The sequence below is a fragment of the Cyanobium sp. Cruz-8D1 genome (genome assembly GCF_024345975.1).
Taxonomy (GTDB): domain Bacteria; phylum Cyanobacteriota; class Cyanobacteriia; order PCC-6307; family Cyanobiaceae; genus Cyanobium.
In genome coordinates, this window is sequence record NZ_JAGQCD010000025.1 from 1 (window position 1) to 52,811 (window position 52,811).

Annotated in this window: 63 protein-coding genes, 4 tRNA genes and 1 rRNA gene; 37 read left to right on the top strand and 31 right to left on the bottom strand. The window is 67.6% G+C overall.

Annotated features, from left to right (window positions below; translation table 11 throughout):
- Positions 1–267 (top strand): hypothetical protein (locus KBZ33_RS14385; RefSeq protein WP_254954901.1); only part of this gene is annotated, 267 nt, incomplete at its 5' end.
- Between the two features lie 62 nt (positions 268–329).
- Here the strand turns inward: KBZ33_RS14385 and KBZ33_RS14390 are convergent.
- From KBZ33_RS14390 to KBZ33_RS14405, 4 genes are all read right to left on the bottom strand, one after another.
- Positions 330–506: a hypothetical protein gene (locus KBZ33_RS14390; RefSeq protein ID WP_254954900.1), complete on the bottom strand. Its 177-nt coding sequence runs from the start codon at positions 504–506 to the stop codon at positions 330–332.
- On the bottom strand, positions 506–799 hold the full coding sequence (locus tag KBZ33_RS14395) for a hypothetical protein (RefSeq protein ID WP_254954899.1): 294 nt from the start codon (positions 797–799) through the stop codon (positions 506–508). The genes KBZ33_RS14390 and KBZ33_RS14395 overlap by 1 nt, the downstream gene beginning before the upstream one ends.
- 378 nt (positions 800–1,177) lie before the next feature.
- The gene (locus KBZ33_RS14400) at positions 1,178–1,564 is read right to left on the bottom strand and encodes a hypothetical protein (protein WP_254954898.1); all 387 of its coding nucleotides are present in this window, start codon (positions 1,562–1,564) and stop codon (positions 1,178–1,180) included.
- Between the two features lie 9 nt (positions 1,565–1,573).
- Positions 1,574–2,437: a hypothetical protein gene (locus tag KBZ33_RS14405; protein WP_254954896.1), complete on the bottom strand. Its 864-nt coding sequence runs from the start codon at positions 2,435–2,437 to the stop codon at positions 1,574–1,576.
- Between the two features lie 146 nt (positions 2,438–2,583).
- Between KBZ33_RS14405 and KBZ33_RS14410 the strand changes: the two genes are divergently transcribed.
- Positions 2,584–2,715 (top strand): hypothetical protein, encoded by a 132-nt coding sequence (locus KBZ33_RS14410; RefSeq protein ID WP_254954895.1) that lies wholly within the window; start codon positions 2,584–2,586, stop codon positions 2,713–2,715.
- Positions 2,716–2,734: 19 nt separating this feature from the next.
- On the opposite strand, the gene KBZ33_RS21625 is transcribed toward KBZ33_RS14410, so the two are convergent.
- Genes KBZ33_RS21625 through KBZ33_RS14425 form a run of 3 tightly spaced genes read right to left on the bottom strand, consistent with a single transcriptional unit; the run spans position 2,735 to position 5,685 of the window.
- Positions 2,735–3,643 carry a helix-turn-helix domain-containing protein gene (locus tag KBZ33_RS21625; RefSeq protein WP_254954894.1) on the bottom strand — a complete coding sequence of 303 codons (909 nt, stop codon included), beginning with the start codon at positions 3,641–3,643 and terminating at the stop codon, positions 2,735–2,737.
- Between the two features lie 3 nt (positions 3,644–3,646).
- Positions 3,647–4,165 carry a hypothetical protein gene (locus KBZ33_RS14420; RefSeq protein ID WP_254954893.1) on the bottom strand — a complete coding sequence of 173 codons (519 nt, stop codon included), beginning with the start codon at positions 4,163–4,165 and terminating at the stop codon, positions 3,647–3,649.
- Positions 4,162–5,685 carry a DUF4055 domain-containing protein gene (locus tag KBZ33_RS14425; RefSeq protein WP_254954892.1) on the bottom strand — a complete coding sequence of 508 codons (1,524 nt, stop codon included), beginning with the start codon at positions 5,683–5,685 and terminating at the stop codon, positions 4,162–4,164. Before KBZ33_RS14425 ends, KBZ33_RS14420 begins: the two co-directional genes overlap by 4 nt.
- 161 nt (positions 5,686–5,846) lie before the next feature.
- On the opposite strand from KBZ33_RS14425, the gene KBZ33_RS14430 reads away from it, so the two are divergent.
- Positions 5,847–6,671 carry a hypothetical protein gene (locus KBZ33_RS14430; RefSeq protein ID WP_255011816.1) on the top strand — a complete coding sequence of 275 codons (825 nt, stop codon included), beginning with the start codon at positions 5,847–5,849 and terminating at the stop codon, positions 6,669–6,671.
- Between the two features lie 131 nt (positions 6,672–6,802).
- Here the strand turns inward: KBZ33_RS14430 and KBZ33_RS14435 are convergent, their stop codons facing one another.
- The 8 genes from KBZ33_RS14435 to KBZ33_RS14470 all read right to left on the bottom strand — a co-directional run bounded on the left by KBZ33_RS14435 (position 6,803) and on the right by KBZ33_RS14470 (position 16,320).
- Positions 6,803–7,429, bottom strand: coding sequence for a sigma-70 family RNA polymerase sigma factor (locus KBZ33_RS14435; RefSeq protein ID WP_254954890.1), 627 nt, complete (start codon positions 7,427–7,429; stop codon positions 6,803–6,805).
- A gap of 3 nt (positions 7,430–7,432) precedes the next feature.
- Positions 7,433–10,168: an LAGLIDADG family homing endonuclease gene (locus KBZ33_RS14440; protein WP_261362454.1), complete on the bottom strand. Its 2,736-nt coding sequence runs from the start codon at positions 10,166–10,168 to the stop codon at positions 7,433–7,435.
- Complete coding sequence (locus KBZ33_RS14445; RefSeq protein WP_254954889.1) at positions 10,168–10,689, bottom strand: hypothetical protein; 522 nt, start codon at positions 10,687–10,689, stop codon at positions 10,168–10,170. The genes KBZ33_RS14440 and KBZ33_RS14445 overlap by 1 nt, the downstream gene beginning before the upstream one ends.
- Positions 10,690–10,693: 4 nt before the next feature.
- Complete coding sequence (locus KBZ33_RS14450) at positions 10,694–11,056, bottom strand: hypothetical protein (RefSeq protein WP_254954888.1); 363 nt, start codon at positions 11,054–11,056, stop codon at positions 10,694–10,696.
- 122 nt (positions 11,057–11,178) lie between these two features.
- The gene (locus tag KBZ33_RS14455; protein WP_254954887.1) at positions 11,179–11,874 is read right to left on the bottom strand and encodes a hypothetical protein; all 696 of its coding nucleotides are present in this window, start codon (positions 11,872–11,874) and stop codon (positions 11,179–11,181) included.
- Positions 11,875–11,878: 4 nt separating this feature from the next.
- On the bottom strand, positions 11,879–12,052 hold the full coding sequence (locus KBZ33_RS14460; protein ID WP_254954886.1) for a hypothetical protein: 174 nt from the start codon (positions 12,050–12,052) through the stop codon (positions 11,879–11,881).
- A gap of 284 nt (positions 12,053–12,336) precedes the next feature.
- Positions 12,337–16,110, bottom strand: coding sequence for a primase-helicase zinc-binding domain-containing protein (locus KBZ33_RS14465; RefSeq protein WP_254954885.1), 3,774 nt, complete (start codon positions 16,108–16,110; stop codon positions 12,337–12,339).
- 15 nt (positions 16,111–16,125) lie between these two features.
- Positions 16,126–16,320, bottom strand: a complete 195-nt coding sequence (locus KBZ33_RS14470; RefSeq protein ID WP_254954884.1) for a hypothetical protein — start codon at positions 16,318–16,320, stop codon at positions 16,126–16,128.
- Between the two features lie 103 nt (positions 16,321–16,423).
- Here KBZ33_RS14470 and KBZ33_RS14475 point away from each other — a divergent pair, with 103 nt between their 5' ends.
- From KBZ33_RS14475 to KBZ33_RS14535, 13 genes are all read left to right on the top strand, one after another.
- Positions 16,424–17,857 (top strand): DEAD/DEAH box helicase, encoded by a 1,434-nt coding sequence (locus KBZ33_RS14475; RefSeq protein ID WP_254954883.1) that lies wholly within the window; start codon positions 16,424–16,426, stop codon positions 17,855–17,857.
- Between the two features lie 21 nt (positions 17,858–17,878).
- Positions 17,879–18,121, top strand: a complete 243-nt coding sequence (locus KBZ33_RS14480) for a type II toxin-antitoxin system Phd/YefM family antitoxin (RefSeq protein WP_254950613.1) — start codon at positions 17,879–17,881, stop codon at positions 18,119–18,121.
- Entirely contained in the window at positions 18,118–18,387 is a 270-nt protein-coding gene (locus KBZ33_RS14485) for a Txe/YoeB family addiction module toxin (protein ID WP_255011817.1), read from the top strand. The genes KBZ33_RS14480 and KBZ33_RS14485 overlap by 4 nt, the downstream gene beginning before the upstream one ends.
- A 21-nt stretch (positions 18,388–18,408) precedes the next feature.
- Positions 18,409–18,786, top strand: a complete 378-nt coding sequence (locus KBZ33_RS14490; protein WP_255011818.1) for a VRR-NUC domain-containing protein — start codon at positions 18,409–18,411, stop codon at positions 18,784–18,786.
- A gap of 244 nt (positions 18,787–19,030) precedes the next feature.
- Positions 19,031–19,750: an XRE family transcriptional regulator gene (locus KBZ33_RS14495; protein ID WP_254954270.1), complete on the top strand. Its 720-nt coding sequence runs from the start codon at positions 19,031–19,033 to the stop codon at positions 19,748–19,750.
- A gap of 90 nt (positions 19,751–19,840) precedes the next feature.
- Positions 19,841–20,611: a hypothetical protein gene (locus KBZ33_RS14500; protein ID WP_254954271.1), complete on the top strand. Its 771-nt coding sequence runs from the start codon at positions 19,841–19,843 to the stop codon at positions 20,609–20,611.
- Entirely contained in the window at positions 20,608–20,853 is a 246-nt protein-coding gene (locus KBZ33_RS14505) for a hypothetical protein (RefSeq protein WP_254954272.1), read from the top strand. Before KBZ33_RS14500 ends, KBZ33_RS14505 begins: the two co-directional genes overlap by 4 nt.
- Positions 20,846–21,427: a hypothetical protein gene (locus KBZ33_RS14510; protein ID WP_255011820.1), complete on the top strand. Its 582-nt coding sequence runs from the start codon at positions 20,846–20,848 to the stop codon at positions 21,425–21,427. Before KBZ33_RS14505 ends, KBZ33_RS14510 begins: the two co-directional genes overlap by 8 nt.
- Positions 21,427–21,735, top strand: coding sequence for a hypothetical protein (locus tag KBZ33_RS14515; protein WP_254954274.1), 309 nt, complete (start codon positions 21,427–21,429; stop codon positions 21,733–21,735). Before KBZ33_RS14510 ends, KBZ33_RS14515 begins: the two co-directional genes overlap by 1 nt.
- A gap of 44 nt (positions 21,736–21,779) precedes the next feature.
- Positions 21,780–22,532 carry a KilA-N domain-containing protein gene (locus KBZ33_RS14520; RefSeq protein ID WP_254954275.1) on the top strand — a complete coding sequence of 251 codons (753 nt, stop codon included), beginning with the start codon at positions 21,780–21,782 and terminating at the stop codon, positions 22,530–22,532.
- Between the two features lie 372 nt (positions 22,533–22,904).
- Positions 22,905–23,144: a helix-turn-helix domain-containing protein gene (locus KBZ33_RS14525; protein WP_254954276.1), complete on the top strand. Its 240-nt coding sequence runs from the start codon at positions 22,905–22,907 to the stop codon at positions 23,142–23,144.
- Positions 23,145–23,293: 149 nt separating this feature from the next.
- On the top strand, positions 23,294–23,767 hold the full coding sequence (locus KBZ33_RS14530; protein WP_254954277.1) for a helix-turn-helix domain-containing protein: 474 nt from the start codon (positions 23,294–23,296) through the stop codon (positions 23,765–23,767).
- A 1-nt stretch (position 23,768) separates the two neighbouring features.
- Positions 23,769–24,338 (top strand): PIN domain-containing protein, encoded by a 570-nt coding sequence (locus tag KBZ33_RS14535; RefSeq protein WP_254954278.1) that lies wholly within the window; start codon positions 23,769–23,771, stop codon positions 24,336–24,338.
- Here the strand turns inward: KBZ33_RS14535 and KBZ33_RS14540 are convergent.
- Together KBZ33_RS14540 and KBZ33_RS14545 are read right to left on the bottom strand one after the other, a co-directional pair.
- Positions 24,320–25,474 carry a hypothetical protein gene (locus KBZ33_RS14540; RefSeq protein ID WP_254954279.1) on the bottom strand — a complete coding sequence of 385 codons (1,155 nt, stop codon included), beginning with the start codon at positions 25,472–25,474 and terminating at the stop codon, positions 24,320–24,322. The two genes, KBZ33_RS14535 and KBZ33_RS14540, sit on opposite strands and share 19 nt — an antisense overlap.
- A gap of 283 nt (positions 25,475–25,757) precedes the next feature.
- Positions 25,758–25,828, bottom strand: a tRNA-Gly gene (locus tag KBZ33_RS14545).
- 155 nt (positions 25,829–25,983) lie between these two features.
- Between KBZ33_RS14545 and KBZ33_RS14550 the strand changes: the two genes are divergently transcribed.
- The 5 genes from KBZ33_RS14550 to plsY are packed head-to-tail and all read left to right on the top strand — an operon-like array spanning position 25,984 to position 30,206.
- Complete coding sequence (locus KBZ33_RS14550; RefSeq protein WP_255011821.1) at positions 25,984–27,372, top strand: MFS transporter; 1,389 nt, start codon at positions 25,984–25,986, stop codon at positions 27,370–27,372.
- Positions 27,369–28,118: an ABC transporter permease gene (locus KBZ33_RS14555; RefSeq protein WP_254954281.1), complete on the top strand. Its 750-nt coding sequence runs from the start codon at positions 27,369–27,371 to the stop codon at positions 28,116–28,118. The genes KBZ33_RS14550 and KBZ33_RS14555 overlap by 4 nt, the downstream gene beginning before the upstream one ends.
- Positions 28,115–28,552, top strand: a complete 438-nt coding sequence (locus KBZ33_RS14560) for a DUF3119 family protein (RefSeq protein WP_254954282.1) — start codon at positions 28,115–28,117, stop codon at positions 28,550–28,552. The genes KBZ33_RS14555 and KBZ33_RS14560 overlap by 4 nt, the downstream gene beginning before the upstream one ends.
- Positions 28,553–28,583: 31 nt before the next feature.
- Positions 28,584–29,522 carry a DUF3086 domain-containing protein gene (locus KBZ33_RS14565; RefSeq protein WP_254954283.1) on the top strand — a complete coding sequence of 313 codons (939 nt, stop codon included), beginning with the start codon at positions 28,584–28,586 and terminating at the stop codon, positions 29,520–29,522.
- Positions 29,523–29,567: 45 nt separating this feature from the next.
- Entirely contained in the window at positions 29,568–30,206 is a 639-nt protein-coding gene (gene plsY, locus KBZ33_RS14570; protein WP_254954284.1) for a glycerol-3-phosphate 1-O-acyltransferase PlsY, read from the top strand.
- A 33-nt stretch (positions 30,207–30,239) separates the two neighbouring features.
- Here the strand turns inward: plsY and proC are convergent, their stop codons facing one another.
- The 7 genes from proC to KBZ33_RS14605 form a co-directional block, all read right to left on the bottom strand.
- Positions 30,240–31,079 carry a pyrroline-5-carboxylate reductase gene (gene proC / locus KBZ33_RS14575; protein ID WP_254954285.1) on the bottom strand — a complete coding sequence of 280 codons (840 nt, stop codon included), beginning with the start codon at positions 31,077–31,079 and terminating at the stop codon, positions 30,240–30,242.
- Positions 31,066–31,641 (bottom strand): cell division protein SepF, encoded by a 576-nt coding sequence (locus tag KBZ33_RS14580; RefSeq protein ID WP_254954286.1) that lies wholly within the window; start codon positions 31,639–31,641, stop codon positions 31,066–31,068. The genes proC and KBZ33_RS14580 overlap by 14 nt, the downstream gene beginning before the upstream one ends.
- A 74-nt stretch (positions 31,642–31,715) precedes the next feature.
- Positions 31,716–32,402, bottom strand: coding sequence for a YggS family pyridoxal phosphate-dependent enzyme (locus KBZ33_RS14585; RefSeq protein WP_254954287.1), 687 nt, complete (start codon positions 32,400–32,402; stop codon positions 31,716–31,718).
- On the bottom strand, positions 32,402–32,668 hold the full coding sequence (locus tag KBZ33_RS14590; RefSeq protein ID WP_190545283.1) for a PipX family protein: 267 nt from the start codon (positions 32,666–32,668) through the stop codon (positions 32,402–32,404). The genes KBZ33_RS14585 and KBZ33_RS14590 overlap by 1 nt, the downstream gene beginning before the upstream one ends.
- A 22-nt stretch (positions 32,669–32,690) precedes the next feature.
- Positions 32,691–33,644 (bottom strand): energy-coupling factor transporter transmembrane protein EcfT, encoded by a 954-nt coding sequence (locus KBZ33_RS14595; RefSeq protein ID WP_254954288.1) that lies wholly within the window; start codon positions 33,642–33,644, stop codon positions 32,691–32,693.
- Between the two features lie 26 nt (positions 33,645–33,670).
- Positions 33,671–35,035, bottom strand: a complete 1,365-nt coding sequence (gene der, locus KBZ33_RS14600) for a ribosome biogenesis GTPase Der (protein ID WP_254954289.1) — start codon at positions 35,033–35,035, stop codon at positions 33,671–33,673.
- 27 nt (positions 35,036–35,062) lie between these two features.
- Positions 35,063–35,578: a DUF1823 family protein gene (locus KBZ33_RS14605; protein ID WP_254954290.1), complete on the bottom strand. Its 516-nt coding sequence runs from the start codon at positions 35,576–35,578 to the stop codon at positions 35,063–35,065.
- Positions 35,579–35,595: 17 nt separating this feature from the next.
- Between KBZ33_RS14605 and dusB the strand changes: the two genes are divergently transcribed.
- Entirely contained in the window at positions 35,596–36,645 is a 1,050-nt protein-coding gene (gene dusB / locus KBZ33_RS14610; protein WP_254954291.1) for a tRNA dihydrouridine synthase DusB, read from the top strand.
- Here dusB and KBZ33_RS14615 read toward each other — a convergent pair.
- Positions 36,602–37,243, bottom strand: a complete 642-nt coding sequence (locus KBZ33_RS14615) for a DUF4079 domain-containing protein (protein ID WP_255011822.1) — start codon at positions 37,241–37,243, stop codon at positions 36,602–36,604. The genes dusB and KBZ33_RS14615 overlap by 44 nt on opposite strands.
- A gap of 43 nt (positions 37,244–37,286) precedes the next feature.
- The gene (gene cobI, locus KBZ33_RS14620; protein ID WP_254954292.1) at positions 37,287–37,997 is read right to left on the bottom strand and encodes a precorrin-2 C(20)-methyltransferase; all 711 of its coding nucleotides are present in this window, start codon (positions 37,995–37,997) and stop codon (positions 37,287–37,289) included.
- A 100-nt stretch (positions 37,998–38,097) separates the two neighbouring features.
- On the opposite strand from cobI, the gene KBZ33_RS14625 reads away from it, so the two are divergent.
- Complete coding sequence (locus KBZ33_RS14625) at positions 38,098–38,667, top strand: acireductone dioxygenase (RefSeq protein WP_254954293.1); 570 nt, start codon at positions 38,098–38,100, stop codon at positions 38,665–38,667.
- A 12-nt stretch (positions 38,668–38,679) separates the two neighbouring features.
- Here the strand turns inward: KBZ33_RS14625 and KBZ33_RS14630 are convergent, their stop codons facing one another.
- Complete coding sequence (locus tag KBZ33_RS14630) at positions 38,680–39,303, bottom strand: tRNA-(ms[2]io[6]A)-hydroxylase (protein ID WP_254954294.1); 624 nt, start codon at positions 39,301–39,303, stop codon at positions 38,680–38,682.
- On the bottom strand, positions 39,300–39,737 hold the full coding sequence (gene aroQ, locus KBZ33_RS14635; protein ID WP_254954295.1) for a type II 3-dehydroquinate dehydratase: 438 nt from the start codon (positions 39,735–39,737) through the stop codon (positions 39,300–39,302). The genes KBZ33_RS14630 and aroQ overlap by 4 nt, the downstream gene beginning before the upstream one ends.
- Positions 39,738–39,779: 42 nt before the next feature.
- Here aroQ and KBZ33_RS14640 point away from each other — a divergent pair.
- From KBZ33_RS14640 to KBZ33_RS14690, 11 genes are all read left to right on the top strand, one after another.
- Positions 39,780–39,861, top strand: a tRNA-Tyr gene (locus KBZ33_RS14640).
- An 11-nt stretch (positions 39,862–39,872) separates the two neighbouring features.
- Positions 39,873–39,944 (top strand) — tRNA-Thr (locus KBZ33_RS14645).
- 114 nt (positions 39,945–40,058) lie between these two features.
- Positions 40,059–40,796 carry a GAP family protein gene (locus tag KBZ33_RS14650; protein WP_254954296.1) on the top strand — a complete coding sequence of 246 codons (738 nt, stop codon included), beginning with the start codon at positions 40,059–40,061 and terminating at the stop codon, positions 40,794–40,796.
- Positions 40,797–40,846: 50 nt separating this feature from the next.
- Positions 40,847–41,422 carry a hypothetical protein gene (locus KBZ33_RS14655; protein ID WP_254954297.1) on the top strand — a complete coding sequence of 192 codons (576 nt, stop codon included), beginning with the start codon at positions 40,847–40,849 and terminating at the stop codon, positions 41,420–41,422.
- Positions 41,423–41,566: 144 nt separating this feature from the next.
- Positions 41,567–41,638, top strand: a tRNA-Ala gene (locus tag KBZ33_RS14660).
- A 55-nt stretch (positions 41,639–41,693) separates the two neighbouring features.
- Positions 41,694–42,290, top strand: coding sequence for a response regulator transcription factor (locus KBZ33_RS14665; RefSeq protein WP_254954298.1), 597 nt, complete (start codon positions 41,694–41,696; stop codon positions 42,288–42,290).
- Positions 42,287–43,255 (top strand): cache domain-containing protein, encoded by a 969-nt coding sequence (locus KBZ33_RS14670; RefSeq protein WP_254954299.1) that lies wholly within the window; start codon positions 42,287–42,289, stop codon positions 43,253–43,255. Before KBZ33_RS14665 ends, KBZ33_RS14670 begins: the two co-directional genes overlap by 4 nt.
- Positions 43,243–44,067 (top strand): ATP-binding protein, encoded by an 825-nt coding sequence (locus tag KBZ33_RS14675; RefSeq protein WP_254954300.1) that lies wholly within the window; start codon positions 43,243–43,245, stop codon positions 44,065–44,067. The genes KBZ33_RS14670 and KBZ33_RS14675 overlap by 13 nt, the downstream gene beginning before the upstream one ends.
- A 149-nt stretch (positions 44,068–44,216) precedes the next feature.
- A complete protein-coding gene (locus KBZ33_RS14680; protein ID WP_254954301.1) occupies positions 44,217–44,741 on the top strand; it encodes a hypothetical protein in 525 nt (174 codons plus the stop codon).
- Positions 44,742–44,846: 105 nt separating this feature from the next.
- A complete protein-coding gene (locus tag KBZ33_RS14685; protein WP_254954307.1) occupies positions 44,847–46,202 on the top strand; it encodes an aldehyde dehydrogenase family protein in 1,356 nt (451 codons plus the stop codon).
- Between the two features lie 85 nt (positions 46,203–46,287).
- On the top strand, positions 46,288–47,319 hold the full coding sequence (locus KBZ33_RS14690; protein ID WP_254954302.1) for a LysM peptidoglycan-binding domain-containing protein: 1,032 nt from the start codon (positions 46,288–46,290) through the stop codon (positions 47,317–47,319).
- Positions 47,320–47,340: 21 nt separating this feature from the next.
- Here the strand turns inward: KBZ33_RS14690 and KBZ33_RS14695 are convergent, their stop codons facing one another.
- Both KBZ33_RS14695 and KBZ33_RS14700 read right to left on the bottom strand, forming a co-directional pair.
- Complete coding sequence (locus tag KBZ33_RS14695; RefSeq protein ID WP_254954303.1) at positions 47,341–48,837, bottom strand: ATP-dependent DNA helicase RecQ; 1,497 nt, start codon at positions 48,835–48,837, stop codon at positions 47,341–47,343.
- 75 nt (positions 48,838–48,912) lie between these two features.
- Positions 48,913–49,944 carry a hypothetical protein gene (locus KBZ33_RS14700; protein WP_255011823.1) on the bottom strand — a complete coding sequence of 344 codons (1,032 nt, stop codon included), beginning with the start codon at positions 49,942–49,944 and terminating at the stop codon, positions 48,913–48,915.
- Between the two features lie 140 nt (positions 49,945–50,084).
- On the opposite strand from KBZ33_RS14700, the gene KBZ33_RS14705 reads away from it, so the two are divergent.
- Genes KBZ33_RS14705 through mtnC form a run of 3 tightly spaced genes read left to right on the top strand, consistent with a single transcriptional unit; the run spans position 50,085 to position 52,570 of the window.
- The gene (locus KBZ33_RS14705) at positions 50,085–50,294 is read left to right on the top strand and encodes a photosystem I reaction center subunit IV (protein WP_254954304.1); all 210 of its coding nucleotides are present in this window, start codon (positions 50,085–50,087) and stop codon (positions 50,292–50,294) included.
- A 26-nt stretch (positions 50,295–50,320) separates the two neighbouring features.
- The gene (locus tag KBZ33_RS14710) at positions 50,321–51,169 is read left to right on the top strand and encodes a DNA-formamidopyrimidine glycosylase (protein WP_254954305.1); all 849 of its coding nucleotides are present in this window, start codon (positions 50,321–50,323) and stop codon (positions 51,167–51,169) included.
- A 45-nt stretch (positions 51,170–51,214) separates the two neighbouring features.
- The gene (mtnC, locus tag KBZ33_RS21630; RefSeq protein ID WP_315859209.1) at positions 51,215–52,570 is read left to right on the top strand and encodes an acireductone synthase; all 1,356 of its coding nucleotides are present in this window, start codon (positions 51,215–51,217) and stop codon (positions 52,568–52,570) included.
- A gap of 119 nt (positions 52,571–52,689) precedes the next feature.
- Here the strand turns inward: mtnC and rrf are convergent.
- Positions 52,690–52,806 (bottom strand): 5S ribosomal RNA (gene rrf / locus KBZ33_RS14725).
- Between the last annotated feature and the right edge of the window lie 5 nt (positions 52,807–52,811).

The following is a 52,811-nucleotide window of genomic DNA, read 5'->3' on the forward strand; positions in this document are numbered from 1 at the left end:
TTGCCAGGTCGCTACAGCCGGGGCCTGACGCGGGTGTCCCTCGCCTCCTTCGTGATGGCCTCCTCTTTCCCCCGCTGCGAGATCCGTCAGCTGGCGGTGTTCGTGTATCCCGGTGGGATCAAGGCGCATGATGCCGAGCGAATCACGGTCTTCTATGGCCGCCGCGGCCTGCCGGTCAAAAAGCCCCGCTTCATTCCGGCCCAGCTGGCCCATCAGCTGGCCCGCAAGCTCCAGGCCAAGCGGCTTGGCACCGTGGCGGTGCTGTGAGCCGCCAGGGGCTGCGGCCCCTGCCCCGGCGGGCCTGCGGGCCCCCGGGGCTTTCAGCTGACTCAGCGAACCGACTGATTCCGCTGCCAGTTGCGCTCCAGCGCCACCCGATAGCGCTCGATCCCCCAAGCGCTGCTGCGCATCTGACGGTTGATCAGCCGAGTCACCTTCCAGGCCTTGAGCCCCATGCCGACAGCGAAGACCAGCCAGGGCACCAGAAGCCAGAGCGGATGGTCCATCAAGCCGGCAGCGGTGTCCTCGCTCTTCTGCAGCGCTGGCTCTGCTGGTGTTGGCGGACGGTCCACTGGTTGCCCTTGATCGCCACACCGCAGTGCTCGCAGATCGTCACCGGCCGACTTCTGCACCACTGCTCGGGTCGCTCACCCACCAACTCGCGGCGGCTGGGGTCGATTCCCCGGCCCTGCTGGTAGCGGGTGAGTGCTGGTGCCGTGGTCACGAAGCCCGTCTCCAGACAGCGAAACAGCAGGGACTGGCCCCGCAGGTTCTGGACGTTGAAGGTGGTGGCCGTCATCAGCGCAGGGTCCGCTGCCACCACAGATGGTGGCACGAGCTCCCTGTCTCCACCACCGGTGGCGGGCGATCAGGCGGCTGGCACGGGAGCCGACCAGGACAGCAGGGTCTGAGACGAGGGATTTCCCAGAACCTGAAAAATTTCCGAGGCACCCTGCGCCGCTCCTGGAAACAGGGGGAATACCCCTCGCGAGTTTGGGTTTTTCTGCGGGGATCTGCAGGCTTCTGCAAGGAGTTGCAGGGAGCTGATTTTGAAACGCAAATTATGAGCAAATCTCGCAATTTTTTTCGCGTCAGTTTCTCCCTTTTTGATTGTTGATTGATTGATCGCTTGTGTATTCCCAGGTTCGGGCGTTGGCGGGGTTGAATCAGTTGCGCGTCAGCGGCGGCGGGGTTGCTTGGTTGAGCGCTGGGCTGCTTGCTCCGCAGCATCCATCCGTCGGGCAAGACCAGTGGCCCAGCGGCGGCCGGGCTCACCGCCCCAGCCATCCCAGGCCTGGCGGCCCTTGCCGTACTGAGCCCAGCTGGAGCCCTGCTTGTCCACCTCGTGGCGAGCGAAGTAGCTGACCATCCGGTCGATGGTGGCCGGTGATAACTGCTGACGGTTGAGCAGCTGCCGGGCTCGCGCCAGCCCCACAGGCGTCATGCCCCGGTTGGATGGAGGCTGCTGGGCCCGGCGCTCCAGGGCACGACGGGCTGCAGCCGCCACCGGCTCCGGAGGTCGGAACGAAAGGCCGGCATAGAAGCTGCGGGGCCGCCTTGCCATCGACTGGTCTCAGCGACGAGCCCCGCGGCCGTTCACCGCGAAGGACGCCCGATAGAGCTCAGAGGCCGACATCGCCTGAGGGTTGATCGGCTCGCCGTTGCTGCCGATGCCCGACACCGTCAGGCCTCCGGCGGCCTGCATGCCAGCCGGGCCGCGCTGCTGAAACAGGAAGCCGTAGACGGGGTGCACCCGCATCTGATCGAGGAACTCGGTCGTCGTCATCGGCCGGCCGTCATCACCGAGGAGGGGCTTGCCCTGGGAGTCGAGCGGTTCGAGCACGTCCTTGCCGTCGCCGCCAGTGCTGAGCCGGAAGCACGTGCCGAGCTGCCCCTTGAAGATGTCAAAGAACGTGCCCCTGGTGTCACCGCCGGTGCGGCCCTCGGCCTGGGAGAAGGCGCGCTCCAGCAGGCGGTCTTTGCGGAGTTGGAGGATCTGCTGCTTGGCCTCATCGCGCTCAGCGGCAACAGCGGCCACCTTTTGAGCGGAGGCCTCCTCCATCTGCCGCTCGCGCAGCTCCATCTGCTGCTCGAGGATCTGCTTCTGCCGTTCGGCCTCCTGCAGGCGGGCGTACTCCTCGGGGTTGATCTCGGAGAAGCGGTTCAGCTGCTGGCGCAGGGTGCGGATCTCTTTTTCAAGCTGGTTGCTCTTGCGCCGCTCGGCCCGTAGAGGCTCGGAGCTGCGGTGGTCATCGCCACCAGTGTCAGCGCCTGCAGCCGTGGCCGGGGCGGGGGGATCGCCTGCCGAAGCATCGGCAGTGCCCTGACCATCGGCACCACTGTCGGTGCTCTGGCCATTTGCGGCGTAATTGTCGTCAGCACCCTGACCGCTGGAGGTGGTGGTGCTGGAGGGGGAAGCAGAAGTGGCAGTGGCCATGACCCATCGCGGCTGTCGTGGAGGAGCACCCCGTCCGGGCTGTGCTCCTCAGCTATTGCCAGCCATCGATCTGTGAGGAGACGGCAGCGGACAAAGACCGGAAGCCGAGGAGCTGCTTACGGTCAACCTCAGATACCTGCCCTCCCGTGAAGCGCTTCCTCTCGATCGCGTTGCTCACTGCTGCGGTGCTGGGTGGCAGCGGGGCCATGGCCTGCGAGAAGCACCTGAACGGCCACCAGAACAGCAGCGGCACCAACACCGAGGGGGCAAAGAAGTAGGCGACAAGAGCGGCTCCGCTCAGCCCCGCGAGAGCTCCAGCTGCCTGGCCAGCCACAGCTCCACGTCCTCGTAGGTGTAGCGGACGAGGTTGCCCAGCTTCACGAAGGGAGGCCCATAGCCGCTGGAGTTCCAGCTGTAGATGGTGGAGAGCGACACGCCCAGGTAGGCGGCCAGGGTCTCGGGTGTGTAGAAGCCGCTCGGCAGGCTGGTGGTGCTGCTGTCGGCGTTGGCTGCAGCACGGCGCTTGGGGATGAACAGCCAGCTCCCCAGCGGCAGCTGGTCGGATGGGCGGGCAGTGATGGTGGGGTTGAGGCTGCGCAGGGTGGTCACGGTGGTGCCGTGGCGCTCGGCCAGCACGTTGAGGCTGTCGCCGGTGCCCACCACCGCCACCCGGTTGGGTTTGAGCGCGGCCTGGATCCGTTCGCCGAGCAGCGGCTGGGTCAAGGAGCCGATTCCACCGGCGCCATAGAGGCCGCCGAATTCGGTCACCGAGAAGGCCCCCAGCTGGCCGCGGCTGGGGGAAGGGAGCAGGCCTGGGGTGCGCAGCTCCGTGAGCGGCCCCAGCCACACCGCCCCGAAACACGGGGTGAGCAGTGCCGGTGTGGTGGCTGAGACGGGCCGGATGCCGCTGGTGCTCCAACTGATGGCCGCCGCCAGCCAGTCCCAGGGTTGGGACGGGGTCAGCGGCAGCACTGCCCCACGGGTGAGGTAGCCCTCGTAGGTGAAGTCGCCGGTATCGAGCCCCGGAGCGTTCTCCTTGCTGGAGATTCCCCGCAGGCGCTTGAGGAACCCCTCGAACAGGAACCTCCCCGTGCGGGCTGAATCCAGCACCCCCGGCAGTTGGTTGGAGAACAGCAGGATGCGGGCATTGGCATAGGGCTGCAGCGCCGACGGAGGCAAGGGCCCAGGGGCGGGAGTGCTGGTCACGGCTCAGCCCCGCTCCAGGGGTGCGGTGAAGGCACTGCCCTGGCCGCTCAACTGGGGATCGCGGCTCCAGTTCGCCAGGGTGGGGAGCATCAGCAGCAGCGCCTGGGCATGGCTGCCCCGCTGGCGCCGCAACGCCTGCTCGATCGAGAGACCCACGCCGTAGCGAGTGATCGTCTCCTCCCGCAGCAACTCGGTGTCGTACTCGATCACGTCCGCCTTCTTGACCGGCAGCGTCCCGTCATCCGGCAAGGCGTCCGCGGCCACTGCCTTACGGCGGGTCTCGATGGGCGCCTGTAGCTGCTCGGGGCCCAGTCCCGCCAGCTCGGTCTCGATGGCGGCAATGGCATCCAGCTCCCTGCGGGCTGTGGGGATGGCATCGGGGTAGAGCTGCTCGAGATCTGCCATGGCGTCGTTGATGGCGCGGATCGCGGCCATCTGGGCCGGAATCGAGAGGGCAACGCGGATGCCCTCCAGGTCAGCAGCACGCCAGCGGTAGGGCGAGTCGGTCGGGGTCTGGCTCATGCGGCTGCAGGCGCGGCTGACTCCTCTTGCCTGAGGGGCACCGGCGCCGAGCTTTCGGCAGCTCTGGGCTCTGGGGACCGGCTCCCGTCCCCGGCCCTGGTGGCTGGGCTGTCATCCAGCGTCGGGCTGCTGATCGCATTTGCCGTCGCCAGGGCCAGCTGGTGCCGGAGCTCCTCCCGGGAGATGACGCCCTTGTCGAAGAGCTCGATCCATTCCTTCACCTGGGGCTGGGGCTGGATCGGCGGGGTGAGCGGGCTCACCGTCACCTGCAGACCGGCGGCCGGGTCAAGTGGCTCGCCGGTGAGGGCACACCAGTGCTGCAGCAGGGTGGAGAACAGCGAGGCCTTCTGGATCGCCATCGCCTGCAGCAGCGCGTAGCTCTGGCTCGCGGTGAGGCTGATCTCCATCTCGGTGCGGGCAGCACCACGGTTCTGGCTGGGGATCAGGGCATCGCGGCGCATGGTGTCGTCAAGGATCTGCAGCCAGGCCCGATGCTCCGCCAGAGACCGCGCCCGGATCTCCACGAACTCAAAGGAGGCATCGGAGGGCAGGTCCATGCAGGTGTTCGGACCCAGCACCACCGGACCGGCCTGGCTGTTGCCCATGGCGTCCACCATCCCTTTGCGGACGCCGACAGGGAGGGCAGTTCTAGAGAGCAGCTCCTCGTATTCGCTCTTGCAGCGGAAGTGATTGAGGTACTGGTGCGCCAGACCCAGGTGCGGCAGGTCCCCCTCGCCAAAGCCGGAACCATCGGAGGTGTACCAGCAGGCCGGCAGGCGGCTGATGCCCTCGTAGGTAGTAGTCGCCGGTGCCTCGCAGCGCCAGCCGCTGGTGGTCTGGGGGTCAGCGCAGATCGGGTGGTGGGCCAGCTGCAGGCCGGAGACAGCGTCACCAGTGGTGAGCAGCTGCAGGCTCCGGTAGTGCCAGCGGTCGGGGGCGTCGGCATCGCCCAGCAGGGCGTTGATCTGCTCGGTGACTGACCCCTCACTGCCGGGGGGCTCAGCACTGATCGGTTGGTTGATCGGCTCGCGCCAAATGATCCGGCCAGGCAGGCCGTAGGAGACGGGCAGCTCCCAGTTCAGGCAGTTGGCCCTGGGCACCAGCTGCAGCCGGGGCAGCGAAAGCCGATCGCCGCGGCGCAGAGCCTCCTGCCGGTCGCCCTCGCTGGGCCAGCTGTGCTCGGGAGGGAGCACCAGCACGAGGGCGGCGCCGTCGCGAAGCACCAGCAGGTCGGCGGCGGCAAGGAAGACGCCCAGGTCCGTGCCCCGGCCATCCACGTCGGTGAGCACCGAGCTCAGGCTGGTCGGGAGGCTGAGCCAGCTGCCCCGGCTGAGCATGCCGGCGTAGGTGCGCAGGGCATCGCGGAAGAAGCCTGAGGGGCGAGCAGCGTCCAGGCGCTTGCGGTAGGCCGTCTCCGGTTCCCGTTCACCCTTGGGCAGGTAGTGCTCCTTGCGGCTGCTGCCGTCAGGGGCGGCAAGCAGGGCCCAGCAGTCGGCGGTGATCTGCAGGGAGGGTTGCAAGACGCATAGTCCGGAATGAGACTGCCAAGGCACTGGGGCGCAAATCACGATGAATCGAAAACAAAGTTCGCCATCGCCTATTGCCTGCCTACCCGACGCAGTAAACGATCAGAGCGAGAGCTGGCTTGTCAGCGGTGATCCTGACCTGCAGCTTTACTCTAATGCTGATTGAGCAAGCATTCATGGCGCTTCCTGAGTTTCTAACTGGAGCGCCATTCAAAAAGTACCAGAATGAAGGTACTGTTGTTACCGCTTTTTCCATGGCAGTTCTGCAGGAGTTGAATTCCAGGAACGTGCCAAATCCTGTTGCTGCATTAAGAGAAGAAGTCAATTATCCTTTCGCTCGAAAGTGGAGGGCAGATCTTCATCTTGACCTTGCCGCGATGAAGATATTTACCCCCGAGTTATCCTCCTACGGATATTATCAGAACAACTGGCTGGAGGCAAAATACTCCCGACTCAACCAAGAAGGCAAGCCAAGTATTTCCGGTCTTGTTACAACTCTTTTGCTCCTGAAGGATATTGTCAGAATTTGCGCTCTTCCTCCCGACTCAAGCCCCGGAAAAGAATCAACTAGTGGTCGCTACCTATTGCATGCTTACCAAGGAGACCCTTTCCAGTATTTTAGTCTGCGAAGGAATAGTGGCAAAAAGCGCGACGAGAGAGAGTGGATCACTTCCTTGCTTGTCCAGGGGGCTTCATCAATTAGATCTCTTGATATTCATTGCGAGAAATCAAAGACCTTTGAATCGCACGTCGGGAAGCACACTCGCCTCATACGAATGAGTGCCGACGTAACCAATATTGCGCATTCTCCCAGGGATCCTTCTGCAGATGCCTACTATATTGTCTTGACAAGGGTAGATAACTTTTCGATCAGGGTAGGCAGTCGGTGCCTCGGAAGAAGGCAGGGGGTTATCTTTGGAAGCCATCCCGATAGCGCAAGGCTGGTACCCGCTGCTATAGCTCAATTGCTGGCTGACTAATCTATTTCGGTATTCCTAGCTTACAAGCAGAGGGCTTTGAGAAGTATTGACCGGGCTCCCTTGATTTGCCTTGGTTTAGTCTATATCGTGGTCCTAGCAATTGTATTAGTCTCGTATCGATTGTAAAGCGCTTAGCAAATGCCATTGTCGAGTGCCACAATTTTGCTGCTGCATGCAAGACATACCTGAGCCCATCGTTCAGTGCTGATGCCCAATTGTCCAGGAACTTCGGCTGCAGCATTACCTAGTCTGAGTAGCTTTTGCCCACGTGCGTAGAGCTCCCTCCAGCTAGCAGGCACCTTAATCATGAACCCCTTGTCCCGGAGGTAGTGATACACCTCCCCATTGGCGTAGGTGCGTGCATAGGGCCGAAAGGAACCCCGCTCGGGTGAGTAGCGGCGAGCAGCCTGGATGATGCCGAGCATGGCGATCTGCTCCAGGTCTTCTTTCGGGTGCCCCGTGCGGCGAGAGATGTTGCCGGCCACGGTGGCGGCGAGGTCGCGGTGCTGCAGCGCAAGGGCATTGGCGGCGGCATGGGGGTTCACCGGCCGGTGCCGCCGCGGCTTGGCCGGGAAGGCGATCACCAGCTGAACAGCCTGATGGCTCGGCGCGGGTCGCGCGCGCTGAGCACGGCGAGGCCGCGGCAGACACGTCGCCACCACCGGCGGCCGCAGCGGCAGGTCCAGCTGACCAGCTAAGGCGGCTGCAGCGATGCGGCAGGCCGGAGTCCGTAGTGGCCGGGCGATGGCGACCGTCATCGCTCAGCGGCTGAACACCATCGGCACCGGCGAACTGCCGTAGCCCCGGCCCCGCCAGAACTGGGCCTCGATCCACAGCACCCCCTGGCAGAAGGCATCCACCTGGTCGTCCACCCCGCCCCGAGGGGAGAAGGCCAGCAACTCCTCGACCAGGCAGTCGGCCTTGCGGGCAAAGCGCACCTGGCCGGCTTCCACCAGCGGGGCCACGGCATGGGCACGGGAGGCCTTGCTGCCCTTGGGCGGGATGGCGATCAGCCCCGGCACCTGGCGCCTGAGCAGCTGACAGACCGCAGGGCCGTTGGCAGCGTCCTCGATCAGCACGGCGTTGGGTCGCAGTCCCTGCCGCTCCAGCGACGCCAGGGAGGCGAGCAGGAACTTGATCACCCCTGGTAGATCGAGCCGCTGCCGGTGGGCCCAGAGCGCTTCAATCTGCAGTTCGGCCCAGGGATCAGGGGCATGAGCCCCCTCTGCGGCCTGTTGGCCAGGGCGATGGGCGGTACTGGCGTTCGTGGCCAGCGCCAGGCCCTGCCGCCGCGCCTCCACCGCCGGATGCCGCTGGGGCTCCAGCAGACCCAGCAAGGCAAAGCCGCAGGCGTCGTTGTCCTTGCCGTCCTTGAAGCTCAGGTCACAGCTCAGCACCAAGGGCGCATAGCGGCGGGGCTGGCCGGGGACGACCGGCAGCGGCGGCTGGATCCAGCCCTTGCGGAACAGCAGACCCTCCGCCGGGCTGGGCCGCTGCTGGTACAGGGCGTTCCACCAGTAAGAGCCCAGGCGGGTGCGGATGCGCTGCAGCACCGCCAGCGGCACCCGTTCCGGGCAGAGCGGCTCGCCGGGCTGGCGCCAGTCGTGGACTTTCGTGCAGGTATGCGGAATCTGCATCGAAATCGCCTCCGGCTCGGCGATGGCCGGCAGGTTGAGCACCGTCCAGTGCTCAGGGTTTTCTTCGGCTTCTTGTTCGAGCAGCCAGGCGGTCATGTCGTGGTGGTCCCAGCGGGTCTGCACCACCACCTGGGCCGCCGGTAGCAGCGCCCCCTCTGCCGTCAGGCCCGGTTCAGCCCTGGTGAACCAGACGCTCTTGAGCCAGTCGATCAGCCGCTCCCGCTGCAGCGCCGACTTGGCGTCTTCTGGCCCCTTGTAGGGGTCATCGATGATCCCGAGGTTGTAGCCCTTGCCCGTGAATGGCCCCCTCACGCCGGCGGCGATGCAGCCGCCCCGCTGGGGCGTCAGCCAGTTGCCCACCGCCGCTGAGTCCTTGGAGAGGGCGTGGCCGGTGATCCGGTAGTAGTGGCGGGCCTCGCGGCTGTGGGCATAGGCCAGCTCGCCCGAGTAGGAGGCGATGGCGCAGAACAGTTCGGGGTGCCGGCTCACCCAGTAGGCGGGGAACAGCCGTGACACCAGCTGGCTGTTGTGGGTGACCGTCAGCTGGCGGCCCACGACGTAGAGGCCATCGGCACGATCGACCTGAATGCAGCGGCCCCGGTGGGTCGAGCTGGGATCACAGTCGATTCGGGTGATCGCCACCCGCCGCTGCGGGGCCAGGCGGCTGATCGCCTTGCGCTGCAAGCGCGTCGGGATCGGCAGCGTGGGCTGAAATCCCACGGTGATCACCGCCTGGCGGCCCACCACCCCGCTGCTGCTGGTGCCTGCCGGCGTCTCCATCCGGTAGGGGCGAAAGCCCAGTCCTTCCGCCAGATCCAGCACTCCGGCCGCCAGATCGGAGCTGGTCGTCACGAAACGCACCCGGCCCTTGGGGTCGACGTGTCCGTCGCTGTCGATCAGCCCCGCCAGCAACCCCAGCCGCTGCTCGATCGCGCTGCGCAGGTAGGCCTCGGGGATGTGTTTGTGGCGCAGCACCCCCGCGGACTGCAGATCACAGCGCAGGGGGCAAGGCACACCCCGCTTGGCGAGCAGACCTGCCAGAGCGGTGCGCTGCACCCGTTCATAGCCCTCGCCGCGGTGGTGGTGGACCGCGGAAACCGCATAACCGGCACGCACCATGGCGACCACCGGTGCCAGGTCGCGCCGATCGTGGGTGACGCTGGGAATGCCGGTGGTGCCATTGCCCAGCCAGTAGCCCAGGGCATAGGGATCCATCGGCAGGGCTTGCCGGGGGTAGCGCAGGGGTACGGCATGGGGCAGCTGGAACAGGAAGCGACTGCCCCGTTGCCCCAGCACGCCGCTGTGGAGTGGCTGGCTGGCCAGCTCCGCTGTCGTCAGGGTCTGCCAGCGGCGACTCCTGCGGCTCCAGACCGTCCACTCGTGCTGAGGGTGGCACCAGATCTGCTCTCCGCGGCTGGTGGTGACCCGCATGGTCATGGAGGTCTCCGGCGAGAGAGCCAGCACGCGGGTGGGCCTGCCATCGGAGCCAAAGACCTGATCGCCGAGCTGGAGCTCGCCATGGCGCCGCCAGCCCTGGGGCGTCGGCACCGGCGTGTCGTGACTGCAGGCCTTTCCATGGCGCGGAGGTGTGCAGACAATCAGCCGCGTCAGCTGGCCATCGGCCACCTGCTGGAGCAGGTCGATCAGGAGTTCGGACAGCCGGTGGAACTGGAAGCTGGGGAAGGCCGAGCGGATGAAGTCGCGAAATAGCAGGCCTTGGCGGGTAGTTGTCGCCCGGTCCGGATCCGGAACACCCAGCAGTCCCCAGTCGGCCCACAGGTCCGTGGCGGGATCCAGCAGCAGGCCGCCATTGCTCGGCACCGTGGCCTTGGGTCTGGTCGTCGCAGCGATACGACCCATCAGCTCTTCGCCTCGGGGGGCTTGATCGGGGCCCGGAGCAGGCCGCCGATCTCGGCGATCACCCGGAATGCGCCAACGGCGGCATTGAACTGCCCCGCATCCATCGCCCGGCGGGCGCAGTCGTTCAGCGCAAAGATCTGCTCGGCCTGATGTCGGCGCCGGTCAGAGATCAGCTCCTGAACCATGCGCTCACGCGCAAGATTGAGGTAGCGGTTGACCGTCTGGGTGTTGTGGATTCCCCAATTCTCACGAGCATTTTCAATGATCTGCACCAGAGGTAGACGTTGAGCCACCCAGAGTTGTGCCTGAGCAATCCGCCGTTCCACCTCCAGCCGCGAGGGCCTGGGGGGCCGATGAACCGCCACACCCTTGGGGCGGCGCGGTGGATTGGCATGACCGATCGGCCGGGCCGGATCGGTGGGCTCATACAGCGGCTGGCCGTTGTCGTCCTCCGCGCTGGCTGCAGCGCGCAGCTCCTCCACCGGATCGGCTGGAGGCAGGGCGTGGGCACTTTGCGGCATCAGCTCAGAACGGTTGGTCCTGGCTCTTTGGGGGGCGAATGGTCCAGAAGGGCTTGCCGCGCTTCTCTGCCGCACTCCCCTGCTGGATCGCCTCGTCCTTGGCGGCCTTGAGCTGCTGCTCGATCTGCTGCACCGCCGGCGGGAACGCGTAGCTCAGCCGCCCGCTGCTGTGTGCAAAGGCCCAGTCGTTATGGGAGAAAGAGGGATCCAGCTGGCCAGCCGCCATCGCCTCGCTGAGGGCCTCAAGCAGCGGTTCGAGCTGCTGCTCCAGCTGCTTCTGCTGCGCCTTGAGGGCCGTGATCGCATCGAGCAGCGCATCGATGGCGTCTGACGGTGCAGGGGCGGCTTCAGCAGGGGCAGCAGGCATCACCATGAGCACGGCGTTCGGAGGCCAGCAGACCAGAGCCCGCCAGGGCTTCACTGTATGGGCTCTGTCCTAAGAGCCGCAATCACAACGGCTGTTAATTCCTAACAGGTCTCTCCCTCTGCTCAGAAGGGCCTGTGGGCGAGGCAGTAACCGCTCCAGGCGGCGGCCCAGGCCGCCAGGCACTGCTCACGGCTGTAGAAGGTGCTGGTGAACGCCTCGCCGGGCTTGCTCCAGATCGTCTGGCCCAGCTCGTAGTGGTTCCCCTGGGCGGCCTCCAGCACCATGTAGCCCCCCAGCTGGGCGGCGGTGGAATAGGCCCGGCCGTGGGCCGAGAGGGTCTTGAGGTCGTAGAGCACCCGCACATCGCGTCCCCGCCGCTCGCTCAGTGCCGGTGAGACGTAGGCGCCATCGAAGGCCCCGGCCACGTTGCGGGCCAGGCAGCAGGTGAGCCGCTCGCTGGCGATCACCTGCACCTCATCCCAGAGCGGCAACTGCAGCAGCGGCAGGATCCAGTCCCGGTACTGGTGATGGCCGGGGAGAGTCTCGGTATCGAGCAGGGCATCGCTGGCGCTCCTGCCCACCAGGAAGCGGGCCTGGCTGTAGTGCTCCAGAGCCGCATGCACCGTGGTTCCACGCGGCTGCCAGATCAGTCGCTTGGCCTCGATCGAGCGCTTGGCGATCTCGCTCAGTCCATGGGCCAGCACACCGGTGATCGACACCGGGAATAGGTGATCGCCGAGCCAGTACCGGTGCGCCGCCTCGTCCCGCCAGAGGCCGGGGATGGGCTCAAGCCAGGTGGTGGCGAAGTGGACGGCCACGGGCTCAGGCCATCCGGGTGCAAGTGGTTTGGCCGCCTTCTCGCATGAAGCCAAAGCCAGTGCCGGGGTTCTCTCGGATGTAGGCCCTGGCCATCCGCATCACCAGCTCACGAGGCAGGTCAACGGCGAACTGCTGGCCCACGGCCAGGCAGTCAAAGGGCAGGTCGTGATGCGACATGTCAGCAGGGTAAGCGGAATCGGGATCCAACGATCCAACATCGATCTAACGGTCGAGTGTTAGATCGAAAACCCTTGCCGCCACTACGGTCTGACCACCCATCTAACAAACAAACATCTATTTTAATAGAGATAGATATGAGAAGGGGTCTCTCTCGGGTGCACACGCACTATGTGTCTATGGGGGTGTATCGGCTGGGACAAGCGTTAGATCGTTAGATTTCCTCAGATCTCTTGTGCCGCAATCGATCTCGGTCCAACAGTCGCTGTTGGAGGGCTGTTGGATCAAACGTTTTCGAGGTCGGCGGCATCAATGGGCACCATGACGCAGCGTTTGGTCCCGATCCCTGCGAAGTGGACCACACGCTTGGGGAGATAGGCCCCGTCGATCCGTCTGAGCGCGGAGCGGTGAGCACCACCACTCCAGGGGGTACTGCGGAGCACGTGGTCAAGCTGGGCGTTGGCGTTGGCGACCGCCAGGAAATGCCCCTCGGCGCGCTCTCCATCCGGCAGGGGCTGGCCAGCGCGGAACACCCGCAGGCCGTAGCGGCCGAGCACCGGCACCAGCCGATCCCAGAGGGTGCCGGCAAGTGACTCCTGCAACGCGACGCAGCGAACCATCTCCCCGAAGGAGGCCTCGGCCCCAATGTCGTGCCGCACGATCTGCTGGAGGATGGTGTCGCGGCACTTGATCTCATCGGCCTCGGTGTGATCAGGCTGCTGGTGCTGCCAGTCCATCTGGTCCAGCCACTGATCCGCCATCACCAGGTTGAGGTGTCCGCCTCCTGCTGCCTCCAGGCTCCAGGCCCCGGCCAGCAGGGTGCCGTGCTGATCCCCGAAGCGCTGGCCAAAGCGACGGCCGAGGGCCTGGGCCAGGACGCGGGCGTTCTCGATGATCACGGGCAGCTGCTGCAGGGTGCGATGGATCAGCGCCCTGCCGTTGTCGATCGTGGCGACTGTTGCGATCTCGCGCTCGAAGTCCAGCCACTCGCTTTTGTCCATCGGGTCCTTGCGCAGGCCGAGCACACAGAACCGATCGATGTCGGCCTTCTGGATGAGCGACACATTGATGGAGGAGACGCAGAACATCGAGCGGATCTCGAAGCTGTTCGCGCCGCCGGAGGTGGTGCCCTTGTAGATCTTGCCGCCCTCTGAGCTGGCGATACGGGCCAGGGCCAGCACGTTCTGAACGATCAGCTTGTCCTTCTGCTCGTTCTGTTCGAACTCATCAAAAACCACCGGGATGGCATCGGACTTGAGGGTGCCGCGCAGGCCGGCCTCGGTAGTGCCGCCCGTGGCGGACTGGACGACGCCACCCAGCAGAGGGCGGAGGAACAACTTGAGGATGGTGGTGTTGTGGGTTACCACGAAGTCGTCCGTCACGTAAAGACGGTCTGGGTGGTCGATGGCGATGCAGGAGCATTCTTCCGGCTCGCAGGGATCGATGGAGACGACGTTGAGGTAGAGGCAGTCGGCGTACTGATGGGTCGGTGACACACGCTCCAACTTGCGCGGCAACGAGAAGACGATGGTGGGATCAGGCAGTCGAATGCTGATATTGAAAGCAGTCCTGCCCTGGCGCTTTTCACCGTTGTATGTGTAGGAGGTGCGTCTCGTGCCGACCTTGGCGATACCGCCTAGAGAGCGAACGAGTTCGAGCACATCGTCACGCAGTTGTTTGGACACGGTACAGAAGCTGATGCCGCCGGTCTTATCAGCCGTGCCGTCGGTGTCCATCAGGCCCTTAAGCAGCTCAGCGCGGTTCTCGATCGATGCCTCGAGATAGGCGCGTGGGATGAATTTGGTGTGGGAGTGGGTGCCAAGAAGCCTCAGGTCTTTGATCGTCTGCCTGGTCTGCTTGCCGTAGCGCGACAGGTCACCGAGGCGATACCTGCCGTCGACGTTTGTGTGAAAGAGGCAAAAGGGAGACCCCTCAAGGCACAGGCGAACTCGATCGACGACCTCCTGATCGAAGTCAGTGAGATTGATGCCGCCGCACGCGGAGAAGCAGCCATTGCCGAGCATGACCCCGAGGGCGTAGGGGTGCAATGGCAGGAGAGAAGCAGCCCCACCATTGCGAACGGTCATGGCCTGGCAGAGCGGCACCGCCAGGCTGCGCGATTGCCGGGTTCCGGTGGCGAGGATCTCGATCATCTCCGCGGTGGTGCGGATGCGCCAGGCGTGGTTCAGGCGGACTTTCCAAAGATGGTCGGCGGTGGCGCGAGTCGAGCGTCCGTCGGCGAAGGTGATCCGATAGGTCGCCTGCAGGCCCTGCGGGTACTTACCTCGCACCCTTGCAAATCCATTGTCAGGCGTGGAGACCAGGTCTCCCACCTCGATGTCGCCCATGCGGCGCCATCCGGCAGGCGTCAAAACCCTGGCCGAGTGAGGCTGGGCTTTTCCCGTGCCGGCCCCACCGGTGAGCCAGATGTGGGGCCGCCAGTTCAGGGCGCCGCAGACGGGGGCCAGCACCAGCCAGCCGAGAAGGAAGTGCGCGGAGGCGGGCATCTCCCAGCGGAAGCGCTCCGCAATGAAGCGGATCTGCATCGCCTCGGCATCGGGCAGGGGCAGATCGCCTGGGCCATCGAGGTGGCGTGCCTGCTCGTAGAAGAAGCGGGACGCTGGCGGTTGCAGAACGGAGCAGGGGCGGCCGTCCACGTTGAGGCGATCGCCGAGGTGAAAGATGACGCGACCCTCATCCAGCCAGGCGCCACGGCCGCGCACCCGCTCGGGGTCATAGACGCCGATGCTGGCCTGCTGCTCGAACAGATCCGAGGCTGCAGCAGCCCAGTTGATGCCGGTTCTGCTGGGGTAGAGCGTCTCCCAGTAGCTGAGGGAGGCGAGCGCAACGAGGTTGGTGGCGGTGTGGGCGCTGCGCGAGAGGCGCATCACCTGGCCGGTGTTGTGCGGTTGGTAGTAGTAGGAGTCGCCGTCAAATCCCAGGCAGAGGAAGGGCGCTGCCGACATGGGTGATGCCGGTGCAGGGGGTGGCGGTGGCGCAGCACCATCACTTCTGCCCGCGGCATCCGTCTCTGAGGGCATCCAAGGCTGGGCTGCTTTCGACAGCTGCCGTGCGGCCTGCCGGGGCGTCCAGTCGGCATCGGCCAGGTCCCAGCCCTGCGGCAGATCCGCCGGTGGTTCCACCAGCTGCACGCGGCATCCCTGCTCGCTCAACAGAGCGGCAAGCCGCGCCATGGCCTTGCGGCCGGGCGCGTCGGCATCGGGCCAGAGCGTCACCGCCCGCCCCGCCAGCCCCAGTGGGGCCAGCGGCTGCCAGTCGGCCTTGGCGATGGCGTTGGTGCCGTTGGCCCAGCTGATCACCACGTGCTCGGGAAACAGCTTGGCGGCGGCATCGGCGGTGCCCTCCCCCTCCACCACCAGCACCGGTGCCTTGGGCCGTTCGCTCAGGCCAGGCAGGCCGTAGAGCGGCCGCAGTGCTGGCCACTCGCAGGAGAAGGGATCGCGGCGGCTGGGCCGGTGCCAGCCACCATCGAGCCACACCCGATGCAGAAAGGCCTTGCGGCCCTTGCCGCCCAGGCAGAGGCGCTGAATCCAGAACAGCTGGTTGCCTGCCGCATCGCGGTAGCACCACTGGGCGATGGCGCCCTGATCCAGGGTCGGCGGTGAGGCATCAGGGGGCGGGAGCTCGGGTTGCCGCCAGGGCCGGCCGCCGTGGCCGGGAAGTCCGGTGACAGCAGAGGGCCTGCCACCGTTGCCGGTGCCGGTGCTCACCGGCTGAGGCCGGTGCCGCCCGCTCCCGCCTGGCTCCAGGCCCAGGTGGCGCTCCACCTCCTCGTAGGCCTGGCGAAAACTCCAGCGCCGCACCCGCATCAGCAGGTCGATGCCGGTGCCACCACCACCGAGGTGGTCCTTGCCGCCGCACTGGTTGCAGAACCAGGAGCCGCTGCCGTCCCGGTCGTCAAAGCGGAAGCGGTCCCGCCCCCCGCAGGCCGGACAGGGCTGGTGGCGGTTGCTGAGCTGCTCAGCGCGTAGCCCCGCCAACGCCTCGAGGATCTCCCGCCAGCGGCCTGAGGCCGCCGTGAGCACGTCGGTTGTCATGGGTGTAGCTGCAGCTCAACGACGCTCAGCAGCTGCCGACAACACAGGCCCTGGCACGGCCGAGGCGCACGTCTCTGCCGCGATCGCGGCATCGATCACCTGGCGCAGCACCGCCGAGCGGCTGAGGGTGCCGTGGGAGCGGCGCTGGTCAAGCCAAGCCAGCTGCGCCTCGGTGATGGAGACGCTCAGGGGCGGCGCAAAGGAGGCCATGGATGTCTGACGTTCTGAGCACACCCTAAGCCCGCCCGGCAGGGCTTGATAAGTTAGACATTGCTGAGCTCCTATGCCCAGCGCAAAGCTTGCCGTCTCGCCCATGGCCCCGATCGTCCTGCGCGACTACCAGCAGCAGCTGCTGGCCGACCTCCGCGCAGCCCTCAAGGTCCACCGCCGGGTCTGTGCCGTCATGCCCACTGGTGCGGGCAAGGGCCAGACCATCGGCGCCATCGTCCAGGGCGCAGCCGGCAAGGGCCGGCGGGTGCTGGTGCTGGCCCACCGGGCTGAACTGATCGAGCAGCTGAGCGGCACCGTGCGGGCCTGGGGCCTTGAGCCAGATGTGATCGCGCCCGGCCACCGGCTGCAGGGCCGACAGGTGGCGGTGGGTTCGGTGCAGACCGTGGCCCGGCGGCTGGGGCAGCTGCCGCCGCCGGATCTGATCATTCAGGACGAGGCCCACCACCTGGTCGCCGGCAACGTCTGGGGCCGGATCATCGAGGCCTGGCCTGGCGCCCACCTGATCGGCAAGACCGCCACTCCGGAACGCCTCGACGGGAAGGGACTGGGCGTAGAGGCCGGCGGCTATTTCGAGGCCCTGGTGCTCGGCCCCTCAGCGGCCTGGCTGGTGGAGCAGGGCTGGCTGGCCAGGCCCAAGGTCTTCTCCTGGCCAGGGGCCAGGAACAGCAAACTCCGCCGGCGGATGGGCGAGTTCGACCTGGAGCAGGCGGCACGCGCCTACGGGGACCGGGCCGCCATTGGCGATGCGGTGTCGCACTACCGCCGCCGGCTGCATCCGGGCACCGCCATCTGTTTCTGCTGCACCATCGAGCACGCCGAGCAGATGGCCGGTGCCTTCCGCGCTGCGGGAATCCGGGCCGCATCGGTGAGCGGCGGCACGCCGGCCGAGGAGCGCAAACGCCTGATCGCCGGGCTCGGCACTGGGGAGGTGGAAGTGCTCAGCAGCTGCATGATCGTTTCTGAGGGCACCGACATCCCCTCAGTCGGCGGCGCGATCCTGATGCGCCCCACCGCTTCCCTGAGCCTCTATCTGCAGATGGTCGGCCGGGCTCTGCGGCCCGCGCCGGGGAAACAGGAGGCGGTGATCCTCGATCACGTCGGCAACGCCCATCGTCATGGCCTGCCGACGGATGAACGCGAGTGGAACCTGGCCGGCCGGCGCCGGCGGGAAAGCGTCTCGATCCCGATCAAGGACTGCCCGGTCTGCTTCTGCAGCTGTCCCAGCGCCGCCCAGGTGTGTCCTGACTGCGGCCACCTGTTCCTCGCCGAGGAACGCGATGAGCAGCGGCGCGGGTTGCAGCAGCTGGAGGGCGAGCTGGTTGAAGTCACGGGCGCCGCCCGCCACCGGCCCAAACCCAGGCAGCAGCAGAGGCCCCGGCGCACGCACCCTGCAGCCGGATGCCGCACCTTCGAGCAGCTGCTGCAGCGCGAGCAGGAGCGTGGCTACAAACCAGGCTGGGCCCGGCATGTGTGGGCGGCAAGGCAGCACCACACGGCCAAGAGCGGTACGCTTTGACGTACGGGTGAAGGCCATGTCATGACCACTGTGTCCGCCACAGAAGCCCGCAAGCGGCTCTACGCCCTGATCGACGAGGTGGGGCAGTCCCACGAGCCGGTGCAGATCACCGGCAAGCGGAGCAACGCTGTGCTGCTGTCCCAGGACGACTGGCGCGCCATCCAGGAGACCCTGCATCTGGTCTCGATCCCTGGCATGCGTGAATCGATCATCGAGGGGATGGCGACCGATGTCTCCGAACTGAGCACCGAACCGGGCTGGTGAGCTGGACGGTCCTCTTCACCAAGCAGGCCCAGAAGGACGCTCGCAAACTCGCTTCCGCATCCCCTGCTCTCAAGCAGAAAGCTCAGGCCCTGCTGGACATCCTTGCCGTCGACCCCTATCAGCAGCCCCCTCCCTACGAGGCCCTGGTCGGCGATCTGCGAGGGGCCTGCTCAAGGCGCATCAACATCCAGCACCGCCTCGTGTATCAGGTGCTGGAGGAGGAGCAGATCGTGAAGGTGCTGCGGCTCTGGAGCCACTACGAGTAGCCCCGCCCGGCAACAGGAGGCATGGCCTCCTCCCCCAGCGAACACGAGATCCAGCAGCGCATCCGCCTGGCCTGCGGCCGCGGGGCGGTGCGGCTCTGGCGCAACAACACCGGTGCCCTGGTCGACCAGCAGGGACGCTTCGTGCGCTTTGGGCTGTGCAAGGGCAGCAGCGACCTGATCGGCCTGCGCTCGCTGGAGATCACGCCAGAGCTGGTCGGCCAGCGGCTCGCCCAGTTCGTCGCCCTGGAGATCAAGACAGCCCAGGGCGTGCTCAGACCGGAGCAGCAGGCTTTCCTGCGCCTCGTGCAGCAGCTCGGTGGCGTGGCGGCGGTCTGCCGCTCTGTGGAGGAGGCCGAGCAGCTGCTTGGCACCCCGAGGCAAGTGCTGCTGGGACACTGATGGATCCGGCAGAACTGCAGCAGCGGCTGAGGCGTCTCACCAAGGCCCACCCAGGCGAGCACCCCTACACCCTTGCTCTGAGATTGCAGGCAGAGACAGGGAAGGTGATCACTGGGCAGCTTGCCAAGCAGATCCTGCAGAAGCTCGGACAGGATCAGACCTGATATGCCAGGACGTGTCAGGAAGTGACTAGGAGTGCCAAGTTTGCCGTATGGTTCGGGAAATCCCATTCAGGATCCTGAACGTGGCCATCACCTACGCGGAGCTGCTTGAGCACCAGGAGGAGAACCGCGCAGCGTTCGGTCGGATGCTGCTGAACTGGCGAAGAACCAACGGCTGGACCCAGTACACCGCCTGCAGCTGGGCGGAAGAGGCCGGCTTCGATGCGATCTCCTACGGCAACCTCTCGGTGATCGAGCAGGGCAAGGCTGGCGAGCTGCGCCAGAAGGCCTTCTGGCAGCTGGGCGAGCTCAACCGCCGCATCGCCGAGAAGGACTGGGGACCGGTCAAGAGCCAGGCGATCAAGGACAAGCTCGAGAACGCCATCCCGCTGGGTGACGACGAGTGCCCGGCCTGGACGCCGCTGGAGCTCTGGGCCTGCTACTGCGGCCTCAGGGATGTGCCGGAAGCGTTCCAGACCACCCCCGCGCCGACCGTTGGTCAGCGCAAAGCCACGGAGCTCTCGGCCAAGTGGCGCAACCAGATGCGCCGGGTTGTCGATGAATGCGGCCTTGAGCCCAGCGACGCCCTGAATTCCCTGGCGGTCGAGGCCAGCGAAGAGCACCGCAAGCGCTTCTTTGCCGTGCTCACGGGCTTCGGCGACTACAAGCCAGAGGAGCTGGCGCCGCTGTGGATCGAGGGCGATCTCTACCAGCCCAAGCGCTGGCTGGACCAGTGGGAGGCCGCCAGCAGAAAGGGTGGGAAGCCCAGCGGCCGCAAAGGCAAGAAGCCAGTCACAGCCTGATTGCTAGGAATTAACAGCCGCTGTGAGTGCGGCTTCCAGCAAAGAGCCCTAAGATCCGGGCCAGCGGGCAACCGCCCGATCCGATCCGTCATGGCTCCACCCCTCAGGCCTCCAGAGGCCGACATTGAGGCGCCGCCGGCCATACCGGCCGACGCCACCCCCGAGCAACAGCTCACCCATGCCCTGGCCAGCTTTCAGGCCGAGGTGCCCCCCATCGCCGCCGCCGATCTGGCGGAGGTGGTGCACTCAGCCCGCCCCGCCTTCCGCCGCGGGATCGGCTGGTCCGCTCACCTGCGCGAGCAGCAAGGGCGCTCCCGGCTGCAGGTCACGGTGATGCATGTCGCCGGGGCCGAGCTCTGCAGCGAGTCCTGGGCTGATGAGGCCAGCGATCTGGCCGAAACCACCGGCCTGATGTTGGCGATGCTGCTGGGCATTCCTGTGTCCGCATCGGCTCGGGCTGTACAGCCCTATGCAGTTCCAGACGGGCAGATAGCTGAAGAGTCTGATGTGGATCCTACGCAGCAGGCTTGCCTCGATCGGCTGGTCGAAGGTCCGTCGGCTGAGGAGCCAGTCCCCCTGGCTGACTCCAGCGATGACGGCACTTCTGCAGACGGTGATCCAGCACTGGCTCCCCTCACCCCTGAGGAGGTCAGCGAGGTCCGCAGCCGTGTGCTCGACCTGTCCCAGGCCGCTCGCCAGGAGCTGACCAAGGCCTTCCGCGAGCACTTCCAGGTGCCACGCAATGCCCGCTCCATTGGTGATCGCATCACCCAGCGCCAGCACAGCGAGTTCATCGCGCTCTTCCTTGAAGAGGCGCAGGGTCAGGTGCAGCCCGAGCCTGCTGCGGAGCCAGGCCCATGAGCGAGAGCCATCGCCCCCGGCCGCCACGCCGCTACGGCGAGCAGCCCCGCTCCCAGGCCGGCCGGCACTTCATCCAGACCCAGGTGCGCACCGACGTCTACCTGCGGGTGCGCGAGCTGATGGAGGCCCGCAACCTCTCGGCGAGCGGAGCGGTGCATCACCTGCTGCGCGAACGCTTTGGTCTGCCGCCCCTTCCCCCGTTCGATCAACAACAAACGTCCACCGATTCGTCCCATGGCTAGAGACATCTTCCGCACGCCCCTCGCCGAAGCGCGTTGGGCCCATCTTATTGATCCCAGGCATCAGCTTGATCGCAGCAAACCTAAGGCCTGGACATGCGACCTGCTGCTGCCTAATAACAACGAGAAGGCCCAGTCCTTCCTGCTGGCGATGGAGGATCAGTTCATCGCCCTGCACGGCAGTCGCAAGCGCCGTGCCGAGAAGGGCTTCCCCTGGAAGCCCGACAAGGAGAAGCCGAGTGAGCTCACCGTGGTGCGCTTCAAGGTACCGCAGTTCCAGCGCCGCGACGGTTCCCTTTCGGAGGGGCCTCGCATCGTTGACGCGAAGAAGCAGCCCTGGGATGGGGCAGCGATTGGCAACGGTTCCAAGGTAATCATTGCCTTTGATATTTATAGCTGGGATGGGGAGAACGGCTGCGGCATGACCTTCCAGCCGCGTGCCGTTCAGGTCGTCGAGTTCGTGCCCTACGAGCAAGTCGATCCCACCGATGGCTTTGAGGAGGTCGATGGCTACACCACCACCGGCAGTGGTGCCGGTGATTGGAGCGCTGCCGACGACGGTGAGGAGTTGTTCTGATGCCGCTCGATCGTCAGGGCATCAGCTCCGGGGCCTGGAGCGGCAGGCCCCCTCACCTGCCCGGCCCTCAGCTGCCTGCGTTCTGCCGCACCCGCCGGCCAACCACCGTCGCGGTCACGGCCAGCAGCCTCATCGCCCTGCGCCTCCTGGTGCTGCTGGGGCTGGCGTTTCAGCTCAGCACCCTGCTGCTCGTGCTCGCCGGGCCCGTGCCGCCCCGGCAGATGACCAGCACCAACACCGTCTTCCGCCCCGATGCCGGCACTGATGCCGGTGAAGTCCCACCCGTCACACCGCACTCAGACCGATGAACAAGACGACGACGTCATCCCATTCAGCTGCAGCTCTCGCCTCGATGGATCACCCCGCTCTGGTCTCCCGCTCCTGGAATGGCACGCCGATTTCTCGGCGCACCGCCGACGGCTATGTCAATGCCACGGCCATGTGCAGGGCCAACGGCAAGCAATGGTCGAAGTACCGGGAGAGCGACCGCTGCCAGACCTATCTCGATGCCCTGGCTGAAACCTCCGAAATTCGGATGTTTGACCTGATCGAGTCCCGCCAGGGTCAGGGCGGCGGAACCTGGGTCCATCCCCAGGTCGCGGTCGATCTGGCCCGCTGGATCAGCGCACCGTTCGCGGTGTGGATGGACGGCTGGTTCCTGGAGAGCGTCCAGCAGGCGCAGCCGGCACCGATAGAAACGACTGCGCCCCGGCTTCGGGAAGCCGAGGTGATCAACCTGGTGGAACGCAGCATCGTCGTGTTCGAGCGGCTCGGCGGCCTGGATGAACGCGACGAGCTCCTGTTCAAGGACATCGTGCGCAGCAACGTGCTGACCGCGAGCTCGGGCCTGCTGCCTGGCGCCCCGACTGACGAGGAGCTCACCTTGGGGGATGCCTGGCTGGAGGTGTTCCAGCAAGTGCTGCCGCGCAGCCAGTTCTGCGCAGCCGGCAAGCTCGTAGCCAGGGCATACCGCGACGAGTTCGGAGAAGAACCCCCTCGCCGCCAACAGTTTGTGGATGGGGCACCGCGCCAGGTCAAGAGCTATCGCCGCTCCTGGTTGATCGAGACCCTCCAGCGCTTCCGCGCCCAGCTGACAGGGGGCTGATGGCTGGCACCAACACCATCTTTGGCACCGATGCCGGCACACCGCTATCAGACCGATGAACAATCTGACGACCTTGAGGGCGTGGTCCACGCCCTCCCTGAGTCCCATTCAGGATGGTTCGACCTCATCAAGAACCCTCATTTCAACTGAGGGTGTCCCACCAGCCTGCGGCTCGAAGGGTGTGAATTCAGTTCACACCCCTGGCAATAAGCAGGCTGCCACCGATGTCTGCAACGTGCTGGACATCGGCAATCCTCGCCAGGCCTTAACTGAGGTGAGCGCCGACGAGAGGGGTGTCATTTCAGCTGACCCCCTTGGCGGTGGGCACTGCAGGGATTCCGCCGCGGTTGTCCTGCTTTCGGAGGTGGCCTGATGGAGAACCAGACGACCCCACCCCCATCCGGACGTCACCGTGTCTGGGTGACGACGGCAGAAGCCTGCGCTGCTCTGGGGATGAGCCGCGAAACCCTCCGCCAGCTGCGGCTCCGGGGGGTGCTAACCCCAGGCAAGCACTACCGCCGCTGGGGCTGCACCCAGGGCCGTGGGCCCCTGCAGTGGCATCTGGAGAACGTGGAGGCCACGATCACCGGCTGGAGCCGGCGGCACTTGTAGAGGTCAATGGCCGCAATGGATATGCAGCCCACCTGAGCAGGCCTGGGCCCCTGCAGGCAGCGCCCGCACTGCCTCGATGCCCTTGCGGATGCTGCGGTTGCTGCGACTATTTCGATTATGGTTCGAGTGGCCTTCTGTTCCTCCCGCCCATGGCCGTCGCTCTCCCCAGCTCCATTGAGCCCGTGATCCCCACGGCTGAGGCGGCTGAGGCCGCAGGGGCGAGCTTGCGCGATCTCGCCGGCTTCCGGGCCAGCCATGGCCTGCGGCAAGCCAGCCTCTCCCTCGATCTGGAAGGTGGCCAGCGCGCATCCGTTCCCATCCCAGCCGCGGTGTTGGAGTTGCTGCAGGGAATCCTGGTGCAAATGGCCCAGGGCAATGCCGTCACGCTGGTGCCGGTGCACGCCGAGCTGACCACCCAGCAGGCCGCTGATCTGCTGAACGTGTCGCGGCCCTTCCTGATCGAACGGCTGGAGCAAGGGGAGATCCCCTTCCGCAAGGTCGGCACCCACCGGCGCATCCGCCTGACCGACCTGATGGCCTACAAGCACGCCATCGATCAGCAGCGAGCCGCGGCCCTCGATGAGCTGGCAGCCCAGGCCCAGGAGCTGGGCATGGGCTACTGAGGTGAATCGCTTCACCGTCGTCTACGACGCCTGCGTTCTCTATCCCGCTCCACTACGCGATCTGCTGATGCGCCTGGCGCTCACGGATCTCTACCGGGCCCGCTGGAGCGACCAGATTCATGAGGAGTGGATCAACGCCGTCCTGCGGAACCGGCCTGATCTCTCCAGAGCGCAGCTGGAGCGCACCCGCTCACTGATGAATGCCCATGTGCGTGATGCGCTGGTGGATGGCCATCAGCCCCTGATCCCAGCCCTGGAGTTACCGGACCCGAATGACCGCCATGTTCTGGCCGCCGCCATCCAGTGCGGAGCTGATCTGATCCTCACCTTCAACCTGGATGATTTCCCAGAGCAGGCCCTCGCGAGCTACGGCATTGGCGCCTGCCATCCCGATCCGTTTCTGGTGGATCAGCTGAACCTGGATGCCGAGCGGGTCTGCATGGCGATGCGGCAGCACCGGGCCAGCCTGAAGAAGCGGCCCAAGACAGTTGAGGAGTACCTGGCAACCATGGAGGAGCAAGGGTTGTGCAGGTTCTCGCAGGCCGTGCGGCACTACGCCGCTGAGCTCTGAGCGCGTATCCCCTGGCCCAGCCGTTGTTCCGCCTTGGCGAAGGCGTCATCCACGACGTCATCCCCGCACCAGCGGCTGTAAGCCGCCAGGTGGGTCTGAACGCTGTGACCCATCGCAGCGGCCACCACCTTGGGCGGCAGGTCGCAGATCACGTGGGCCCGGTGGGCGTAGCCATGCCGGCAGGAGTAGGGCACCAGTTTCTCGCCCTTGGCCTCGTACTCACGCCGTAGCTCCTTCCAGAGCGGTCGATTCATCAGGTAATGGCCCACGTAGCCACCGCCCAAACCAGGCTGCATCGGCGGCAGCTCCTGGGTTAGGAAGCGTTCCTCCAGGCGCCAGCCGTCTGCCCAGTCATCACAGGGCAGCGGGCGCAACACCCTTGGCCGGGTCTTGCCGCGGGAGGCGACCTTCTCATACATGCACCAGAGCCGACCCTGGCGGATCTGCAGATGTTGGAGCTCCTCCGGGCGCAGTCCGTAGGCCGCCATCAGCTGAAAGGCAAAGCGCCAGCGGGCATCCGGGATGGCCCGCACCAACGCCAGGATGTGCTCCACCTCCAGGGGCGTCGTGATCGCTTTCGCCGCACGCGATCGGCCCACGAACACCGCCAGATCCTGAGGCGGCTCCCAGTCCTCGCCCAGCCGCCGCTCCGCAACGGCCCAACGCAGCAGGGCGGCAGTCGACTGAATCTGAATCTGGCGGGTGCGTCCGCCCGGCTTGTCCGCCCAGATCCGGGCCAGGGTCTCCAGCAGCTGCTTTGCGTTCTGCGGCGGGGCAACCGCAGCCACCGCACCGAGCACGTGGTTCATGTGGTGCCGGTAGACCCGATGCCAGGTCGACGGCTTGATCTCGCCGCTGATCAGCTTGTGCTCCCGGAAAGCAGCGATCAGCTCTTCCCAGTCCGCCGGGGCCAGCACTGCCGCCATTCCCCTGTGCCTGGGCCTGCCGGGGTGCCCTGTCTGAGTACCGCGGCCTGAACCGAACTCCACCTCTGCTGCCCTCGATCCATCGGCACGGGGCATGCGTGCCACGCAGGCATCGGGCTCGATGCCCTGCTGGAACTCCTCGTAGACCTGAACCACCGCATCGCGGATGTGGTCGATCTGGTCGCACTCCCACGGAATGGGAAGAAGCACCTGCCGGCGCCTGCCCCGTCCAGCCCCAGCAGCGATGTTCAGGCGCGCATGACCACGGTGATTGAGCACCGTCCAGCCACGACGGCAGCCCTTCTGAGACAGGGCGTGAGACACCACCGCCCTGATCGTGTCCTCCCAGTCACGGGCCGCCGGCATGTGAGACGTTTGGTGAGATGTTTCGTCTCACAGCCTGGCACGGGCAATCAGGCGCTGGCAGAGGCTGGAAGCCCTAACGCCAGTCGCAGCAAGGGCTTTGAGCCGAAAACCCTTATTGAGAAAAGGAAGCGGGCGGCGGGAATCGAACCCGCATCATCAGCTTGGAAGGCTGAGGTTTTACCACTAAACTACGCCCGCGTCAGTACAGACGTACTGGAGCTGGTTGCCTGAATCCAGCTGCAGCATTATGGCCTGCACCGGATCACCGACACCGGAAGATCCCCTCCTGAGCGTCTCCAGGTTTGACCCCCCCCACACCGTCCACCCCGCCGCCGACAGCGTCGGACTTGCCGATGGCTGTGGTGGATACGGCGGACCTGCCTGCCGGTGAACGCCGCCGGGTGCTGCTGGCCTACGGCATGGGTGACGCTGGCACGGGGATGGCCGCCTCCCTGATCGGCTTCTATCTGTTCATCTTCTACACCTCAGCGGCCGGTCTGCCGGCCTGGATGGCCGGCCTGGTGCTGATGGTGTCGCGGCTCTGGGATGCCATCAACGACCCGGTCGTGGGCTGGCTGAGTGACAAGACGCGCAGCTCCTGGGGCCCCCGGCTGCCCTGGATCCTCGGCAGTGCCGTGCCCCTCGGCTTCGCCATGGCCCTGATGTGGTGGCTGCCGCCGGGGGGGCCGTGGGTCAAGTTTGCCCTGTTCGTGGCCATCTCCGTGGTGGCCAACAGCCTTTACACCTGCGTCAACCTTCCCTATTCCGCCCTCGCCGCCGAACTCACCACCAACGTCAACCTGCGCACCCGCCTCAACAGCGCCCGCTTCACCGGCTCGATCATCGCCGGCCTGGTGGGCATCGTGCTGGGGGGGGTGCTGCTGAAGGATCTCCAGAACCCCGACAGCTACCTGCAGGTGGGGATCATCTCGGGGGTGCTGATCACCTGCTCCACCCTGCTGTGTGGCTGGGGCATCGCCCCGGCGGCGCGAAACTGCCAGCGGCCCACGAGCCAGCGGGGAACGACACGGAGGCTCCTGGCACGGGTCGGCAGCAACGGGCGCTTCCAGATGGTGCTGGGTCTGTACCTGCTGCTCTGGTGCGCCCTGCAGATCATGCAGACGGCGGCGCTGATCTTTCTGCCGGTGGTGATGCGGCTGCCGGAAGGCTGGAGCAACTGGATCCTGCTGCCCTTCCAGGTCAGCACCCTGATCGGGCTCCAGCTCTGGACCGGCATCGCCCGGCAGCGCGGTCGGCTCACGGCCCTGTACTGGGGCGCCGCCCTCTGGATCGCCGCCTGCCTGATGGCCATGCTGCTGGTGCCGCTCGATACCACGATCGGTCCAACCGCCTCGGCAGGGAATCTGCTGCGGCTCTGTGCCCTGGTGGTGACGATCCTGATCGTGGGCCTGGGGGCCTCCACCGCCTACCTGATCCCCTGGGCCCTGCTGCCGGACGCCATTGATGCCGATCCGGAGAAGCCCGCCGGGCTCTACAGCGCCTGGATGGTGTTCACCCAGAAGATCTGCATCAGCCTGGCCCTGTTCTTCTTCGGCAACCTGATGAGCCTCAGCGGGTACCAGGCGGCCCGGGGCATCCTCCAACCCGACAGCGCCCTGCTGGCGATCCGGATGTGCATGGGCCTGATCCCGGCGCTGCTGGTGGTGCTGGGTCTGGTGGTGATGCGTCGCTGGCCTGAGCGGGGCCCCCACCCGGAGACCCTGACGGCCACCACACCATGAAGCCACCGCGGTGGCTGCAGCGACTGGGATCCAGCCTGATGATCGGCGGTCAGGCCGTGAGCGCCATCGCCCGCGGCCGCATCGGCATGGTGGATCTGATCCAGGAACTGCTGGAAGCCGGGCCGGGCAGCTTCCTGATCGTGCTGATCACGGCCCTGGCCGCCGGCACGGTGTTCAACATCCAGGTGGCGGCGGAACTCTCCAAGCAAGGGGCCAGCTCCGCCGTGGGAGGGCTGCTGGCCCTGGGCCTGTCGCGGGAGATCGCGCCGCTGCTCACCGCCACCCTGCTCACCGGCAAGGTGGCCACGGCCTATGCCGCCCAGCTGGGCACCATGAAGGTGACCGAGCAGATCGATGCCATCACGATGCTGCGCACCGACCCGGTGCAGTACCTGGTGGTGCCACGGGTGCTGGCCATGGTGGTGATGGCGCCCGTGCAGTGCCTGCTGTTCTTCTGGATGGCGATCTGGTCGGGCCAGGTGAGCAGCACGCTGCTGTACAGCATTCCACCGACGGTCTTCTGGAACTCGGTGAGGATCTGGATGAAGCCCGACGACCTGCCCTCGATGCTGCTCAAGGCGGTGGTGTTCGGTCTGATGATCGCCGTCATCGCCTGCGGCTGGGGGCTCACCACCCGCGGCGGACCCAAGGAGGTGGGCACCAGCACCACCGGCGCCGTGGTCATGATTCTCGTCAGCGTCGCCCTCGTCGACGTGCTGCTCACCCAGTTGCTCTTCGGCCAATGACCACCACCCCCTCCTCCCCCCCGGACAGCACCGCTGACGAGGTGGTGCTCCAGCCCCGCTTCTGGGTACCGCTTGGAATGCTGCTGCTGGCGGCCGCCTCGCTGGGCCTGCGGCCGCTCTGGGGTGGCGTTGTCTGGCTGGCCCTGGGGACGGGCGTGATGGGGCTGTTCCTGCTGCTGCAGACAGCCCTGCTGCGGTTGCGCTTCGCGCCGGAGGCTCTGCTGGTGGCCCGCCGCGACACCGTGATCCGCCGCTTCCCCTACGACGCCTGGATCGGTTGGCGGGTCTGGTGGCCAGCCCTGCCGGTGCTGTTCTATTTCCGGGAGGAGAAGAGCCTCCATCTGCTGCCGATGCTGTTCGACGCCACGGCCCTGCGGCAGCAGCTGGAGCTCCGCCTGCCACCCGCCAGCCCCGCTCCCCACGCTCGCTCCTGAATCTCCCTGCTGCCTTGCTTCCCTTCCTGCCATGAGCGACCAACCCGAACCGCCCGCCACCAACCCAGCGGAACCCACCCCCCAGGCCCCCGCCACAGCCGACGGGGATCTGATTGCCCTGGCCCTGACGGAGCTGAGGCAGCGCCGTGACGAACTCCTGGGGGAGATCAGCCAGCTGGAGGCCCGCCGGCAGCAGATCAACCAGGAGATCGCCGGCAGTTTCGCCGGCCAGTCGGATGCCATCGCCCGGCGGCTCAAGGGCTTCCAGGAGTACCTGGTGGGGGCCCTGCAGGATCTGGCCGCCGCGGCCGAGCAGATGGAGCTGGTGGTCCAACCGCTGGTGGTGCAGCCCTCCCCCCTCGATCAGACGCCGGGCGGCCTCGACACCAGCGACGCCCGGGAGGCCGCCGTGGCCCCCGCCGCCGCCGGCCTGTTCAGCGACGATGCTGACCTGATCCGGGAACGGTTGGGGCAGTTCGGCGGCCAGCCCGATTTCTACGCCGATCCCTGGAAGCTTCGCCGCACCCTGGAGACCTCGGCCGCCACCAGGCTGGAGGACTGGTTCCTGTCCCAGGGGGGGAGGGGCGCCCAGGCCAGCGGCGGCAGCCGCAGCCGCAACGCCCTGGCGGCGGCGGCGGCGATCGCCATCCTGGGGGAGCTCTACGGGGAACGCTTCCAGACCCTGGTACTGGCCAGCCAGCCGGAGCGGCTGGGGGAATGGCGCCGGGGACTGCAGGACGGCCTGGGGCTCAGCCGTGACGACTTCGGCCCCGCCAGCGGCATCGTGCTGTTCGAGCGCCCCGATGCCCTGATCGAGCGGGCCGACCGGCTCGAGGAACGGGGCGAGCTGCCCTTCATCGTGATCGACGCCGCCGAGCAGGTGATCGAGATTCCGATCCTGCAGTTCCCCCTGTGGCTGGCCTTCGCGGCCGGTCCCGGTGAGATCGACGCCGAAGCCGATCTTTACTGACCCTTCAAAACCGGTGGGCCCGGCGCGCACCCCTTTCCTTCTCCCATGGCCTTCCTTCCCGATCTGCTGCTGCTGCCGGTGGGCTACCTGCTGGGCTCGATTCCCTTCGGCTGGCTGGCGGGCCGCTGGCTCGCCGGCATCGACCTGCGCCAGGAGGGCTCCGGCTCCACCGGTGCCACCAACGTGCTGCGGGTGCTGGGCAAAGGTCCGGCGCTGGCGGTGTTCCTGCTCGACGTGCTGAAGGGCACCGCCGCCGTGCTGCTGGCCAAGGCGGTGCTGCAACCCCTCGGGGACTTCAGCAGCGCCAGCGACTGGGGGGTGGTGGCAGCGGGCCTGGCGGCCCTGGCGGGCCACATCTGGCCGCTGTGGCTGGGCTGGAAAGGCGGTAAGGCGGTGGCCACCGGCCTGGGCATGCTGCTGGGCCTGACCTGGCCCGTGGGACTGGCCTGTTTCGGCATTTTTCTCACCACCTTGAGCCTGAGCCGGATCGTGTCGCTCTCCAGCGTGGTGGCGGCCCTGTCCCTGCCGCTGCTGATGCTCGGCTCCTTCGGCGCCTCCGGACTGCGGCCGGCCTACCTGAGCCTGGCCCTGCTCACCACAGCGCTGGTGCTCTGGCGCCACCGCAGCAACCTGCAGCGACTGATGGCCGGCACCGAACCGAAGCTGGGGGCCGGCCGCAGCTGAACGGGCTGGGTCGGGGCTCTGCCGTGAAGGGGTTCAGGCCAGTTGACGGCTGCGCTCGGCCGCCGCCAGCACGGCTTCGATCAGGGCGGAACGCAGCCCGGCCCGCTCCAGCTCCCGCAGGCCGGCGGCCGTGGTGCCGGCGGGGCTGGTCACCATGTCCTTGAGCGCGCCGGGGTGCAGCTCCTGGCCTTGAAGGAGGGCCGCCGTGCCCGCCATCGTGCGGTGGGCCAGATGGCTGGCCAGCGACCGGGGCAAGCCCGCCGCCACCGCCCCATCGGCCATGGATTCGGCCACCAGGGCCAGGAAAGCCGGGCCCGAGGAGGTGAGGGCCAGGAAGGGATCGAGTTGGGGCTCGGGAAGGTCGAGCACCTCCCCCACCTGGGCGAACAGCTGGCGCACCTCCTGGCGGCGACCCTCGCTCACTCCCTCACCCCAGCTCAGACCGGTGAGGCCGGACCGCACCAAGGCCGGGGTATTGGGAACGGCCCGCACGCAGGCCCGCCCCGGGAACAGGGCCTCAAGCCGTCGCAGCGGCACCCCCGCCAGTACGGAGATCAGCAGGGGCTCGCGGCCGGGCGGGGCCGCATCGATCGCTGCGTCAGAAGCCGCCAGGGCCGCCGCCGCTGCCGGGGCCACCGCTTCGATCTGCTGGGGTTTGACCGCCAGCAGCAGCACCGGAGCCGACCAGGCCTGGGCCGCGTCGGTGGAGACCTGGACGCCGAGTTCGCCTGCCAGCCTCAGGGCGGAGGCCTCGGTGGAGACCGCCGCCCGCACATCGGAGCGGTCGACCAGACCGCTGTCCAGCAAAGGAAGGAGCAGGGCCCGGGCCATCCGGCCCAGGCCCACCACCCCGAAGGTCTCAGACCATGGCATCCGAACGGCCCCAGGCGGGGCTGGGAGCGGCGTCCTGCTGGTCATCGACCGGGCCGGTGCGCCCGGAGACCACGGTGGGGGAGGCGGCATCCTCACCACCGGCGGTGGTGACCGTGACGCAGCTGGGGGCGAACAGGAAGATGCTTTCACCCACCCGTTCCTGGTGGCCGTCGATAGCGAAGGTGCCACCGGCCACGAAATCAACGGCGCGCTGCGCCTGATCCGGCTCCATCATCGTGAGATTGAGAATCACGGTCTTGCGCTCCCTGAGGGCCTGAATCGCGCGGGGCATCTCGTCGAAGCTGCGCGGCTCCATCAGACAAACCTCAGCGACGGAGCTGGGGATCCCAGGCATGCCGATGACGTTGGTTCCGGCGAAGGGATCGTCGGTGGAGAAATCGGTGCTCAGAGCCAGGGCTCCGATGTTTCTGGAGGCCGCGGAAGCGGTGGTGGTGCCGGTGGTGGTGGTGTCACCGGGGTCGTAGTCCAGTTCGTCATCGAAGTCCCCATCGAGATAGTCGTCACCGGAGACGACGGCACGCAGGCGGGAGAACAACGACACGGAGTCGACCTCGGGAGGGATGCTTGGCCTTGAATAGCGTCCCACATCCGTGCCGGCAAGATCCAGACGCCCATTCATGACTGGATTGGGCGGCTTCCGAAAAGAACACTGCCGAGGCGCACCCAGGTGCTGCCGGCCGCCACAGCCTCACGCCAGTCGCCGCTCATCCCCATGGAGCAGTCGTGGAGGCCCATCCCATCGGCCAGGGCGCGGCACTCCCGGAACAGGGCCAGGCGGGCCTCAGGGGTGAGACCCGCCGGGGCGATGGTCATCAGTCCAAGACATCGCAGGGGCTGCAGGCGCTCCAGGTCGGCCCCCAGGGCCCGCACCTCGGCAGGGTCGAAACCGGTCTTGGCCGGGTCGGGGCGGAACTTCACCTGCAGCAGGATCCCCGGGGAGCGCCCTTCCTCGGCGGCGATCCGCTGCAACCGTTGGGCCAGCTCCAGGCTGTCGACGGAATGGATCGTGCTGAAGCGACGCAGCACGGCGCGGGCCTTGTTGGCCTGCAGCCGGCCGATGAAATGCCAATCGAGATCGGGCAGGTCGGCCAGGGCCTCCTGCTTGGCGGTGGCCTCCTGCAGCCGGCTTTCCCCGAAGCTGCGCTGGCCCAGGGCCGCCGCCTGGCGCACCAGATCGGCCGGATGGCCCTTCGACACCGCCAGCAGCCGGGTGGTGGCGGGTAGCGCCGCCCGGAAGGCCTGCAGCCGCTCCTCAAGGCTGGAGCCGACCCTTTCCGCCGGCGTCGGCGACGCCTCCGCCATCAGATGAAGGTCTGGTCGAAGAGCTGGCGCCAGCGGGCCTGGACCTCGGGACCCTCGCGGCGGCAGCGGGCCAGGTTCTGCTCGGCGAAGTGGCGGGCATCCATCAGGGGGATCACCTCGAAATGGGCTCCTCGCTCCTGGAGCGTGACCAGGAAAAAAATGCGCTGGGCGTAAAGGGTGGCATAGAGGTCGCGGCTCTCGGCCACCGGCGCTACCCGATAGAGCATCCCAAAGGTGGGGTGGTTCAGATAGCGCTCCGTACTCACGTCTCCCTGCAGGCTGGGGCCATTAAAGGGCACCGACTTTCCAGCGCAGCGCCAGCAGGCCCACCAGGGCCAGCGCCGCCGCCAGGCTGGCGCCGCTGGGGGTGGCCGCCGGCTGATGCAGGCGGTCGGGAGGGAGCCATAGTCCGCCCCGTGCCATCAGGGCCTCGGCCCCCTGCTCAGAGCGCAGCAGCACGTTGGCCAGCAGGCGCTCCCCCACGGCCAGCACCAGCCCCAGACTGGCCTTCCAACCCAACCGGCGCAGATTCACCGCCCGGGTGGCGATCGAGCGCAGCAGGTTCTGCAGCTCCTCCTGCACCAGGGGCAGGAAGCGCAGAGACAGCAACAGGGTGAAACCGAGGCGCTCCACGGGCCAGCCCAGCGCCTTCAGGGGACCCAGCCACCAGGAGATGGTCCAGACCAGCTCCTCGGGCGGGGTGGAGAGCAGCAGCAGGTTGGCGCTGTGGATGACGGTGAACAGCAGGGTGGCGCCATTGATGCCGAGTTCGGCGGAGCGGCGGGTCACCACCAGGGGGCCCAGCTCCAGGGGGCCGGCCATCACAGGGCCCCAGCGCACCAGCTCCCAGGGCAGGCCGGCCCGCGACGGGGCCGCAGCACCGGGAGATCCGGGGACCAAGCGCAGCTCGCCGGGGGGACGCTGGAGGCTGGCCGGCGCCCCCCCTCCGGCCGGCAACAGGGCGCTCAGCAGCCCCACCAGCAGCGCCAGGGCGATCAGCAGCGGCAAGCTCTGCCGCCAGAGGCGCCAGGGCAGTCCACTGACAGCGGTGATCAGCAACAGCAGTCCCACCAAAGCCAGGCGCCAGAGCGGTCCGGCCAGGATCGGCGTCACCAGGAACGCCACCGTCCAGACCAGCTTCAGCCGCGGATCAAGCCGCTTCAGCCAGCTGCCGCCACCCTCGCCACGGGCATCGCCGTCATCGACGTACTGCCCGATCGGCAGTTGCCGCAACCAGTCCATTCAGGCCAAGTCCCCGACCATCGATCTCAGCCGCCCCGGCTCTGCTGGCGAGCCTGCTCCTTCTCGGCATCGCGCTGCTGCTTGCCGCGCCAGAACAGGCGCACCGGCGATCCTTCGAAGCCCAGGGCCTCGCGGATCTGGCGCTCGACGTAGCGGCGATAGGTGTCGCCGAACAGCTTGGGGTCGTTGACGAACAGGGTGAAGCTGGGGGGGCGTGTCGCCACCTGGGTGCCGTAGTAGAGCCGGCCCTGGCGGCCGCCGCGGGTGGTGGGGGGCGAACGCCAGCGCAGGGCCTCCTGCAGCACTTCGTTCACCACCGAGGTGCTCACCCGGCGGCGGTGCTGCTCCACCGCCACCGCAGCAATGGCGAAGATGCTCTCGACCCGCTGGCCGGTGAGGGCGGACGTGAACAGCATCGGTGCCCAGTCGAGGAAGTAGAGCTTGGCGCGCAGCTCCTTTTCCATGGCGCTCATGGTGTGGCTGTCCTTGTCGATGGCGTCCCACTTGTTGACGACCACCGCGCAGGCGCGACCGTCCTCCTCGATCCGGCCCGCCAGGCGCTGGTCCTGCTCGGTGACGCCGTCGAGGGCGTCGATCACCAGCACGCAGACATCGCTGCGCTCGATCGCCTTGAAGCTGCGGGTGATGCCGAAGTACTCCGGGCCGTAGTCGACACTGCGCCGGCGCCGGATGCCGGCGGTGTCGATCAGCTTCCAGGGGAGACCCTCTCGCTCAAGGGTGGTGTCGATGGTGTCGCGGGTGGTGCCGCGGATCGGGCTGACGATGGCCCGGTTCTCGCCGCAGATGGCATTCAGCAGGCTCGACTTGCCCACGTTGGGGCGGCCGATGATTGCCAGCTGAATCGGTTCGGGCCCCTCCGTCTCGTTGGTGGCCGGCAGGAAGCTGATCACCCGGTCGAGCAGGTCGCCGGTGCCGGCGCCGTGGATGGCGGAGATGGGGTGGGGTTCGCCCAGGCCCAGGCCCCAGAAGTCAGCCGCCATGGCCAGGCCCTGGTCGGGGGATTCGCACTTGTTCACCCCCAGCAGCACCGGCACCGACTGGCCCCGCAGCCACTCGGCGATGGATTCGTCGGCGGCGGTGACCCCCTGCTGGCCATCCACGATCACCACCGCCACCGACGCCTCGGCCAGGGCCAGGTTGGCCTGCTCCCGGATCTCGGGCAGGAATTCGCTGTCGTCATCGAACACCAGACCGCCGGTGTCCACCACCCGGAAGGTGCGGTCACCCCAGAAGCCCTCCTGGTAAGTGCGGTCCCGGGTCACACCGGGCTGGTCGTGAACGATGGCCTCACGGCTGCGGCAGAGCCTGTTGACCAGGGTGGACTTGCCCACGTTGGGGCGTCCGATCACGGCGACGACGGGTAGCGCCAATCTGACTTATTCCTTACGACGGATGCGTTACATAAACCCTACAGAGGGACCGTCGGCCCCAACCACCGGCAGATCCCCGGGGTGGCCGGCCACCGGATCACCGGGAGGATCCAGGAGCTCCGGCAGCGGCCCTGTGTCCGGCAGCGGTTCCCCCCGCTCGGCCAGGTGGGCCAGCAACCAGTTCACCGCCGTGGCCCGCCGGGTGCGGCGGGGGTAAAGCCCGCCGATGCGATAGCCGGCAAACCCCAGCTGCTGCTTGAGCAGTTGCTTGTGCTCGGCAGGAATCGAGCGGGTGAGCCGCACGCTTGCCGGGCGTTCGGCGATCAGCTGCGGCGCCAGGGGAAAGGCCTCGGCCCAGGCTGGCGGGGTGTCGGGTCCGGCCTGCCAGAGGTCCTCGGCGTCGGGGCGGTAGCCCAGCCGCGGCCAGATCAGCCGGCAGACGAAGCGATCGCTGGTGCGGTCGTCCAGCACCGCCTCCAGCAGAGCGCGACTGAGGGGAAAGGGCCCAGGGGCGGCGGAAGCGTCCACGGCGGCAGCTGGCATCCGAGAGTGCCCCCAGCATGCCCAGTCCCGCCCCCCATCCCTGCCCCACCGCCCCCCTGCGCCTGGACGGCAACGGCACCAACAGGCTGCTCACCTGCCGGGTGCTGCAATCGCCCCTGGCGGGGGTGAGCGACGGCATCTTCCGCGGACTGGTGCGCCGCTGGGCCCCCGAGGCGCTCCTGTTCACCGAGATGGTGAACGCCACGGCCCTGGAGCTGGGCCACGGCGGCGCCAAGATGGCCGCCCTCGATCGGGACCCCGGCCCCGTCGGGGTGCAGCTGTTCGACCACCGGCCCGAGGCCATGGCGGAGGCCGCCCGCCGGGCCGAGGCCGCCGGAGCCTGGCTGATCGACATCAACATGGGCTGTCCGGTGCGCAAGATCGCCCGCAAGGGCGGCGGCAGCGGCCTGCTGCGCCAGCCCGACCTGGCCCTGCGGATCGTCGCGGCGGTGGTGGCGGCGGTGCGGCTGCCGGTGACGGTGAAGACACGGCTGGGCTGGTGCGGGGCCAGTGCCGATCCGGTGGGCTTCGCGCTGGCCCTGCAGAACGCCGGCGCCAGCGCCCTGACCCTGCACGGCCGCACCCGGGAGCAGGGCTTCTCCGGCCGGGCCGACTGGCGGGCGATCGGCCGGGTGAAGGCGGCCCTGCGGATCCCGCTGATCGCCAACGGCGACATCACCAGCCCGGAGGAGGCCCTGCGCTGCCTGGCCGTCACCGGCGCCGACGGGGTGATGGTGGGACGGGGCAGCCTGGGGCAGCCCTGGCTGGTGGGGCGCATCGCCGCGGCCCTCGCCGGCCGGCCCCTGCCCACCGAGCCGGACAGCCACGCCCGGATCGCCCTGGCCAGGGAGCACCTGGAGGCGCTGGTGGCCGCCCGCGGCGATCAGGGGCTGCTGATCGCCCGCAAGCACCTGGGCTGGACCTGCCAGGGCTTCGCCGGCGCGGCCCAGCTGCGCCGGGAGCTGATGGTGGCCCCCAGCCTGGAGAGCGCCCTCGAACTGCTGCACCGGGCGGAGCTGGACATCACGACCCCAGGGCCATGCCCAGCAGGTCCCGGCTGCCGCTGATGGCCTGCACGGCCAGCAGCAGGGCCGTCAGGAAAGCGGCGCTGACGTGCAGCCGCCGCATCCGGGGGGAGCGCAGGGTCTCGGGGGCGGCCGCCATGGCGAACAGCAGCAGGCCGCACAACAGCACCCCACTCCAGTAGTGGGAGCCCCACACCGAGCCGTCGAAGGGACTGCGGCCCAGGTGCCACAGGGCGGGCTGGCTTCCCAGGGTCAGCAGCCCCAGCCAGCAGATCAGGGCAAATCCGGCCCGCAGCCAGGCCCCCTTGGCCCGCCACAGGGCCACGCAGCTCACCAGACAGCCCACCCCGGCCAGCAGCAGCGCCGCACCCGAACTGCCGCTGCCGGCGGCGCCCCCCCTGGCGTAGGTGGCGGCCATGGCGATCAGCACGGCTACCACCACACCCGAGGTCACCCAGCGGCCGTGGTCGGTGTGCTCCACCCCCACTGTCGGCGGCAGGGGATGGATGTCGAGGCGGCGCTCCCGCGCCAGAATCCCCAGCCGGATGGTGGCTCCCACCACCGGATAGACGAACAGGATGATCAGCACCGGGTGAAGCAGGGCGAACCAGTCAGTGGCGCCCAACCCGGAGGCGGTCATCCCGGCAGTAGGCATCGGCAAGGGCGGAGCAAAGTGCGAACGGTCATGGAAGCACCGCCGGCCACCCCTGTCGGACCAGCAGCAGGGAGAAGTAGGGCGCCTCAGTGGCCGGCACCTGGGCCGCCGGGCACAGCTGCTGATCGGGCCAGCCCACCCGCTGGGCAAACAGCGCATCAGCCAACAGACCCCGCACAGCCAACAGGGGGCGCACCCAGGGCCAGCGGCCCCCCAGCTTGAGCAGGGCCAGCACCCACCCCCCGGCCGCCGCCTGGGCCAGCAACGCCTCCAGCTCAGCGGGCTGCTCCGGGGTGGGCCGGATCAGCAGCCCCTCCTGCTGCAGCGCCAGGGGCCAGGCCCCGGCCGCCGCCGCCGCCGCCACGGCGCTGATGCCCGGGATCAGGCGCACCGGCAGGGCGGGATGGCGATCCCGCAGGGCCAGCAACACATAGCTGCTGCTGGCGAACAGCGACACATCGCCCTCGCAGAGCAGCACCACCGCCCGCCCGCCCGCCACCTCGGCGGCCAGCCGGTCGGCGGCGCCATGCCAGGCCTGCCGGCGGGGCTCGGCCGCCGCCACCATCGGAAACACCAGAGGCAACCGGCGCTGCCCTGGGGCGAGCCAGGGTTCGGCCACACTGGCCGCCATGCCCACGGCCCCTTCGCGGGCCACCGGGTAGGCCACGGTGTGGGCGGATTCGATGGCACGCACCGCGGCGACGGTGAGCAGATCGGGATCACCGGGACCCACCCCCACCAGGGTGAGGCCGGCGCTGGGTGCACGGTCAGCGATGGCGGTGAGCGCGGCGTCGGGCCTTTCTAGGCTGCCGTTTCCATGAACGCCCTGGAGCGCTCCGATGACCCACCTGGTGATCCGCGCCGCCACAGGCGGCGGCCACGACGCTGCGCTGGTGCAAAGCAGCGACGCAGAGACGATTGCGCGCGAACTGGGGTCCAGGGGCGTGCGCTTCGAGCGCTGGGCCACACCGGTGGAGCTGGCGGCCGACGCCGACCAGGCGGCGATCCTGGCCGCCTATGCCGCTGAGATCGCCCGGGTCCAGGCCGAGGGGGGCTATCGGACGGTGGATGCCATCCGCCTCGGCCCCGATCACCCGGACCGGGTTGCCCTGCGGGCGAAATTCCTCTCCGAGCACACCCACGCCGAAGACGAGGTGCGCTTCTTCGTCGAGGGCCGTGGGTTGTTCTGCCTGCACCTCGCCGGCGACGTGGTGCAGGTGGTCTGCGAGCAGGGCGACTGGATCGGCGTGCCCGCCGGCACCCCCCACTGGTTCGACACCGGCGAGCGCCCCAGCTTCTGCGCCCTGCGCTTCTTCAACAACAGTGAGGGCTGGGTGGCCAACTTCACCGGCGATCCAATCGCGACCCGCTTCCCCCTGCTGGAGCAGGTGCTCGCCGCCGCGGCCTGATGAGGGCCCGGCTCAGCTGTGCATGCGTGGCTGGGGATGGAGGGTGGCGAGGATGGCCGCTTCGTGGTGGGCCAGCGCTGCGAGCCGATCGGTTACGTCATCTCGGGGCCAGCCCCGTTCGCACAGCACCCAGTACAGACCAAAATGGCGCGCCTCACTGGCCAGCAGGTCGCCGTAGAGGTCCCGCAGTTCCGGGTCGGGGCTGTGGGCAGCCAGCAGGGCCATGCGCTCATGGCTGCGGGCTTCGATCAGACCCGCGACCAGAAAGCTGTCGAGCCGGCGCTCCGGCTCCTTGCGCCGCACCAGGGCCGCCAGGGCGGCGCCGTAGGGCGGGGCGGCCAGGGCCCGCAGGGCGAGGCCCCGCCGCTCCAGCAGGGCCTGCACCCGCTCGAAGTGCTCCAGTTCCTCCCGGGCCAGGGGGCTGAGCACGGCCGCCAGCTCCCCATCGGAGGGATAGCGGAACATCAGCTGCAGGGCGGCACCAGCCGCCTTGCGCTCGCAGTGGGCATGGTCAATCAGCAGCAGTTCCGTGTGGGCCAGGGCCTGCTCCAGCCAGGCCGCGCTGCTGGGGGCGGCCAGCCACTTCACGCGGGCCACCGGTGCTCCAGCGGCCGTGGGCCAAGCGGTGCCACTCATGCCGCCGCCCGCAGATGGGCCACCAGGCCCTCCAGGCCGAGGCGATAGCTGGTGGGGCCGAAGCCGCAGATGACCCCCAGGGCCCGATCGGCCAGCAGCGAGCGATGGCGAAAGTTCTCGCGGGCGTGGGTGTTGCTCAGATGCACCTCCACGAAGGGCAGGGACACGGCCAGCAGGGCATCGCGAATCGCCACCGAGGTGTGGGTGTAGGCAGCGGCGTTGATCAGGATCCCGTCGCAGGCGCCGGCCTGCTGGATGCGGTCCACCAGGGCCCCCTCATGGTTGCTCTGGAAGCAGGCGAGCTCCACCCCCAGGACCGCGGCCTGCTGCTCCAGGGCGGCATCGATGGCCGCCAGGCTGCTGCTGCCGTAGAGGCCGGGCTCCCGCTGGCCGAGCAGGTTGAGGTTGGGGCCATGGAGCACGAGCAGGCGCATGGGGGGTGGAAGGTCGGCTGGTAAGTTCTGAAGGTGTGGTTCGGGTCGGTGCCCGAGTGGTTAATGGGGGCGGACTGTAAATCCGCTGGCTCTGCCTACGTTGGTTCAAATCCAACCCGGCCCACCTTTCCACATGCCCTTGTAGCTCAGTGGTAGAGCACTCCCTTGGTAAGGGAGAGGTCACGAGTTCAAATCTCGTCAAGGGCTTTTTCCTCCAGCCCCCTTCCCTTCGAAAGGGTCACCCACCTGGGCTGAACATTCCGTCGCGCTGGGCCGGCAGCAGGCCCAGAATGCAGGGCCCCAGCTTTCCGGACGGTCAGCTTGCCGCCCCTCCTGTCCCTCTCCGGCCTCGGCGTCCCCGCGCTCCTCTCTCCGACCCTGATCACCCAGTCGTCCCTGTTCGGGATCGGCATCGCCTTCAGCCCCCTGCACATTGCGGTGGTCACCCTGCTGCTGCTGGGCCGCTCGCCGCTGCAGCGGGCCATGGCCTACGTGGCCGGCTGGGCCGCCGCCAATGCCCTGGCCATCGTGCTGCTGATGGTGCTGGGCGAAGCGTTCTCCATCAGCCTCAGCCATGGGGAACGGGAGCAGGTGCTGATCGACCTGCTCGGGGCCGGAGCTCTGGTAGGCCTGGGGCTCTATCAGCTCACACCCCAGGCCAACATCGGCGAAGAAGGCATGGCCCTGCGGCTGATGAACCAGCTGCCCGACTTCAGCACCTTCACCCTGGTGCTGATCGGTGCCACCAGCGCCCTACTGACTCCGGAGAATCTGGTCTTCTATCTCAAAGAAGCCGGCCTGCTGCTGCTCAACGACCCCGGCCTCACCGCCGATGCCGAGGTGACGGGGCTGTTCACCTTGATGGCCAGCTCCCTGCTGCTCCTGCCTCCCCTGGCCTGGCTGGTGAGCGGCGGGGCGATCCGCGAACCGATCACGCGCCTCGAGGACTGGCTGCAGCACAAGGCCGAGTGGCTCGTGGGTGTGCTGGCCCTGGTGCTGGGGGCCTACCTGCTGGTTGAGGGGCTGCATGGGCTGAATCTGATGACCCTGGCCGGGTGAGCGGCGGTGGCCGTTAGCGTCACAGCCCCCCGTGCTCCGGTCATCCGTTGTTGTCCACCGTCCGCCGGACCTGCCTGGCGACCGGTCTCGGTCTGGCCCTGGTCTCCTGCGGAGCCCCGCTTCGGGCCAGCACGGTCTGCGTGCTCACCCCCAGGCTCGCGCTCAACGCCCAGGGGGAAGCGGTGGCGGCCGTGCCCATCCCGTCACCCACGATCCTCAGCACCGAACGCCTGGAGGAGGTCAGGATCGAAAGGGAGGGAGAGCTGCTGTGGCAGCGGCGTGCCTTGCCGGAGGAACCCATCGAGGGTCCGATCCCGTGGCCCCTGGCCCCGATGCGCCCGGGTCAGCGGCTGGTGCTGCTGCTGCGGCCCGAGGGCGTTCAGGCCGACGATTACGCCCTCATCGTGCTGGAGGGGGATCCTGCAAGCCGTATGGACCGGGCCCAGAAGGATCTGGACAGCCTGGGAAGCGATCCCGTCGCCTGGTGGGCCGCGATTCAGTTGGCGTTCGATCGCGACGACATCAGCCTGGGGCTGGCCCTGCTCTACGCCTTCGAAGGACCCGGTTCACCCAGGATCGATAACCTCAGGCGGGCGGTGTTCCAGGCCGGCTGCGGCAGCGTCTGAGCAGCCCCTCGCTTCTGCCCCTGCCGCTGGCGGCCATGCGGGAGCTGGCCAGGGGGGACGGTGCGGGGCGAGCCCCTGGGCTGCGCTCTGATCATCGGCGCCTGGAACGACCCCTTCGATCCCTGCCTCCATCCCCTGGTCCATGCCCAGGTGGCTCAGCGGTAGGGCACTCCCTTGGCAAGGGAGAGGTCACGAGCTCAAGCCTCGTCAAGGGCTAAAAAGTGGAACTGGCACTGCTCCTCAAGCAAAATGGCTTACCTGCTGCATCTGGTTGACCCTTCGCTGCCTGATCGTGGAGGACCAAGTCATGTTCCTGCAGCTGCTTTGCAAAATGCTGCAGGGCGTGGCGGGATTGGAGGTGGTGGGTACGGCCACGAATTGCCACGATGGATTTGAAGCCTGTCGCAAACTCCGCCCAGATGCCCTGATCCTCGATCTGGCCCTGCCCGACGGCGATGGCCTGGGGGTGGCCCGCTTCCTGCGGCTGCTCCAACCCGAGGCGAAGGCACTGGTGCTCTCAGCCCAGGCCAGCAGCTTTGTGTGCCCGGAAGACCTCGAAGCGATGCTGGTGGGAATGGTGGATAGAACCTCCACCTGCGAAACCCTGCGGGGTGTGATCGAGGCCGCTCTGCTGCATCAGAGGCAACATGGCGTAGAACCGAACGGGGAGGTGACCAGGCTCACCCCACGCCAGCGGCAGATTTTCAACCTGATTGGCCAGGGCCTCATCAACAAGGCCATCGCCGGCAGCACTGGACTTGCACTGGCCACGGTGGAAACCCACCGCAAGGCCATTGCCCGCAGCCTCCACTGCAGCGGCGCAGAACTGGTGCGCCGGGCAGCCCTGGATCTGGGCCCGGTGCCATGAGGGGCAGCGGACTGCGCAACCGAATCGTCTGGGCGACGAGTCTGCAGTTGCTGCTGGTGAGTGGGGCGGTGGGCAGCTTGGCCTATTTCAGCGGCCAACGCGGTGGCTTAGGCCTGGCCGAGGCCTACCGCCAGCAAGACGCCATCACCGACCTGTCTGAGCAGCTTTCTGGCCGCCTCGCGGCACCGCAGCTGATCAACAGCCTCAACGTGCTCGCCATCCAGCAGGGCCAGCTCTCCTTAAACGACTTCGACGCCATGGGGCAGCGCTTCTGGAGTCAGATGCAGCTCTTCCCCGTGGGCTACATCAACTACGGCAGCGTTCGAGGGGAATTCCTCGGGGTGGAAAGGCTCGACAGCGGCGCCTTTGTGATCAACGAAGACGCGTTCGCCAGCCCGCTCGGCAAGGGCACGATGGGCGTCTACGCCATGGGAGCGAAGGGACAACGGGGCGCCCTGCTGGAGTCAATTCCAGGCATGAGCGACACCCACGAGGAAGCCTGGTATGTCGAGACGGTGAGGGCCGGCCAGGCCACCTGGAGCTCGATCTACCAGTGGGAAGACAAGCCCGAGGTGCTGGCAATTGCCTTCAATCAACCCCTCTACGGCCCTGGGCGCCAACTGCTCGGCGTCATCGGCGTCGACTTCGTACTCAGCCAGCTCAATACCTGGCTTGCGGAAGTCTGGAAAGACAGAAACGGCTTCGCCCTGATCGTGGAAAGAAACGGCATGGTCGTGGCCAGCTCCCGGCCTGGCCTGACCAGCACAGGCACGGGCCCCAAAACCAAACGCGTAGCGACTGGCTGCTGGCGCCGCTGGAGCTGCTGCGCCGGCGCTGCCAGAGCGCCGCCGAGCAGGTGGGCCAGGGGGACGCCAATCTTGTGTTTGAAGCCGGACTGCCCAAGGGCAGCGCCAGAGAAATCGAGGCCGTTTCCCAGGCGTTCGGAGCCCTGGTGGAGCGGCTGACCCAGGCCCGGCGACAACTCGCTGAAGCCATCGAACGGGAGCGACTCAAGGACGCCCAGACCGTGCTGGTGCTGGAAGACAAGCTCAAAAGCAGCCTGCAGGCCGCAGCCGTTGCCCACGAAATCAACCTGCCCCTCAGCACCTTGCTACTGAACAGCAAATTGCTGCTGGACCAGCAAGACGCTCCCCTGCCCGCCAACCTGAACGAGCCTCTCCAGGCGATCGCCAGCAACGCCGTTGAGGTCGTAACAACGATTGAAAAGATGCGCACCCTGCTGCGCAACGTGCAGACCCACCACCGGCGACTCAACCTGGCCAACGTGGCCCGCAGCGCCCTGCTCTACGCAGGCCCGAGTCTCAAGGCCGCAGCCATCACAGTGCAGCGCGAGGGACTTGAGGAAAGCCTGGAGGTGCTGGGGGACGCGGCCCAGATCCAGATCGCCGTGGTTAATCTGCTGCGCAATGCCCTTGAAGCGCTGGAGACTGCCGCCCCTGCTGCAGCCGACCCCGCCACCATTGCGGTGCGGCTGCAAAGCGAAGGGGACACCGTGGTGCTCAGCGTCGCCGACAACGGCCCGGGGTTTCAGACGCCGCAAACGGCCCTGGCACCCCTGGAAACCAGCAAAGCCCATGGCAGTGGCCTGGGCTTGTATGTGGTGCAGACCACCATGGACAACCATCGGGGCTCCCTGGCCATCGGACGATCCAACCTGGGCGGCGCCGAAGGGCGACTGATTTTTCCCGCCGCTCCGGACCCGCCACCTACCCAATATGGGGTAGGTGGCGAACGGTGGTCAGGCACCGGTCCATAGGGTTTCGCCATTCGAGGTAGATCAGAGTGCGTGACATCCTGTTAGACGGATTGCCCATTCTGGATCTACTGGAAATCACTACCAACACTTCGCTCGTTGCGTCCCTGACCAACTGCAACCAAAGCTCCGTCTCACGCCTTCACCGCTGCATGAACGATAAGCTCGGGCTGGATTTCCGCAAAAACAGAGGCCAATACCGGGCCCATGCCAACCACGCCGTTTGGGGCTCACTGCGGCAAGCCGCCCAGGTGCTGCGCTTTCGCCGATGTCAGCTGCAGTGGCAGGACAACTGCTGGAATGACCCGGCTTTCCAAGCGATGGGCAGTTGCTCACCCCTGCCCCACTCCTGCCACGAGAAAGATCGCACCCTGGCGCTGGTGCGCGAGCGGGTGCTGGATCTGGCCGTGATCCACGGCCTCGATGCCCTGCCCCCGGGCTGGGAAGACAGCGGCCAACCCTTTCCCTTCGGCGATCTTGTAGCCATTGGTCTGGTGCGTCATTCCATCCAGATCAGCGGCCAACCAGTCCAAGCCAGCTGCAGCAGCACCAATCTCGATGCGGTGGTGCTGCTCCAGGAGAATCTTGAGGAGCCAGCAGTGCAAGCCTTGATCGCCCAAATCCGCGAGGCCTACCAGCTGGCTTCTCAGCAACTGCCGGATCTGGCCTGGCTTTAAACAGCCGAAGCAACAAGCAATTTGCCAGCTTGGGCAGAACTCGCCCCATGCGCCGTGGCCTCCGCCCCAACCACCACTCCGCTTCTGATCCCGCCGGTTGCGGCGATGCGAGCTCCCGTGAGCGCGGGCCAAACCCGGCCCCTGGCCTGGCGGATTGAGCAGCTCCAGCGCCTCGATCGCCTGCTGGAGACGGCGGCCCCAAGGATGGTGGAGGCTCTTGCCAGCGATCTGGGCCGGCCCGAGGTGGAGGCCAGTTTCGAGCTGGCGGCCCTGCGCCAGGAGCTGCGCCACACCCGGCGCCATCTGGCCGGCTGGATGCGTCCCCGCCGCCGCTCGCTGCCGCTGTGGGCCTGGCCTGGCCAGGGGGCGGTGCGGGCCGAGCCCCTGGGCTGCGTTCTGATCATCGGCGCCTGGAACTACCCCTTCGATCTCTGCCTCCATCCCCTGGTGCATGCCCTGGCCGCCGGCAACACCGCCGTGCTCAAACCCTCCGAGCAGAGCCCGGCGGCGGCGGCCCTGCTGGCCGAGCTGCTGGCCAGCCACTTTCCCCCCGAGGTGGTCCAGGTGATCTGCGGCGATGGGGCCGTGGCCAGTCGGTTGCTGGAGCAGGAACGCTTCGACCACATCCTTTACACCGGTGGGGAGCGGGTGGGGCGGCTGGTGATGGCCGCCGCCGCCCGCCATCTCACCCCCGTCACCCTGGAGCTGGGGGGCCAGAACCCGGCGATCGTGCTGGACGGCGCGGATCCGGCCATCACGGCCCGACGGCTGCTGTGGGGGCGCAGCCTCAACGCCGGCCAGACCTGCCTCGCCCCCAACCATGTGCTGGTGCTGCCAGGGGTGCGGGACGCCCTGATGGCAGCCTTCCATGGGCAAAGGCACGCGCTCTATGGCCAGGATCCCCTCGCCAGCCCTGACCTGGGTCAGATCGTGGGCGCCGGGCGCTTCGAGCGCCTCGAAGGGCTTCTGGCCCAGGCCCGGGACAGGGGCCAGGTGCTTCTGGGCGGTCGCTCCGATGCAGCCAATCGCAAGATCGAACCCACCCTGGTGGCGGTCGACGAGCCCCACAGCGACCCGCTGATGCAGGAGGAGCTCTTCGCCCCGATCCTGCCGTTGCTGTCGGTGGGCAGCCTGGAGGAGGCCCTGACCTTGGTGCGCCGAAACCCCAAGCCCCTGGCCCTCTACCTGTTCGGCGGCGGCGCAGCGGAGCGGGAGCGGGTGCTGGCGGGCACCAGTTCCGGCAGCGTCGTGGTCAACGACGTGGTGGTCCAGGGGGGGGTGGCCAGCCTGCCCTTCGGCGGCATCGGCCCCAGCGGCATGGGGACCTACCACGGGGAAGCCGGCTTCCTGACTTTCTCCCACCAGCGCAGCGTGCTCAGCCGGCCGCTGTGGCCCGATCCCCCGGTCCGCTACCCGCCCTACGCCGGCAAGCTCGGCCTGATCCGGCGCCTGATGGGCTGAGGTCCAGCACCCGCGAATCGCCAGGGGGGGGGCTGGGCGGGCCGGGAGATGGACCTTAACGTGCGCGCAGCTCTCCCTAGTGCCCATGCGCCGCCCCCTCTTCGTCTTGGCTCTAGCCATGGTGTTGCCGCTGCCGGCTCTGGCCGCCCAGGTCACCGTCAAGCCCGGTGAGACCCTCTCCGACATCGCGGCCCGCCACAGGGTGAGCGTGTCCACGCTGATGAAGGTGAATGGGATCAGCGATCCCGATCTGGTCGAAGCAGGCCGGACCCTGACCCTGCCGGGCGGCGCCGTTCGCCCCCGGACGGCCGGTGGCAACCTCACGGTGGCCCCGGGGGAGACGCTCTCCGAAATCGCCGACCGCCACGGCATCACCGTCAGCCGCCTGATGCAGCTCAACGGTCTCAGCAAGGCCGACCACATCGAAGCGGGCCAGAATCTGGTGGTGCCGTCCTCCTCCCGCGGCGCCAGCCCAGCCTCCGGCTTCAACCGCAAGGCCTCCGAGCATGTGGTCCGCAGCGGCGAAAGCCTGTCGCAGATCGCTGACGGCTACGGCGTCCCCATGCAGCAGTTGATCGCGATCAACCGCATCAGCAATCCCAACTTCGTCGAGTCCGGCACCCGCCTGCGGCTCAGACCGGCTGCCGCCCCAAGCGTGAAGCCGGCCGCCAGACCCGCTGCTGCCGCTAAGCCCACTCCTGCCACCAAGCCAGCAGCCAAACCAGCACCGGCGGCGGCCAAGCCGGCGGCCCGACCCACTCCCACCAGCCAGCCGGCCCCCACCGTCGCCCGTGCCACCCCCGCACCGGCCGCGAAACCCCAGCCTGCCGTGGTGGCGGCAGCCCCCCGGCCGGCCACCACGGCCAGCCCCGGCAAGCCCGACTGGCGCAACTACGGCCCCCTGCAGGTGGACTGGGCCAACTGGCAGCCCATGGGCGGCAGCATGGTGGCGCCCACCCTCAATTCCCAGGGGGAGTCGCTTTACCTGGCCGTCAACTGCAGTGCCCGCAAGCTCAATGCCACCAGCCAGGCGGGCCAGTGGAAGAGCTGGGATGATCCCCAGGCCGATTTCGAGCAGCAACTGGTCGCCGACCTCTGCAAGTCGCGGGGCAGCTGAAGGGGGGCCTGAAGTCTCCCCTCAGGCCGACCAACGCAGGGGCCAGGGGTCCTTCAGGTAGCTACGGCCCACCGGCCGCAGGTAGAGGCGCTGGGCACCATCGTCGCTTTCGCTGATCAGCTCCTCCTGCACCAGCCGGCGGGCCAGCCAGGCCCAGCAGGGTTCCTCACTGGCGTGGCCACCGGCCAGGTCCTCGGCCAGGCTGCGCAGGTCGCGGCCGCTGCGCTCCTCCACAGCCGAGAGCAGCACGGCGGCCTGGTGGGTCCAGTCGTTGGCCGATGGCGCCGAAAGGCAGTTATCGCAACGCCCACAGGGGGGAGAGAGCTCGCCCACCGCCAGCAGCAGGGCCTGTTCCCGGCACCCCTCGCCTTCGGCCACCGCCTCGATGCGCCGCAGTTGCTGCTGGGCCAGCTCGAGCCTGTGGCGCTCCAGCAGCCGCTGATCCGGCGGCAGCTGCTGGCCGGCGGAGCGCATCGCCCAGCCGAGGCTGGTGCGGTCGGCGGGATCGAAGAGCACCAGGCAACGGGCGGGCTGGCCATCGCGGCCAGCCCGCCCCGACTCCTGCAGATAGCCCTCGGCACTGGCCGGCAGGTCGAGGTGCAGCACCAGCCCCACATCCGGCCGGTCCACTCCCATGCCGAAGGCGACGGTGGCCACCAGCACCGGTGAGGGATGCTCCTGGAAATGGCGCAGGGCCAGCTGGCGGCTCTCGGGGTCCATGCCGGCGTGATAAGCGATCGCTTCCACCCCGGCCGCCGTCAGGCGCGCGGCCCAGTGCTCCACCGAGCGACGCGTGCGGGCATAGATGAGCACCGCCCCACTGGCCTGGTCGATCGCCGCCACCACCTCGGCCAGGGGGTCCGCCGGCCGCCGCCGCATGGTGTACGTGAGGTTGGAGCGACGGGCCGAGCGCACCTGCACCAGGGGCCGCCGCAGCTGCAGCAGGCGGATGATGTCGGCCCGCACCTGGGGCGCGGCGGTGGCGCTCAGGGCCACCAGCGGCACGCCCGGGCACAGCGCCCTCAGCTGCCCAAGCCGCCGGTAGTCGGGGCGGAAATCATGGCCCCAGGCGCTGATGCAATGGGCCTCGTCCACCGCCAGGGCCACCAGCCGGCCGGATTCGAGGGCCTCCTCAAGCAACTGGCGGGTGGCCTCCGCCTGGACCCTCTCGGGCGCCAGATAAAGCAGCCGCAGACGGTTGGCCGCCAGGCGCTGCTGCAGCTGGCGCCGCTCGCCCAGCTCCAGCCCCCGATGCAGGCAGGCCGCCGGAATGCCCCGGGCTTGGAGCTGACTCACCTGGTCCTGCATCAGGGCCACCAGGGGAGAAATCACCACCACCAGGCCATCCCGCACCAGGGCGGGGAGCTGGAAGCAGAGCGACTTGCCCGCTCCGGTGGGCAACACCGCCAGACAGTCGCGGCCAGAGAGCAACGCCTCCACCACCGGCCGCTGCCCAGGCCGGAAGCTCTCCCAGCCGAAATGGCGCCGCAGGCTCTCGCCGAGGGGATCAGACCCCAAGCTGACTCCAGCGCTGATACTGCCTGACCCTAGCTCCCACCAGATGTGGTGGCTGCCAGCTCAGGGCCGCAGGCGTCAGGGCAGTGGTGGCGGGTCCAGCTGGTCGGGGGATTCCTCCACCAGCTGAAGACGGACGCGCTTGCCACCGGCCAGTTCCCCCAGGGAGACCCGGATGGTGGTGCCGCTGAGGCTCTGCAACACCGTGAGCAGCTCCCGCAGGTGGGGGGTGCTGCTGCCGCTCTCCACCCAGAGACGCTCCTGCAGGCCCCCCAGCCGGCGCCAGCTGGTGTGCAGCTTGAGCACGGCGCTCTCCAGGGCCTGGGCCTGGCCCACAGCATCGGCCAGGAGGCCCAGGGCATCGAGGCGCTGGGCCTCCTGCAGGGCCTTCTCCAGGTCGAGATTGCCCTGCTGGAACGCCCGCACCGCCAGCCCCGCCTCGGCCGCCTTGCTCAGCCAGCGGGCGGTGAGGGTCACATCCTTAACCCGCTCCAGCTCGGGTTCTTCCCGCAGGACACGGCGCAGATCGTTCTGCTGCTCCTCGGGCAGCTTGGCCAGTTCCCGCACCAGCGGCGCCACGGCCCGGGGGGGCAGGAGGTTATCGGCGGTGCGCTGGCGGATCTCCTCCGGCAGCAGGGGGCTGGTGGCGGCGGTGAACTCATCGGTGAGGCGGCGCACCTGCTTGCGGGTGATCTGCTGGCCCTCGTTGGCCGCCTCGCTGATCATCTGCTGGACCTCGTGATCGGCCTGGGCCGTCTCCAGGAAGGCCCGCTTGGAGAAATTGTTGACGCTGCCCTCCTCCAGCAGGCCTTCGCCCACCAGACCATCGGCCGACTCGGCCAGCTGGATCAGGGTGTAGGCGCGGGTCTTGCTGATCTCCCGCTCCCGCAGCCACTGCAGGAAGCCAGTGCCACGCCCCTCGCCGCCGCGCCGTTCCCGGTCACGCACCGAACACAGGATGCGGCCGCGCCAGATTTCGGTTTGCAGATCGAAGCGGTCGCAGACGGCCCAGGCCTCTTCAAGCCGGGCCAGAAACTCCATCGTGCTGAGGCTGTCGCTCTCCGGATCGGGCAGATCCAGGCTCAACTGGGGGGCCTCGGGTAAGGCCATGGACGGAACCATCGGCGGGGCCGGCGGTGGGTTGGGGGATGCTGCCACGGGGCCGGCTACGAACCGTGACATCGCCTGGGCGTCGGCTCCGGTTCACCGGTAGTGTCGCTGCGCAGACCACCCGATCTTCCAGCCCAGCGATGGCCATCTCCCGCGGCGACAAAGTACGGATCAAGCGTCCGGAGTCCTACTGGTTCAACGAAGTCGGAACCGTGGCGTCGGTTGACACCTCCGGCATCCGCTATCCCGTGGTCGTTCGCTTCGAGAAGGTGAACTACAACGGCTACAGCGGCTCCGACGGCGGCATCAACACCAACAACTTCGCCGAGAGCGAACTCGTCAAGGCCTGAGTCCTCGCCAGCCCTACGATCCGGGCATGCCCGAGCTTCCGGAGGTTGAAACCGTTCGACGGGGCCTTGAGCAACAGACACGCGGTTTTCTGATCGACGGCGTCGAAGTGCTCAGGGCCCGTGCCATCGCCAGCCCCGAAGACCCTGCCGCCTTCTGCAGGGCCCTTCGGGGCCTTCGTGTGGGCCAATGGCACCGCCGCGGCAAATACCTCCTGGCCGATCTCGAAACTCCAGGCGGGGGCGCAGCCGGTCGCTGGGGTGTGCACCTGCGCATGACCGGCCAGTTCCTCTGGCTCGCCGAGGAGCGCCCCCCCTGCCCCCACACCCGGGTGCGCGTCTGGAACGGGGCCGGCGAGGAGTTGCGCTTCGTCGACACCCGCAGCTTCGGCCAGATGTGGTGGATCCCGCCCGGGGTCGCCGACGGGGCCGTGATGACCGGACTGCAGCGTCTGGGCCCTGAACCCTTCGGGGAGGACTTCACGGGCGCCTACCTGCGGGAGCGCCTGAAGGGCTCGCGGCGACCGATCAAGAACGCCCTTCTCGACCAATCGCTGGTGGCGGGGGTGGGCAACATCTATGCCGATGAATCCCTGTTCACGGCGGGGATCCGGCCCCAGACCCCCAGCGGCCGTCTCGGGCGCAACGACCTGGAACGGCTGCGCTCGTCCCTCGTGGATGTCCTGGAAGCCAGCATCGGCGCCGGGGGCACCACCTTCAGCGATTTCCGTGACCTGCAGGGCACCAACGGCAATTACGGCGGCCAGGCCTGGGTCTACCGACGCAGCGGGTCACCCTGCCGCCGTTGCGGCACGGAGATCCTGCGCGAGAAGCTGGGGGGGCGCAGCAGCCACTGGTGTCCCCGCTGCCAGAACTGAAGACCGGCGTCCAGGCCCCACCGATCCCCTTGTTTTCCAACCCGCGTGACCAGCGCCCTTGCCGACCAGCTCAGCAGCACCATGGCGGACCTCCATGCCCGCGGGTGGTGTGATGGCACCGGAGGCAACTTCAGTTGCGTCCTAGCCCGTGCCCCCCTGACCCTGCTGATGGCCCCCAGCGGTGTCGACAAGGGGTCCGTTCTGCCGGAAGAACTGATCACGGTGGACGCTGGCGGGACTGTGGTGGCGGGCGCAGGCCGGGCCAGCGCCGAAACGCTGTTGCATCTGGAGATCGTAGCCCGCACCGGGGCCGGCGCCGTGCTGCACACCCACTCCCAGTCCGCCACCTTGCTCTCCGACTGGTGCCTGGGGGACCAGGAGCCGTCGGGATCCTTGCTGTTGCAGGACCTGGAAATGCTCAAAGGGCTGGAGGGTATCGGCAGTCACCGCAGCCGGGTGAAGCTGCCGGTGCTGGCCAATGACCAGGACCTGGCCCGGCTCAGCGCCACCGCCGGCCCCCTGCTCGCAGGCGCTCCCCAGGGACTGCTGATCGGCGGGCATGGCCTCTACGCCTGGGGAAGCGATCTGGCCCAGGCGCGTCGGCATCTGGAGATCCTCGAATGGCTGCTGGAGCAACGATGGCGGCGCCTGCTCCTGGAGAGCCTGGGACAGATGAAGCCCCAGAGGCAAGAGATCAGGGCTGTCCTGCTCGACATCGAAGGCACCACCTGTCCGGTGCCCTTCGTGAGCCAGGTGCTCTTCCCCTATGCCCGGGAGCGCCTGGATGGCTTTCTGCGCAGCGAAGCTCACAAGCTTGCGCTTGCTCCGCTGCTCCAAGCCATTGATGGGGCCATGGCCGCAGACGAAGCAGGCGATCCAGTGTCATCGCGAAGGGCGCCAACCCATGGGGAGCGGGTGCGTTTCCTTCAGTCGCTGATCGATCACGACCGCAAACTTCCCGCCTTGAAGGAACTGCAGGGGCTGATCTGGGACCAGGGGTATGCCAGCGGCACCCTGCGGTGTCCGTTGTTTGACGATGTGGCCCGATCCCTGCGCGCCTGGCGATCCCACGGGCTGCAGCTGGCTGTCTATTCCTCCGGATCGGTGAAAGCGCAGAAACTGCTCTATGGGCACAGCACCGACGGTGATCTCAGAGGCTTGTTCAGTCATTGGTTTGACACTGCCACGGGCCCCAAAGGCGAAGCCGCCAGCTACGGCACCATTGCCAAGGAGCTGGGAATGGCACCAGCGTCGATTCTTTTTGTGAGCGATTCCCGGAGCGAACTGGAAGCCGCCCAGGCCGCCGGCATGGCCACCCGCTTCAGTGTGCGCCAGGAGAATCCCAGCAAGGATCCCGGTCCGTTTGAGGCGATCACAAGCCTGGATCAGATTGTGCTCTGAATCTTATGTCTTGCAGCCAGCCAACAGAAAAGCCACCCTCTCGGGTGGCTTTTCCTACAGCTCAGAAAAGAACTGCTGGCTCACACATGGCCTGACGGCAACTGTGGAGCGGAGTTTTTACCTGGCATCGAGCTATTTTCGCAGGGGGCTTCCCCCCAACTATCGTCGCCGCTGCTGCGTTTCACAACCGAGTTCGAGATGGATCGGTGTGGTTCCACAGCGCCATGGACACCAGGATAGG

Excerpts from the sequence above, each read along its gene's own strand:
- proC (WP_254954285.1), bottom strand. The coding sequence starts at position 31,079 with ATGCCATGGTCTGAGACCTTCGGGGTGGTGGGCCTGGGCCGGATGGCC.
- KBZ33_RS14605 (WP_254954290.1), bottom strand. The coding sequence starts at position 35,578 with ATGCCAGCTGCCGCCGTGGACGCTTCCGCCGCCCCTGGGCCCTTTCCC.
- KBZ33_RS14555 (WP_254954281.1), top strand. The coding sequence starts at position 27,369 with ATGAAGCCACCGCGGTGGCTGCAGCGACTGGGATCCAGCCTGATGATC.
- KBZ33_RS14685 (WP_254954307.1), top strand. The coding sequence starts at position 44,847 with ATGCGAGCTCCCGTGAGCGCGGGCCAAACCCGGCCCCTGGCCTGGCGG.
- KBZ33_RS14490 (WP_255011818.1), top strand. The coding sequence starts at position 18,409 with ATGGCCTCCTCCCCCAGCGAACACGAGATCCAGCAGCGCATCCGCCTG.
- KBZ33_RS14565 (WP_254954283.1), top strand. The coding sequence starts at position 28,584 with ATGAGCGACCAACCCGAACCGCCCGCCACCAACCCAGCGGAACCCACC.
- KBZ33_RS14445 (WP_254954889.1), bottom strand. The coding sequence starts at position 10,689 with ATGCCGCAAAGTGCCCACGCCCTGCCTCCAGCCGATCCGGTGGAGGAG.
- KBZ33_RS14440 (WP_261362454.1), bottom strand. The coding sequence starts at position 10,168 with ATGGGTCGTATCGCTGCGACGACCAGACCCAAGGCCACGGTGCCGAGC.
- KBZ33_RS14505 (WP_254954272.1), top strand. The coding sequence starts at position 20,608 with ATGAGCGAGAGCCATCGCCCCCGGCCGCCACGCCGCTACGGCGAGCAG.
- KBZ33_RS14390 (WP_254954900.1), bottom strand. The coding sequence starts at position 506 with ATGGACCATCCGCTCTGGCTTCTGGTGCCCTGGCTGGTCTTCGCTGTC.
- KBZ33_RS14400 (WP_254954898.1), bottom strand. The coding sequence starts at position 1,564 with ATGGCAAGGCGGCCCCGCAGCTTCTATGCCGGCCTTTCGTTCCGACCT.
- KBZ33_RS14705 (WP_254954304.1), top strand. The coding sequence starts at position 50,085 with ATGGCCATCTCCCGCGGCGACAAAGTACGGATCAAGCGTCCGGAGTCC.
- KBZ33_RS14480 (WP_254950613.1), top strand. The coding sequence starts at position 17,879 with ATGACCACTGTGTCCGCCACAGAAGCCCGCAAGCGGCTCTACGCCCTG.
- KBZ33_RS14465 (WP_254954885.1), bottom strand. The coding sequence starts at position 16,110 with ATGACAACCGACGTGCTCACGGCGGCCTCAGGCCGCTGGCGGGAGATC.
- KBZ33_RS14550 (WP_255011821.1), top strand. The coding sequence starts at position 25,984 with ATGGCTGTGGTGGATACGGCGGACCTGCCTGCCGGTGAACGCCGCCGG.
- KBZ33_RS14595 (WP_254954288.1), bottom strand. The coding sequence starts at position 33,644 with ATGGACTGGTTGCGGCAACTGCCGATCGGGCAGTACGTCGATGACGGC.
- KBZ33_RS14515 (WP_254954274.1), top strand. The coding sequence starts at position 21,427 with ATGCCGCTCGATCGTCAGGGCATCAGCTCCGGGGCCTGGAGCGGCAGG.
- KBZ33_RS14420 (WP_254954893.1), bottom strand. The coding sequence starts at position 4,165 with ATGAGCCAGACCCCGACCGACTCGCCCTACCGCTGGCGTGCTGCTGAC.
- aroQ (WP_254954295.1), bottom strand. The coding sequence starts at position 39,737 with ATGCGCCTGCTCGTGCTCCATGGCCCCAACCTCAACCTGCTCGGCCAG.
- KBZ33_RS14395 (WP_254954899.1), bottom strand. The coding sequence starts at position 799 with ATGACGGCCACCACCTTCAACGTCCAGAACCTGCGGGGCCAGTCCCTG.
- KBZ33_RS14700 (WP_255011823.1), bottom strand. The coding sequence starts at position 49,944 with ATGGCCTTACCCGAGGCCCCCCAGTTGAGCCTGGATCTGCCCGATCCG.
- KBZ33_RS14435 (WP_254954890.1), bottom strand. The coding sequence starts at position 7,429 with ATGACGGTCGCCATCGCCCGGCCACTACGGACTCCGGCCTGCCGCATC.
- KBZ33_RS14500 (WP_254954271.1), top strand. The coding sequence starts at position 19,841 with ATGGCTCCACCCCTCAGGCCTCCAGAGGCCGACATTGAGGCGCCGCCG.
- KBZ33_RS14630 (WP_254954294.1), bottom strand. The coding sequence starts at position 39,303 with ATGAGTGGCACCGCTTGGCCCACGGCCGCTGGAGCACCGGTGGCCCGC.
- KBZ33_RS14670 (WP_254954299.1), top strand. The coding sequence starts at position 42,287 with ATGAGGGGCAGCGGACTGCGCAACCGAATCGTCTGGGCGACGAGTCTG.
- KBZ33_RS14460 (WP_254954886.1), bottom strand. The coding sequence starts at position 12,052 with ATGTCGCATCACGACCTGCCCTTTGACTGCCTGGCCGTGGGCCAGCAG.
- KBZ33_RS14510 (WP_255011820.1), top strand. The coding sequence starts at position 20,846 with ATGGCTAGAGACATCTTCCGCACGCCCCTCGCCGAAGCGCGTTGGGCC.
- KBZ33_RS14405 (WP_254954896.1), bottom strand. The coding sequence starts at position 2,437 with ATGGCCACTGCCACTTCTGCTTCCCCCTCCAGCACCACCACCTCCAGC.
- KBZ33_RS14470 (WP_254954884.1), bottom strand. The coding sequence starts at position 16,320 with ATGGCCTCCTTTGCGCCGCCCCTGAGCGTCTCCATCACCGAGGCGCAG.
- dusB (WP_254954291.1), top strand. The coding sequence starts at position 35,596 with ATGCCCAGTCCCGCCCCCCATCCCTGCCCCACCGCCCCCCTGCGCCTG.
- KBZ33_RS14615 (WP_255011822.1), bottom strand. The coding sequence starts at position 37,243 with ATGACCGCCTCCGGGTTGGGCGCCACTGACTGGTTCGCCCTGCTTCAC.
- KBZ33_RS14430 (WP_255011816.1), top strand. The coding sequence starts at position 5,847 with ATGCTGATTGAGCAAGCATTCATGGCGCTTCCTGAGTTTCTAACTGGA.
- KBZ33_RS14520 (WP_254954275.1), top strand. The coding sequence starts at position 21,780 with ATGGATCACCCCGCTCTGGTCTCCCGCTCCTGGAATGGCACGCCGATT.
- KBZ33_RS14450 (WP_254954888.1), bottom strand. The coding sequence starts at position 11,056 with ATGCCTGCTGCCCCTGCTGAAGCCGCCCCTGCACCGTCAGACGCCATC.
- KBZ33_RS14710 (WP_254954305.1), top strand. The coding sequence starts at position 50,321 with ATGCCCGAGCTTCCGGAGGTTGAAACCGTTCGACGGGGCCTTGAGCAA.
- KBZ33_RS14625 (WP_254954293.1), top strand. The coding sequence starts at position 38,098 with ATGACCCACCTGGTGATCCGCGCCGCCACAGGCGGCGGCCACGACGCT.
- KBZ33_RS14560 (WP_254954282.1), top strand. The coding sequence starts at position 28,115 with ATGACCACCACCCCCTCCTCCCCCCCGGACAGCACCGCTGACGAGGTG.
- KBZ33_RS14525 (WP_254954276.1), top strand. The coding sequence starts at position 22,905 with ATGGAGAACCAGACGACCCCACCCCCATCCGGACGTCACCGTGTCTGG.
- plsY (WP_254954284.1), top strand. The coding sequence starts at position 29,568 with ATGGCCTTCCTTCCCGATCTGCTGCTGCTGCCGGTGGGCTACCTGCTG.
- KBZ33_RS14680 (WP_254954301.1), top strand. The coding sequence starts at position 44,217 with ATGAACGATAAGCTCGGGCTGGATTTCCGCAAAAACAGAGGCCAATAC.
- KBZ33_RS14690 (WP_254954302.1), top strand. The coding sequence starts at position 46,288 with ATGCGCCGCCCCCTCTTCGTCTTGGCTCTAGCCATGGTGTTGCCGCTG.
- KBZ33_RS14530 (WP_254954277.1), top strand. The coding sequence starts at position 23,294 with ATGGCCGTCGCTCTCCCCAGCTCCATTGAGCCCGTGATCCCCACGGCT.
- KBZ33_RS14475 (WP_254954883.1), top strand. The coding sequence starts at position 16,424 with ATGGCCCCGATCGTCCTGCGCGACTACCAGCAGCAGCTGCTGGCCGAC.
- KBZ33_RS14585 (WP_254954287.1), bottom strand. The coding sequence starts at position 32,402 with ATGGCGGAGGCGTCGCCGACGCCGGCGGAAAGGGTCGGCTCCAGCCTT.